This window comes from Streptomyces sp. NPDC016851 (assembly GCF_055562795.1).
Genome location: NZ_JBVHEP010000001.1, coordinates 362,112 through 417,449 on the forward strand (window position 1 = coordinate 362,112; position 55,338 = coordinate 417,449).

Consider the following 55,338-nt stretch of genomic DNA (forward strand, 5'->3'; position numbering starts at 1 on the left):
AGGCCGTTCCGTTGCTGGAGGCCACCCTTGCCCAGTGTGAGCGGGTTCTGGGGGGCTCTCACCCGCACACCCTCATCAGCCGTAACAATCTTGGCGTCGCCTATCGGGACGCCGGGGATCTGCGTAAGGCCGTTCCGTTGCTGGAGGCCACCCTTGCCCAGTGCGAGCGGGTTCTGGGGGGCTCTCACCCGCACACCCTCATCAGCCGTAACAATCTTGGCGCCGCCTATCGGGACGCCGGGGATCTGCGTAAGGCCATCCCGTTGCTGGAGGCCACCCTTGCCCAGCGCGAGGAGGTCTTGGGGGACACCCACCCCGACACCCTCGCCAGCCGCAACAACCTCGCCACCGCCCGTCGAGAGGCCGAAGTTGTGCAGCATGGAAGTACGGCAACCGCAGTGCCCAGGGCCGTACCAGCCGTCCACGACCACTTGGACAGCCCGCCGGGGTGACCGCGATGGCGTCGGCAGGTGGCAGCGGGCGGGCCTTTCCCGGCGTGCGCCAGGCGGTGCCGTTTTGTGCCCTGGTGGTCAGCTTGCCGGCGTCGTCGGCGGCTCAGCCGCACACGGCGAGAACTCGTACTGCAACTCGTACAGATACCCCGCCTTCACCATGGACGTCGCCTCGATCGGGCGTCCGTCGGCCGCGTGGACGACACGGAGCGTGCACAGGACGGGCAGGCTACCGGGGAGGCGTAGGGCCGCGAACTGTTCCTGAGTGGGGACTCGGGCGGAGATTCGGTCCACGCAGTGGTGGGGCGTATGGCCCAGTTGCCTGAGCAGGGTGGCGGTTCCGCCCTTGATGCGCTGGTGGTCCATCAGCGGCGTGTCCCGGCGATCTCCAACGGGTAGTAGGACTGCACGAGTTCGGCCGGTTCGTCGTCGATCAGGAGCAGCTGGCTGCGCAGCACCGCCGTGTCCTCGTCTCGAAGGCCGAGAGCGGTGCGGATGTCCGCGGGCGGATACGTCTCCGTCACGGCGATGAGGGTGATGCGGGCGTCCGTACCGTGCTTGGCCGCCTCGGTGAGATCGGGGTAGGGCTCGCCGGCTGCCGCCGGTGTGAGGGACGTGGCAGGTCGTATCGTCCGCTGCCTGTGCTCGCGGACCGTTACCGCCGCGCCTGCGCGTCCGACCACCAGGCGCTCGTCCTTGCGGAGTTGGAGGGCCTTCTGGATCGTCGCGTTGGAGGCGTCGAAGCGGGTTCGGAGTTGGGCGGTGGAGGGCAGGTTCGCGCCCGGCGGCAGTTCGCCGGTCATGATGTCGTCGCGCAGGTCGGCCGCGATCCGTTCGTGCAGCGAGCGGCGGTCGTGGGCTTCCGGTTCGGCCTTGGGCACGGTCATCCGATTCTGATCTCGTAGCGCAACTGCTGGCGTTGGGCGGGCATCACCATACGGTCCACCTGAATCGGTCGGTCGTCGCGGTCCAGGGTGAGCCTGGTGAGTCGCAGGACCGGGTCCGTCGCGGCGAGCCGCAGGGCCTCTTGCTCCTCTTCATCCGGCAGGCCGGCCGTGACGTCCTCCCTGACCAGCGCTCCGACATGACCCAGCTCGGCGAGGAGGGTGACAGCTCCGCCGCGGATCTTGGCCGTACCCGCGAGTGGCGTGCCGCGGGCGATGGCGGTGGGGTAGTAGGTGTCGGTCAGTTCGTTCGGCTCGTCGTCGAGGAGGATCAGGCGGCGGCGTACGACGACCAGTTCGCCGTCCTGGACCCCGAGCAGCCGCGCGACCCGAGCCGGTGCGGGAACCTCTCCGGCATGGACGATGCGCTGGGAGCCGCGTCGGCCACTGAGCGGCCGCGTCCGCGCTCCAGGCGTCGCCCTGCCCCTGCTCACGCGGTGTCAGATACGGCATCGACGTGCTGACCCACCTGCTCGCGCTCACGAAGTCCTCCCGAGACCCGCAACGTATCCGGTGGCGCTGACAAATCCGCGGTCCTGCTCATCGCGGGGCAGGGAGAAACTCCCGGGCATGGTCGTGTGCCCACTGGGCGAAGGTGCGAGCCGGGGCTCCGGTGACCTCCTGGGCCGTGGGGGACGTGCCGACCGCGGGCGGATCGACTTCCTCGAGCGCCTGCAGGTCTGTCTCGCCGCCCGAATAGTCCTCGAAGCCGAGCAGGAAGTCCGCGCTCTCCGCTGCGAATCCTCCTTGCTCGCGGTAATGCTCCCGTGCCTCCTCCCGGCTCACCGCGTCGAAGCGGACCGGGCGACCGATGGCCTCGGCGATGAGTTCGACCTGGCGCCGATGCGTCAGCAGGTCGGGGCCGTTGAGGGTGTAGGCCCGTCCGCAGTGTCCGTCCTCCAGCAGGGCAAGGGCCGCGACATCGGCGACGTCCTGCTCATGTACCGGGCACCCGGCCGCATCGGGGTAGGGGTCGCGCACCACGCCCTCGGCACGAATCGACGGGCCCCACAGGGCCAGCTTGTTCATCGCGAACTCGCCCGGGCGCACATGAGTCCATTCCAGGCCCGACTCCTCCACGGCCCGCTCCACCGGCAAGTGGAAGTCGGTGTCGAAACCGGCCGTGACAGCCCCGGAGGACAGCACCACGATACGGCGCACGCCGGCCTGCCGAGCCAGGGCGACCACTTCCCGTGCGGTCTCGGCGACCGGGAAGAGATACATACGGTCGATGTCCTCCAACGCGTCGGTGAGGGACTCCGGTTGCGTGAGATCTCCCGCTACCGCGCGCACGCCCTCCGGTAACCCCGCCGGGCGTGGGCTGCGGCTCAGAGCCCGTACCTCCGCGCCGGCGTCGACGAGTTGCCGGACCACGTTCCGGCCGACACTGCCGGTGGCTCCGGTCACCAGAATTGCCATGATGCCCCTTCCGATCGTCACTGGTCGCGGGCACGCCTCACCGAGAGACGAAGTCCGTTCCCATGTCGAGTCGGCCGACGAACGCAGCTGTCCCACGACAGGCTTGTCGGCCACGGCGGTGAGAATGGCAGGCGGCGGGGAAGCGGCTCTAGTCCCTCGCCGAACCCATTTCATAAACCGTGGGCTTCCTCGGAGACACCCGGACACGGCCCCAACCACGGCGCTGATCAATGTGATCCCCTGCATAGTAGGGATCATGACAACGCCGTTACCGCGCCCCACCGGCCTTGCCTACCACCGCATAGGCCACTCCACCGGCCATCACCGCTGGTGGCGGCCCCTGCTCGGCACCCTGCTGTTTCTCGGTGTCTACGCCGTAATCAACCTCGTGCTGTTCGCCCTCTCCTACGGCATCGGGGCAGCGGCCGGGCTCCGTGAACTCCCGGACGGAGGCCACGACTTCGGACCGCTCCTCGACACCGCCCTGGCCCTGACGTCCATCGCGGTCGCCCTGCCCCTGATCCTGGCGGCCGTGTGGTGGCCGGGGCGGCGACGGCCCGGCACTCTGTCGTCCGTCGAGGGACGGTTGCGGTGGCGCTGGCTGGCCTGGTGTCTGCTTGCCGCGGTGCCCCCGGTGGCCGTGCTGGCGCTGACCGCCGCCCTCCTGCCCGACGACGGAACCGACTCGGGGGAGCTCGGCGCGTGGGTGGGCTGGCGATCGTTCCTCGGCTCGCTCGCCGTGCTGGCCGTCCTCGTCCCGGTGCAGGCCGCGGCCGAGGAGTACGTCTTCCGGGGCTGGCTGGCACAGGCGGTCGGCGCTTTCCTCCGTTCTCCGTGGTTCGCGGTGCTCCCGCAGGCCGCGCTGTTCGCCGCCGCCCACGGCTGGGGCACGGGGTGGGGTTTCCTCAGCCTGCTGGTCTTCGGCCTGGTCGCCGGGTGGCTGACCATCCGTACGGGCGGCCTGGAAGCTGCCGTCGCCCTGCACGTCCTGAACAACCTGCTGGCCTTCGGCGTCGCCGCCGCGGTCGTCGACGGGCTGTCGACCGACGAGACCGCCGCCGACTCCCCCTGGCAACTCGCCCTCGCCGACATGGCAACGACCCTGCTCTACGCCGCCCTCGTGCTGTGGCTCGCCCGACGCCGCCGGCCTCAGCGTCTCGCACCGCCGGCGGCCGCGCCCACCCCATGGCCCGCACCGCACCTGCCACCGCAGGTCGCTACGACGCCCAGGACCGTGTCCGGCCCTGGAGACGCGTCGTCTTCACCATGGCAGTAGAGCGAGAGCGAGGATCCCCACCATGCGATACGTACGCCATGTCAAAGGCGCCGTCACCGTCACCGTCGCCACCGCGGTCTGCCACACCCTCATGTCCGCCGGTTTCGAGTGGGCCCGCGACAGCGCAGCCGAGAGCGGAGACACCATGTTCTCCGGCGCCTTCGAGTTCCTGCTCACCACAGCCGCTTCCTGGGTTCTCATGCCCCTTCTGCTGTGGGCCGGCATGCGGATGATGGGGGAGACCCACAACGCCGTGCTGGTGGCCGTCGGTGGGCTGTTCTGGGCAGGGGTCTCCGGGTATTTCACCGACGACATCGACAGGGCGGGCGGGCACATACCGTTCCTGGCTCTCGCCGCATTCATCCTTCTCGGGACGGGGCTGGCCGGGGCCGGCCCCAGCCACCGCGACTGAGACTCCCTCGTGCCGACCGGCGGCACCACCCGCCGGGGGAACACCGACGCCCCCTGCCCGACAACTCGGACAGGGGGCGTCGAGAACTACCCGCGGCAGTCGGCTACTTCACCGGCTCCGGCTCCGGTGCGTTCTCCGAGTCCGTCGTGCCCGCCGGCGGCTCGTCGTCATCGTCCTCGCCCTCCGCCGGGACCGGCGTCTTCACCGAGTCCAGCAGGAGCTGGGCGACGTCCACGACCGTGATGGACTCCTTGGCCTTGCCGTCGTTCTTCTTGCCGTTGACGGAGTCCGTGAGCATCACGAGGCAGAAGGGGCAGGCCGTCGACACGATGTCGGGGTTCACCGACAGCGCCTCGTCGACGCGCTCGTTGTTGATGCGCTTGCCGATGCGCTCTTCCATCCACATACGGGCACCACCGGCGCCGCAGCAGAAGCCGCGCTCCTTGTGGCGGTGCATCTCCTCGTTGCGGATGCCGGGGACGCTGGCGATGATCTCGCGCGGGGGCGTGTAGATCTTGTTGTGGCGGCCCAGGTAGCAGGGGTCGTGGTACGTGATGATGCCCTCGACCGGGGTCACCGGGATGAGCTTGCCCTCGTCCACCAGGTGCTGGAGCAGCTGCGTGTGGTGGATGACCTCGTAGTCGCCGCCGAGCTGCGGGTACTCGTTGCCGAGGGTGTTGAGGCAGTGCGGGCAGGTCGCGACGATCTTCTTCGAGGACTTCGGCTTGGCCGACTCGGGCGTCACCTTGCCCTCGTCGTCCATCTCCTCGCCGAACGCCATGTTCAGCGCCATGACGTTCTCCATGCCGAGCTCCTGGAACAGGGGCTCGTTGCCGAGACGCCGGGCGGAGTCACCGGTGCACTTCTCGTCGCCGCCCATGATCGCGAACTTGACGCCCGCGATGTGGAGGAGCTCGGCGAAGGCCTTCGTGGTCTTCTTCGCGCGGTCCTCCAGGGCGCCGGCGCAGCCGACCCAGTAGAGGTACTCGACCTCGGACAGGTCCTCGATGTCCTTGCCGACGACCGGGACCTCGAAGTCGACCTCCTTGAGCCACTCCAGGCGCTGCTTCTTCGCCAGGCCCCAGGGGTTGCCCTTCTTCTCCAGGTTCTTGAGCATCGTGCCCGCCTCGGACGGGAACGCGGACTCGATCATCACCTGGTAGCGGCGCATGTCGACGATGTGGTCGACGTGCTCGATGTCCACCGGGCACTGCTCGACGCAGGCACCGCAGGTGGTGCAGGACCACAGGACGTCCGGGTCGATGACGCCGTTGTCCTCCAGCGTGCCGATCAGGGGGCGCTCGGCCTCCGCCAGGGCAGCGGCGGGCACGTCCTTCAGCTGCTCCTCGGACGCCTTCTCCTCGCCCTCCATCGTCTTGCCGCCGCCGGCCAGCAGGTACGGCGCCTTGGCGTGGGCGTGGTCGCGCAGCGACATGATCAGCAGCTTGGGGGAGAGGGGCTTGCCCGTGTTCCACGCCGGGCACTGCGACTGGCAGCGGCCGCACTCGGTGCACGTGGAGAAGTCCAGCAGGCCCTTCCAGGAGAACTGCTCGACCTGGGAGACACCGAAGACGTCGTCGTCGCCCGGGTCGGTGAAGTCGATCGGCTCGCCGCCGGAGGTCATGGGCTGGAGGGCGCCCAGCGCCGTCCCGCCCGTCGCCTCGCGCTTGAACCAGATGTTCGGGAACGCCAGGAAGCGGTGCCAGGCGACACCCATGTTGGTGTTCAGGCTGACCGTGATCATCCAGATCATGGTCGTGCCCAGCTTGATCATCGCGAAGAAGTAGACGAGGTTCTGCAGCGCCGCCACGCTCAGGCCCTTGAAGGCCAGGACCAGCGGGTACGAGGCGAAGTACGCGGCCTCGTAGTGGTCCACGTGGTGGAGCGCGCCCTCCAGGCCCCGCAGGACGTAGATGGCCAGGCCGATGGTGAGGATGACGTACTCGACGAAGTACGCCTGGCCCATCTTCGAGCCGGCGAAGCGGGACTTGCGGCCCGGCCGCGACGGCAGGTTCAGCAGGCGGATGACCATCAGGGTCGCGATGCCCAGGGTCGTCATCGCGGCGATGAACTCGATGTAGAGCTCGTAGGGGAGGAAGCCGCCGAGCACCGGCAGCGTCCAGTCGGCCTGGAACAGCTGGCCGTACGCGGTGATGATCGTGGGCGGCAGCGTCAGGAAGCCGATCGCCACGAACCAGTGGGCGATGCCGACGATGCCCCACCGGTTCATCCGGGTGTGGCCGAGGAACTCCTTCACCAGCGTCACGCTGCGCTGGTAGGGGTTGTCGGTCCGGGTACCGGCGGGCACGGGCTGGCCCAGCTTGAAGTACCGGACGAACTGGCCGATCGCGCGTGCGAGCAGCGCGACGCCGACCACGGTCAAGACCAGCGACACGATGATCGCGGCGAGTTGCATGGGGGCTCCTCGGGCCTGCGAGGGTTAGTCGGGGGAACCGGTCGTTCTTCAGGGTTCCCCGAGATTACTAAGCGGTAACTTATGCAGTCCGTCTGAGACTACCCCTATCTTCCGCCGCACTGTAGCCGGGTGGGCAGTGATCTGAATCGCTGAGGGTTGCCTCAGAAGCAGTGCGGAATCCGGCCGCGATCCTGTCGTGTTATTCGTACCGAATTGTCATAGTGACGCCTAACTTATATCCGTGCTCTACGGGATCGCTGCCGCCGCCACCGCCCTCCTCCTCACCGCCCTGCTCGCGGCCGCCCTCCGGATCCCCGCCCTGCGGCTGCGGCTGGTCGAGCGGCGGCGGCAGCGGGAGGTGCCGTTGTCCGGCGGTGTGGCCGTCGTGGCCGTCACCGGATCGGTGGTGGCTGTCCAGGAGTGGGGTTCGGCCGGGGGCGGGATCGAAGGGCTGCTCGTCGCCGGCGGTGTCGTCGCCCTGCTCGGGCTCGTCGACGACGTGTGGCGGCTGCGGCGGCGGGTGCTGGCCGCCGGTACGGCTGTGGCGGCCGCGTGCGTCGTGCCGTACGCGGAAGCCGGGGTGGGGGCCGGGCTGCTCGGGGTCCTGTGGGTCGTGGGGGTGACCTTCGCCTTCCGGGGGATCGATCACGCCGACGGGCTCGCGGGGACGGTCGGGGTCGTCACCGCCTTCGGGGTGGCGGCCTGTGCCGCCGTGGACGTGATGGACGGGATCGCGGTGCTGATGAGCGTGCTGGCCGCCGCGCTGACCGGGTTCCTGCTGCACAACTGGCACCCCGCGCGCGTGGCGCTGGGCAGTTGCGGGTCCATGTCCGCGGGGTTCGTGATCGCCGTGGCCGCCGTGCACGTCCGCGCCGGGTTCGGCCTCGGGGAGAGCGCCGGGGTGCTGTTCGCGCTGACCGCCGTGGTGGGTGCCGACGCCGTACTGGTGTTGTTGTCGCGGCGGTTGGGCGGGCGGGCCCTGCTGCGGAGCGGGCCGGACCATCTCGCGCACCGGCTGCGGCGGCTCGGGCTCACCGTGCCCGGGGTCACTCTGCTGCTGGCGGCCGGGGCGGTCTCCGGTGTGCTCGTCGGGGTACTCGCGCATGCCGGCCGGGTCGGCGGCGACGCCCTGTGGTGGGTGGCCGGAGTGGCTCTCGTGGCCGTGCTCGCCCTCTCCCGTGTCCCTGTGTACGCCGATCGACGCTCAGTATCTCCGCAGGTCAGGGCCTCATTGCGTGTAAGGAACGGATAAGAGTTGAGCCCGTCCGACTCAGGTCTGTTGACCGGTGGGGAGCCGTCGTGCACACTTGAGTCCGTTCCACTCAAGTCAGCTGGAGGAATCAACCATGGCACGTGCGGTCGGCATCGACCTGGGCACGACTAACTCCGTCGTCAGCGTTCTGGAGGGCGGCGAGCCCACCGTCATCACCAACGCCGAGGGCGCCAGGACCACGCCGTCCGTCGTCGCCTTCGCCAAGAACGGTGAGGTGCTCGTCGGAGAGGTGGCCAAGCGTCAGGCGGTCACCAACGTGGACCGGACCATTCGCTCGGTCAAGCGGCACATGGGCACCGACTGGAAGATCGAGCTGGACGGGAAGCCCTTCAACCCGCAGCAGATCAGCGCCTTCGTGCTCCAGAAGCTGAAGCGGGACGCGGAGTCCTACCTGGGCGAGAAGGTGACCGACGCGGTCATCACCGTCCCGGCGTACTTCAACGACTCCGAGCGCCAGGCCACCAAGGAGGCCGGCGAGATCGCCGGTCTGAACGTGCTGCGCATCGTCAACGAGCCCACCGCGGCCGCGCTGGCGTACGGCCTCGACAAGGACGACCAGACCATCCTGGTCTTCGACCTCGGTGGCGGTACGTTCGACGTCTCGCTGCTGGAGATCGGCGACGGTGTCGTCGAGGTGAAGGCCACCAACGGTGACAACCACCTCGGTGGTGACGACTGGGACCAGCGCATCGTCGACTACCTGGTCCAGCAGTTCCAGTCCGGCCACGGCGTGGACCTGGGCAAGGACAAGATGGCCCTGCAGCGTCTGCGCGAGGCCGCCGAGAAGGCCAAGATCGAGCTGTCCTCGTCCACCGAGACCTCGATCAACCTGCCCTACATCACCGCCTCCGCCGAGGGCCCCCTGCACCTCGACGAGAAGCTCACCCGCGCCCAGTTCCAGCAGCTGACCGCGGACCTCCTGGAGCGCTGCAAGACGCCGTTCCACAACGTCATCAAGGACGCCGGCATCTCCATCAGCGAGATCGACCACGTCGTCCTGGTCGGTGGCTCGACCCGTATGCCCGCCGTCGCCGAGCTCGTCAAGGAGCTGACCGGCGGTAAGGACGCCAACAAGGGCGTCAACCCGGACGAGGTCGTCGCCATCGGCGCCGCCCTGCAGGCCGGTGTCCTCAAGGGCGAGGTCAAGGACGTCCTGCTCCTCGACGTCACCCCGCTGTCCCTCGGCATCGAGACCAAGGGCGGCATCATGACCAAGCTCATCGAGCGCAACACCACGATCCCGACCAAGCGGTCCGAGATCTTCACGACGGCCGAGGACAACCAGCCGTCCGTGCAGATCCAGGTCTACCAGGGCGAGCGCGAGATCGCGGCGTACAACAAGAAGCTCGGGATGTTCGAGCTGACCGGTCTGCCCCCGGCGCCCCGCGGCGTCCCGCAGATCGAGGTCTCCTTCGACATCGACGCCAACGGCATCATGCACGTGACCGCGAAGGACCTGGGCACGGGCAAGGAGCAGAAGATGACCGTCACCGGCGGCTCCTCGCTGCCGAAGGACGAGGTCGACCGCATGCGCCAGGAGGCCGAGCAGTACGCGGAGGAGGACCACAAGCGCCGCGAGGCCGCCGAGTCCCGCAACCAGGGCGAGCAGCTCGTCTACCAGACGGAGAAGTTCCTCAAGGACAACGAGGACAAGGTCCCCGGCGACATCAAGACCGAGGTCGAGGAAGCCGTCGCCGAGCTGAAGGAGAAGCTCAAGGGCGAGGACACGGCCGAGATCCGCACCGCCACGGAGAAGGTCGCGGCCGTCTCGCAGAAGCTCGGCTCGGCCATGTACGCCGACGCGAACGCCGCGCAGGCCGGCGGCGACTCCGCCGGAGCCGGCGCGGGTGCCGGTGCCGGTGACGCGAAGGCCGACGACGACGTCGTCGACGCCGAGATCGTGGACGAGGACCGGAAGGATGGTGCCGCGTGACGGAGGAGACCCCGGGCTTCGACGAGCAGCAGCCCGACGTCCCTTCCGGCGCCACCTCCGACGACGCCGAGCCGAAGGCCGCCGACTCCCCCACGACGGAGGAGCAGGCGGCCCCGGCCGGGGACACGGGCCAGGACGTGGCTCTGGTGGCCCAGCTGGACCAGGCCCGCACGGCGCTCAGCGAGCGCACGGCGGACCTCCAGCGCCTCCAGGCCGAGTTCCAGAACTACCGCCGCCGGGTCGAGCGCGACCGGATCGCGGTCAAGGAGATCGCCATCGCGAACCTCCTGACCGAGCTCCTGCCCGTGCTCGACGACATCGGCCGCGCGCGTGAACACGGCGAACTCGTCGGCGGCTTCAAGTCCGTCGCCGAGTCGCTGGAGAGCACGGCGGCCAAGATGGGCCTCCAGCAGTTCGGCAAGGAGGGCGAGCCCTTCGACCCGACGATCCACGAAGCCCTGATGCACAGCTACGCACCGGACGTCACCGAGACGACGTGCGTCGCGATCCTGCAGCCCGGGTACCGGATCGGCGAGCGCACCATCCGCCCCGCGCGGGTGGCGGTGGCCGAGCCCCAGCCGGGGGCGCAGACGGTCAAGGCGGACGAGTCCGCCGAAGCCGACGACAAGGAGAGCGGTGGCCCGGAAGAGGGCTGACGTCATAGCGGACGAAGGGAAGGAGGGGCGTCGAGGATGAGCACCAAGGACTTCATCGAGAAGGACTACTACAAGGTCCTCGGCGTCCCCAAGGACGCCACCGAGGCCGAGATCAAGAAGGCGTACCGGAAGCTCGCCCGCGAGTACCACCCGGACGCCAACAAGGGCAACGTCAAGGCGGAGGAGCGCTTCAAGGAGATCTCCGAGGCCAACGACATCCTCGGCGATCCCAAGAAGCGCAAGGAGTACGACGAGGCACGCGCCCTCTTCGGCAACGGCGGCTTCCGCCCGGGGCCCGGCGCGGGCGGCGGCTCCTTCAACTTCGACCTGGGCGACCTCTTCGGAGGCGCCCCGGGCGGCGGCCAGGGAGCCGGCGGCTTCGGCGGTGGACTCGGTGACGTCTTCGGGGGCCTGTTCAACCGTGGCGGCGCGGGCGCGGGGACGCGCACGCATCCGCGGCGCGGCCAGGACATCGAGTCCGAGGTCACGCTGAGCTTCACCGAGGCGATCGAGGGCGCGACCGTCCCGCTGCGGATGTCCTCGCAGTCGCCCTGCAAGGCCTGCTCGGGCACCGGCGACAAGAACGGCACCCCGCGGGTGTGCCCGACCTGCGTCGGCACCGGGCAGGTCGCCCGGGGCAGCGGCGGTGGCTTCTCCCTCACCGACCCCTGCCCGGACTGCAAGGGCCGCGGCCTGATCGCGGAGAACGCCTGCGAGGTCTGCAAGGGCAGCGGCCGGGCCAAGTCCTCGCGGACCATGCAGGTGCGCATCCCCGCGGGCGTCAGCGACGGCCAGCGGATCCGGCTGCGCGGCAAGGGAGCGCCGGGCGAGCGCGGTGGCCCGGCGGGCGATCTGTACGTGGTCGTGCATGTCGACTCCCATCCGGTGTTCGGCCGCAAGGACGACAACCTCACCGTCACCGTCCCGGTGACCTTCGCCGAGGCGGCCCTCGGCGGCGAGGTCCGGGTGCCGACGCTGGGCGGCCCGCCCGTCACGCTGAAGCTCCCGCCGGGGACGCCGAACGGCCGTACGATGCGGGCCCGGGGCAAGGGCGCGGTCCGCAAGGACGGCACCCGCGGCGACCTTCTGGTCACCGTCGAGGTGAGTGTTCCGAAGGACCTGACGGGGAAGGCTCGTGACGCGCTCGAGGCGTATCGCGAGGCGACCGCGGGTGAGGATCCGCGGGCGGAGCTGTTCCAGGCCGCGAAGGGAGCATGAGTCAGATGGACGGTCGTCGACGCAACCCGTATGAACTGACCGAGGAGACCCCGGTCTACGTCATCTCGGTGGCGGCCCAGCTGTCCGGCCTGCACCCGCAGACCCTGCGCCAGTACGACCGCCTGGGCCTGGTGTCCCCGGACCGCACTCCGGGCCGGGGCCGTCGCTACTCGGCCCGCGACATCGAACTGCTGCGCACCGTCCAGCAGTTGTCGCAGGACGAGGGCATCAACCTGGCGGGCATCAAGCGCATCATCGAACTGGAGAACCAGGTCGCCGCGCTCCAGGCCCGGGTGGCCGAGCTGGAGGACGCGCTCGACGGCGCGGCGGCGGCCATGCGGCAGCGCGAGGCGGCGGTGCACGCGTCGTACCGCCGTGATCTCGTGCCGTACCAGGAGGTCCAGCAGACCAGCGCGCTGGTCGTGTGGCGGCCGAAACGGCAGCAGCAGTCGGACTGACGTGACTGACGCGCGTACGCCTGTGAAAGGGGCCGGGAGGAGACTCCCGGCCCCTTTCGTATGCCTTGGGCCGTCTTAGGGTGTTTTCGCCGGGCCTCCTGTGGATGACCGGATGGTGCAAGTCACTTGGAGGTGATTCCGCAGAGTCTTCACAACTGCTGCGGAGCGTGGTGTTGTCATCTCGTTAAGTGGTTCCGCTTGACGCTAGGGGGCGCACCCGCGTTGGCTTTTCAGTCACATGGGCCACAAAGTGCGCCCACGTCCGAATCACACGCGAAGTGAGCTCCCGCATGCGCCGTCGTATCTCCATATCCGTGGCCGCGGCCACGATGTCCGTCACGCTCGCCGGCTGCGGCGTGCTCAACGCGACCGGGAGCAGCGACGAGGCGAGCCCGACCAAGGGCAACGACATCACCGTGGGCCTGCTGCTCCCGGAGAAGGCGAACACCCGGTACGAGAACTTCGACTACCCCATCATCAAGAGGAAGGTCGAGTCCCTCACCAACGACCGGGGCCGCGTCGAGTACGCCAACGCCGAGGCGAGCGCGGACACGCAGGCGGCCCAGCTGCAGCAGATGATCGACGACCGGGTCGACGTGGTCCTGCTGGACGCCGTCGACTCGCACGCCATCGCCGACGAGGTGCAGAAGGCCAAGGACGCCGGCATCCCGGTCATCGCCTACGACCGGCTGGCCGAGGGCCCGATCGACGCGTACATCTCCTTCGACAACGAACTGGTCGGCGAGGTCCAGGGGCGCACCCTGCTGGAGGCGATCGGCGAGAAGGCGAGCCTCTCCGACAAGATCGTCATGATGAACGGCTCGCCGACCGACCCGAACGCCAAGCAGTTCAAGGCCGGTGCGATGTCCGAGCTGAACGGCAAGGTGACGATCGCCCAGTCCTTCGACACCACGGACTGGAAGCCGGAGAACGCCGAGGCCAACATGGCCGAGGCGATCCAGAAGATCGGCAAGGACGACATCGCCGCGGTGTACTCCGCCAACGACGGCATGGCGGGCGGCATCGTCAAGGCGCTGGAGGCCGCGGGCATCACCGATCTGCCGCCGATCACCGGCCAGGACGCGGAGCTCCCGGCGGTGCAGCGGATCATCGCCGGTGACCAGTACATGAGCGTGTACAAGTCGTACCCGCAGGAGGCCGAGAACGCGGCGGAGATGGCCGTGGCCAGGGTCCAGGGCCGCGACATCCAGTTCGCCGCCCTCACCCGCGACAAGGTCGACAGCCCCACCCACAAGGGCATCCCCGCCCAGCTCGTGCCCGTCGTCGCCCTGACCAAGGAGAACATCAAGGACACGGTGGTCGCGGACGACGTCTACAAGCTGTCGGACATCTGCACGGCGAAGTACGAGGCGGCTTGCGAGGCGATCGGGCTCAAGTAGGCGGGCCCTCCGGGCCCGCGAGGCGGAGACGAGCCACGTGAACGACCGGCGGGAGACGGTCACCTGGCGGCTCCGGGCGGTCGTCGGCGTCGAGGAGGCCGGGGACACCGATCCCGGTCGGGACGCCGACCTGTACACGCGTCACCTCCGTGACCGGGCGGCCTGCGAACGGGTGGAGTCACTGCTCGCGCGCGACGGCGACGGCGCCTGGCCCCGCCGGCCGCTGGCCGGGACTGTGGCCGCCTCGGTGGAGCCGTGTTGCGGAGCAGGGGCAGGCCGCGCATAGTTGCCGCTGCGGCAAGGCGGCGAAACCGGGGGTGGGATGGGCGATGGCCGGGCACGGGGCGGAGGAGCATCCACATGGTGCCGACCGACTGTGCGAGGCCGGGGATCGCGTGTATTCCCGGGCCGTACGGCGGGGCCGCGTGCCGCGCCGGGACGCCGAGCCGGTGCCGTGCCTGCTGGAACTCGCCCTGCTGCACCCGGACCCCGACGACATGGACTGGCTGGTGCCGACCTCCCCGCAGGAGGTCATGACCCGGCTGCTGCGCGGGATGTACGACGAGGTCAGCGCGAGCCAGCGACGGGTGGGTTCGGCCGTGGCGGCGTTCGAGTGGTACGCCGGGCTGGGGCGGCACGTACAGCCGGCCCAGTCGGCGGCCGAGGGCTCGGCGATCCGGGTGCTGGACGGCCTGGCCCGGATCCAGGCCGCGATGGACGAGGCGACCCAGGCGTGCACGACCGAGGTGCTCACGGTGCAGCCGGGCGGCATCCGGCGCGAAGCGGAACTCTCCGAGGGGCTGCACCGGGCGCTGGCGCTGCGCGGCCGGGGCGTACGGATGCGGGACCTGTACACGCATGTCGCCCGGCACGGGCAGGGGCTGCTGAACTATCTGGAGCTGATGGGCGACGCGGTGGAGGCGCGCACGCTGGACGAGGTGATCGACCGGCTGATCCTCTTCGACCGGACGGTGGCCTTCATCCCCGCCAACACCGACCGCACGATGGCCCTGGAGCTACGGCACCCGGCGATCGTCGAGTACCTGGTCACGGTGTTCGAGCGCCTCTGGCGCCTCGCCATCCCGCTGACCGCGCCGCTGCCCGACACCGGCATCGAGGGCATCTCCCACCGGGAGCAGTCGATCGCGGCGCTGCTGGCGGAAGGGCACCAGGACGCGGTCATCGCGGAACGCCTGGGCATCAGCGTGCGGACGTGCCGGGCGCATATCGCCCGGCTGTCGGAGACGCTGGGCGCGGCGAGCCGTACGCAGTTGGGAGTGCGGATCGCCCAGGCGGGCCTGGACGGCAGGCCGCACTCGCCGGCGCCCCTCAGCATCCCTGGTCAAGAATCCCCGAGCGTGCGATGAGAAACCCGAGCTGTGCCCGGCTCTGACTGCCCAGCGTCGCGGCGAGCTTGGCGATGTGGACGCGGGCGGTGCGGATGTTCATGCCCAGGCGGTCGGCGACGACGGCGTCGGTGTGGCCTTCGACCAGGAGGGTGGCTATGGCGCGCTGGCGGGGGGTGATGCCGTCGGGGCAGGGCTGGGGGGCGGCTTCGGGGAACACGGGGACCGCGAGGTGCCAGAAGCGGTCGAAGGTGGTGGACAGGTATCCCACGATGGCCGGGTGGCGTATCTCCAGCGCGAGGTCGCCGTTGCCGTCGGCGGGGACGAAGGCGACGACTCGGTCGACGATGATGAGCCGGTCGGTGACCTCGTCCAGCGCACGCGCCTCGATGTCGCCCCTCAGCCGTTCCTGGTGCGCGACGGTCAAAGGAGAGTGGCGGAGGGTGTGCTGGTAGAGGGTGCGGATGCGGCCGCCGCGGTCCAGCAGAGCCTGGTCGCGGTCCGTGGCGACGGCGTAGGCCGCTTCGACCCGTTCCCTGGTGATCTTGGCACGGGGCTGGATGGTGAGCAGTTCCCGTGAGGCGTCCGCCATGGCCTCGGTGATGGCCTTGTTGATCCGCTCCCTTCCGCTGAGGAGCGTCAGCATCGGGGTGGCGGCCGCAGCCGTACGATGCCCTTCGACGGCCATGAGCGGTTCGAATGTCTCGGCCAGCCGTTCCTCGCGCCGTCTTTCGCGCGCGATGTGTTCCGCGGAGGTCCGCAGCAGTCGGTGGAGGGCGACGGCCGGCGCCACGGGCTCGAGCCGGTGAAGGTCGTCGACGGCGGGGTGCAGCAGGCCGAAGTCCATCAGACAGGGCGCGGCATCGGCCGCTTCCGCGGGCACGTGCCCTTCGCGCAGAGCTCGTTCGTACAGCTCCGTCCCGGCAGGGCACAGTTCTTCCGCGTCGTGCGGTAAGTGGTGCGCCGACGTCACTCGGAACGTCCTCCTCTTCAGTGGTCCTGCTTCAGGATCCCCGACTGCGCTATGAGGTACCCGAGTTGGGCGCGGCTGCCGCTCCCCAGGGCCGACGCCAGCTTGGCTATGTGAGCGCGGCAGGTACGGACGTTCATGCCGAGGCGGCGGGCGATGGCCTCGTCGACGTGGCCCTCGACCAGAAGCTTGGCTATGGAGTGCTGGACGTCCGTGATACCGCCGGTGGCTTCGTACGGGGTGCCGGTGCTCAGTGGGACCGCGCGGTCCCACAGGTATTCAAAAAGCTTGATCAGATAGCGGACGAGGCCGGGGTGGCGCAGTTCCAGGGCGACCTGTTGGTCGTCCCGGGCGGGGATGAAGGCGACGGTTTGGTCGCAGATGATCAAACGTTCCACCAACTCGTCTATGGTGCGGTACTCCGCCTTGCCGTCGGAGAGCCTGGCCGCGTAGGCCAGTTGCTCCGGGTTGTAACGGGCGGTGTGCTGGTACACCGTACGGATTCGCACGCCACGTTCGATGAGTGGCTTGTCGCGTTCCAGCCCTCTCAGGAGGCTGCGTTCGGACATGCGGTCGCTTGGCTGGAGGGTGAGGACCTCGGTCCGGCACTGGACTGTGGCCATGTTGAGTGCGGCGTTGATACGGTCACCGCCTTCCAGCACGGTGATGGAGTCACTTACCGTTGCGATCTGGGTGCCCAGGGCCATGAACGGCTGAAAGGTCTCCGCAAGGTCGACGGCCAGGCGCCTGCGCTCGGCGATCTCGTGTTCCAGGGGGTTGAGTTGTCGGGAAAGGGCGACGACCGGGGCCACGGGGCGCAGCCAGTCGGGATCGTCCGGATCGGGGTGGAGCAGGGCGAACTCCATCAGACAGGGGGCCGATTCCACGTCTGCGCGTGCGATGCGTCCGGTGCGCAGAGCGGTGGCATACAAGCGTCCGCCCTCCTCGCACCACTCGGTCATCGCATGGGGATGTGCCCCTTTTGCTCGATCTGTGGTCAAATCTCCACCCCCCAGGGTCCTGAACATGCAGGAACATGATGCATCGATTGTGTGGCCATGACGTGCCCGAATGAGCCATCGTCGTACTCGACGGGGGAAAAGGGGACCTTCAAGTGAGGACGAAGCCGACTATGCGGAACAGAATGCTTCGCTCGGTGCTTGTCGCCGCCTTCTCCGTCGTTGTAACCCTCGGCGCGCTGAGTGGCTTCTCCGATGAGAAGGGCGATGTTCGGGCGAACACCAGTTGGCCGGCGGTGGCTCAGACCAGCTACGGCGTGAACAACACCAGCTGGCCGAGTTCCGCGACAGCGGGATCCGGGAGCTGACCGTGACCACTCCACCCGACGACCGCTCCTTCCGCCGCGAAATGGCCACCGCCTACCGCTCCGGCTGGCACTTCATCGACCTGGTCACCGCCATCCCCCACAGCGGTGACTCGTTGATGGTGACCGTGTTCGGTGAGCCGGTGGTCGTCACGCGGGACGAGGACGAGGACGTACGGGCTTACCGGTGTCTGCGGCGGCCTCGGGGGGCGCCGCAGCCCGTGCGGTGTGCCGTACGGTACGGAATGATCTTTGTGAACCTGGACCAAAGGGACCACGAGCAGGTGGAAGCCGACTCTCCCGTCCCGAGGACCATCTCTGCCACCCCCCGCAGTGCCTGACGCGATTCCCCCGTCGTAAAAGATCGCTCAGGTGCTTCCCCCCGCAGCGGCGTCACCGTGACCTGAACACGGTGACGCCGCTGCAGTTTCTGGGGACATTTCCGGGTATCACCCGAGTCACGCCGTGGCCGGATCCAATCGATCACCGGTGTGGATTTTCACTCTGCTCAACCTCGCTCACCCTCGCCCCATCGCGCGCGTCAGCTCGATCTCGATCACCACGCGCGCGGGGTTCGGCGAAGGGGTCCGTCCGTAGCGCTCCGCGTAACGGCGCTCCGCCTCGGCCACCCGCTCCGGTTCCGTACGGACGAAGGCCCGGCCCTCCAGTGTGGCCCAGCGCCGGCCCTCCATCTGGCAGACCGCGACCGCCGCTCCCTGCTCCCCGGCGGCCAGGACGTGCCGCACCTTGGCGCTCGCCTTGTTGGTGATCACCCGAGCGAGCCGGGCCTCGGGATCGTATGTGACCCCGACGGGTACCACGTGCGGAGTGCCGTCCGGGCGCGGAGTCGTCAGCGTGCACACGTGCCGCTCCCGCCAGAAGGCGAGATACGGCGGGTCCGGGGCACTCGGATCGACGGAGTACTTGGTCGCCATGCCCCGGAACTTAGCCCCTGTCTCCTCCCCGAACCGGCCTTGAGTGGACTAGACTCAACTTTGTGCAAGCCGTTCGGGTCAGTGCAAGGAGGAGAACGCGAACGTGGACGCCGAGCTGACCAACAGGAGCCGGGACGCCATCAACGCGGCCAGCAACCGGGCCGTGACCGAGGGCCACCCCGACCTCACCCCAGCCCACCTGCTGCTGGCGCTGCTCCAGGGGCAGGACAACGAGAACATCACCGATCTGCTCGCCGCGGTCGACGCCGACCAGGCGGCCGTACGCGCCGGAGCCGAGCGCGTGCTCGCCGGGCTGCCCAGCGTGACCGGGTCCACCGTGGCGCCGCCCCAGCCCAACCGCGAGATGCTCGCCGTCGTCGCGGACGCGCAGGCCCGTGCCAAGGACCTCGGGGACGAGTACCTCTCCACGGAGCACCTCCTCATCGCCATCGCCGCGAAGGGCGGCGCGGCCGGCGAGGTGCTGTCCCAGCAGGGCGCCGACGCCAGGAAGCTGCAGGACGCCTTCCAGAAGACGCGAGGGGCGCGACGCGTGACCACGGCCGACCCCGAGGGGCAGTACAAGGCCCTGGAGAAGTTCGGCACCGACTTCACGGCCGCCGCGCGGGAAGGCAAGCTCGATCCCGTCATCGGGCGGGACCAGGAGATCCGGCGCGTCGTGCAGGTGCTGTCCCGGCGGACCAAGAACAACCCCGTCCTCATCGGCGAGCCCGGCGTCGGCAAGACCGCCGTCGTCGAAGGGCTCGCCCAGCGGATCGTCAAGGGGGACGTGCCCGAGTCGCTGAAGGACAAGCGGCTCGTCGCCCTCGACCTCGGGGCCATGGTCGCCGGGGCCAAGTACCGCGGCGAGTTCGAGGAGCGGCTGAAGACCGTCCTCGCCGAGATCAAGGACTCCGACGGGCAGATCATCACCTTCATCGACGAGCTGCACACCGTCGTGGGGGCCGGTGCCGGCGGCGACTCCGCCATGGACGCGGGCAACATGCTCAAGCCCATGCTCGCGCGCGGTGAACTGCGCATGGTGGGTGCCACCACGCTGGACGAGTACCGGGAGCGGATCGAGAAGGACGCCGCCCTGGAGCGGCGCTTCCAGCAGGTGCTGGTCGCCGAGCCGAGCGTCGAGGACTCCATCGCGATCCTGCGGGGACTCAAGGGACGGTACGAGGCCCACCACAAGGTGCAGATCGCCGACAGCGCGCTGGTCGCCGCCGCCGCCCTCTCCGACCGGTACATCACCTCCCGCTTCCTGCCCGACAAGGCCATCGACCTCGTCGACGAGGCGGCCTCCCGGCTGCGCATGGAGATCGACTCCTCGCCCGTCGAGATCGACGAACTCCAGCGCGCCGTCGACCGGCTGAAGATGGAGGAGCTGGCGATCGGCAAGGAGACCGACGCGGCCTCCCGCGAGCGCCTGGAGAAGCTGCGCCGTGACCTCGCCGACAAGGAGGAGGAGCTGCGCGGCCTCACCGCCCGCTGGGAGAAGGAGAAGCAGTCCCTCAACCGCGTCGGTGAGCTGAAGGAACGCCTCGACGAACTGCGCGGCCAGGCCGAGCGCGCCCAGCGCGACGGCGACTTCGACACCGCCTCCAAGCTGCTCTACGGCGAGATCCCCGCCCTGGAGAAGGAGCTGGAGGCCGCCTCCGAAGCGGAAGAGGAGGTCGCCAGGGACACCATGGTCAAGGAGGAGGTCGGCGCCGACGACATCGCCGACGTCGTCGCCTCCTGGACCGGCATCCCCGCCGGGCGCCTGCTGGAGGGCGAGACGCAGAAGCTGCTGCGCATGGAGGACGAGCTGGGCAAGCGGCTCATCGGCCAGACCGAGGCCGTGCGGGCGGTCAGCGACGCCGTACGGCGGTCCCGCGCCGGGATCTCCGACCCCGACCGCCCCACCGGCTCCTTCCTCTTCCTCGGCCCGACCGGTGTCGGCAAGACCGAGCTGGCCAAGGCCCTCGCCGACTTCCTCTTCGACGACGAGCGGGCGATGGTCCGTATCGACATGTCGGAGTACAGCGAGAAGCACAGTGTGTCCCGGCTGGTCGGCGCCCCGCCCGGATACGTCGGCTACGAGGAGGGCGGCCAGCTCACGGAGGCGGTGCGCCGCCGCCCGTACTCCGTCGTCCTGCTGGACGAGGTGGAGAAGGCCCACCCCGAGGTCTTCGACATCCTGCTCCAGGTGCTGGACGACGGGCGCCTCACGGACGGCCAGGGCCGCACGGTCGACTTCCGCAACACCATCCTGGTGCTGACGTCGAACCTGGGCAGTCAGTTCCTCGTCGACCCGCTCACCAGCGAGGCGGAGAAGAAGGAACAGGTGCTGGAGGTGGTGCGGACCTCCTTCAAGCCGGAGTTCCTCAACCGCCTGGACGACCTGGTCGTCTTCGCCGCCCTGACCAAGCCCGAGCTGGAGCGCATCGCCAAGCTCCAGATCGAGCGCCTGGCCAAGCGGCTCGCCGAGCGGCGCCTCGCCCTGGACGTCACGCCCGAGGCCCTGGCCTGGCTCGCGGAGGAGGGCATGGACCCGGCGTACGGCGCCCGCCCGCTGCGCCGCCTCGTCCAGACCGCCATCGGCGACCGGCTCGCCAAGGAGATCCTGTCCGGCGAGATCAAGGACGGCGACACGGTCCGCGTCGACCGTGTCGGCGACGAACTGCTGGTGGGCCCGGCGACGGGCAAGACGCTGTAAGGGCCCCTGAGACCGTCGATCACATCGTGAACGCCGAGAAGCGCACCCGCGCCGTCTCGGCGTTCTCGTACTCCACGCGCACCTGCACCACGTGGGCCCCGGCCGTGGCGGGCAGGCCGTCCTCGTGGGTCACGTCGAGACAGAGCGCCCCGCAGGAGGCGTCCGAGCGGGTCTCGGGCGCCTTCGGGTACGTCTCGCGCAGCCAGCCGCGCACGTCCTCGCGCGGCATCCGCAGCACCGCCGTGTAGGCGGTGTCGATGCCCTGCTGCAGGGTGCAGTTCCCGACGTGGGCGTGCGCCGGGGCCGAGGCACCGCCGAAGGCCAGCGCCTCGGCGCAGGTCACCTTCTTCATGGCCCCGGCACGCGGGTCATCCTCGTCCGACAGGGCCCAGGCGAAGAGGCCGACGATCAGGAACCCGAGGACGAGCACCGGCACGGCCAGGACGGGCAGGATCAGCCGCCACCGTGTGTGACCCCTGCCCGGTTCCGCCACCGTGACCCCCTCCGTCCGTCATTCAGGAGGACGGCGTGCGGCACCTGGAGGTTGCGGTTGACCGGATCGTGTCAGCCATGGGCTTAGCGGGGTAGTCGGGGCTTGCCACCCCCCTCCCCGCATGGGGGAGGATGGCGGGATCCGTACGAAGGGAAAATCACGGTGACCATCGACCCGTCCTCGATTCCGAACTTCGGGGGCCAGCCCGAGCCGCAGCCGCAAGGACCGGCGGGCCCCGTCGTCCCGGATCAGGACCTCGTGAAGCAGCTCCTCGACCAGATGGAGCTCAAGTACGTCGTCGACGACGAGGGAGACCTCGCGGCGCCGTGGGAGCAGTTCCGCACCTACTTCATGTTCCGGGGTGAGGGAGACCAGCAGGTCTTCTCCGTGCGGACGTTCTACGACCGGCCTCACGAGATCGAGGCCAAGCCGCAGATCCTGGAGTCCATCGACGACTGGAACCGCCGCACCCTGTGGCCCAAGGTCTACAGCCACACCCACGACGACGGCACGGTCCGCCTCATCGGCGAGGCCCAGATGCTGATCGGCATGGGCGTGAGCCTGGAGCACTTCGTCTCCTCGACGGTCAGCTGGGTGCGGGCCGCGATCGAGTTCGACAAGTGGCTCATCGAGCAGCTGGGTCTCGAGGAGGAGATCAACGAGGCGGAGAAGCCCGAGGACGAGGAGTAGGCCGGCAGGCCTCCGCCCCAGCGGCGCGTCGGCGCGTACGAGCAGGTACGTGCTGTACGCGCCGTTTTGCCTTTCGGGCACGAGCAGATCCCATGGACGGACCCAGCCTTGCGCTGCTGTTTCGATGAGTAGGGTGAGCGGCTGTCTGAAGATCGCAAGAGCAGGGAGCATGGGGTGCGCCGGTTACTGGGCGTAGTGGTTGTGGTTGCGGCGATGGCTCTCGCGTTCTGGTTGGTCTTGGGGCCTTCAGCTGATTGGGAGGGCGGCGCGAGGTTCGCGCGCTTCGCCCTGTTGCTGAGCTGCTTCCTGATGATCGGCGGTGGCGTGCGGTTGATCTACCCCGACAAGTCCAAGGACGAGCCGACCGAGGTCGCCGGGTAATCCCGTAGTGTCCCGCTACCGTTTTGGCCACGGCCGCCACCTTCACCCTCGACCTCGACGAGCTCCCGCGCCCGGAGCCCGAGGCGGACGCTCGCTGAATCACATCTCAAGACGCAGCTCCGCCCATACCGTCTTGCCCACCGGGCTGCGAGGCGCCGACCCCCAGCGCACGGCCAGGACGTCCACCAGGAGCAGCCCCCGGCCGGACTCGCCATCGGGAGACGACGAGGGCGCGGCCGTAGGGAGTCGCCTCGCGGAGGCGGCGTCCGCGACCTCGACACGCAGCACCCCTGCAGCCCGGTCGAGGGCGAGCCGGAGACCGAACTCCCGGCCGGGGACCCGACCGTGCTGTACGGCGTTCGCCGCCAGCTCACCGACGACGAGAGCGCTGTGCTTCGAAGCCGCCTCCTGGGACGCCTTCATAGGCGAGTTGAAGGCGCGGCGCGGCCGTCCCTGAGGGGGCCGGTTCCCGGTCGCCGTCCGCGCTGCGGGCCCACCGGGCCCTTGTCCGCGAGGGTCCGGTGGGCCGCTGACCTCCTCAAAGAACCGGGGAAAGAACTACCCGCCCACCCACCCTCCCCGCGTCGGCGGGCGGGAGTCACCCGTGCGAGTGACCGGCTTGCAGGCGCGGGACACGGACCGTTACGTTCGCCGCGACAACCGCAAACAGATACGGCCCCCGGCCGGGACGGCAATCCCGATCGAGGGCCTGACCGATCAGGAAGTAGACGCCTTCCCGATGGCTGACTCGCAGTCTAACGCGCGCCTGCGCGCCGACGCCGGAGCTCCGACCTCCGGCGTGATCCACGTACGCACCCGGCTGACGGCCGACTTCACGGTGATCTCCAACGCCCTCGCCCAGCGGCGCGGCAGCGCGGTCACGATCGGTGTCGCGGCGTACATCTCCTCCCTGCCCGACGGCTCCCCCGTGACCATCACCGCCCTGTGCGAGCACTTCAGCGAGGGCGAGATTCTGATCTCGCGGGCGCTCAGGGAGCTCGAAGCGGCCGGATACCTGGAGCGCCGTCGCGAACGGATGCCCACCGGGCAGGTGCGTACCAGGACGTACTTCTACGACGTACCCCGCGGCGAAGGCCCTGACGACCCGCCCGAGCCGCCCCGCCCCCGCCCCCGGCCCGCTGTCCGGGAGGCCGCGCCCCGACGGGAGGCGGCGCCCGCTGACCGTCCTGCGGTGACCGAGAGCCCGGCACCCACACTCGGTGACGCCGACCCGAAGGCGGTCGCCGTACTGGCCGCCCTGCGTCGGGTCGACCCTCGTCTCGTCCTGTCAGCCCAGGAGGCCGCCCGACTGGCGCCGGCCGTCGCGGAGTGGCTGGCGGCCGGTGTCGGACCACGGGAGATCACGGAGTTGCTGACCGTACGGCTCCCCGACCGTTTCCGGGCCAGACCGGCCAGCGTCCTCGCCTTCCGTCTCCAGGAGACACCGCTGCCGGTACCGCCGCCATCCCCGCAGCCCTCCATCTCCGAGCGCCCTGCCGTCCCGCCCTTCCAGACCTGCGACGGCTGCGAGCGCGCCTTCCGCGCCCCGGAGCCCGGGCGCTGCCGGGACTGCCGACGACCCGGGACGGATCTGTCGGCCGCCGCCTGAACCGACCACGCAGAATGGCTTGACCAGCTGAAACGCGAGGGCGACACTGGGTGTACTACATTTGTCATACGCGATGGGAGGCTGGGATGACGTCGAAGACGGGTCAGAATCGCCGGACGCCAGGGGCCACTGCGAAGAAGCGAACCTCGGCCACGTCACGGGCCTCGCAGACGCGCCGGAAGCAGGGCGACAGCAGCGCCACGAGCGTGGCCCAGGTACGGCTGCGCCCGGATGAGATGGCGGAACTGCAGCAGGTGATGCAGACCCTCCAGCTGCACTCGCTCTCCGACGCCCTGCGCGAAGGGCTTCGGCTGCTCTCCCGCGAGGCAACCGAGGTCGCCGCCGCACAGGAGATCCGTGACTTCTACCGTGGCGGCCAGGCTCCAACTCCCGAGGGAGTTCCGCCCGCGACGGCCGAGGAACTCGCGGCAGCGGACGAGACCGAATGGTGAATCCCGGCTCCGCCCTTCGGGGCGAGGTGTGGGGTTGCGCCCTCCCCAGCCCCATCGGCCCGCACCCCGTGGTCGTGCTCACGGTGAACCGGATCGCCGAACCGTTGTCGGCGCTGACGGTTGCGCTGATCACCGGAACGCCTGGTCCAGCTTCCACCCACGTACTGATCGGCCACGACTGCGGGGTGACCAAGTACGACGAGTCCTACGTGAACTGCACCGACCTGCACACCGTGGACAAACAAAGACTCCGGCGGCGCCTCGGCCTGCTGGCGCCGAGTGAGATGAGGCATGTGGAGGAGCGCGTGCGGGTGATTCTGGGGCTTGTGTAGTCACCGCCCGCCCTTCGACGGAACGCGGCTGGGGACAGCCCGCCCGGTCCGTCTAGAACGCCGCCCCGAGCCGCTTCACGGCCTCCTCCAGCACCCCCGTCCGCTTGCAGAACGCGAACCGTACGAACGGGGCGCCCTCCTCGCGGTGGTCGTAGAAGACCGCGTTGGGGATGGCGACCACACCGGCGCGTTCCGGCAGGCCGCGGCAGAAGGCGAAGCCGTCCGTCTCGCCGAGGGGGCGGATATCGGTGGTGACGAAGTAGGTGCCGGACGGGCGGAAGACCCGGAAACCGGCCTCCTCCAGGCCCGCCGCCAGCAGGTCCCGCTTGGCCAGCATGTCGTCCCGGAAGGTCGTGAAGTACGACTCGGGCAGCGCCAGGGCCTCCGCGACCGCGTACTGGAACGGCCCCGACGCCACGTACGTCAGGTACTGCTTTGCCGAGCGCACCGCCGTGACCAGCTCCGGGGCCGCCGTCACCCAGCCGACCTTCCAGCCGGTGAACGAGAACGTCTTGCCGCTGCTGGAAATGGTGACCGTACGCTCGCGCATTCCCGGGAACGTCGCCAGGGGGACGTGCTCGGCGTCGTCGTAGACCAGGTGCTCGTAGACCTCGTCCGTCACCACGAGCAGGTCCCGCTCCACCGCCAGCTCGGCGATCGCGGCCAGCTCCGCGCGGGTGAGGACCGTGCCGGTCGGGTTGTGCGGGGTGTTGATCAGCAGCAGCCGGGTGCGGTCGGTGACGGCGTCGCGCAGTTCGTCGAGGTCCAGGCGGAAGCGGCCGTCGTCCGGGCGGAGCGTGACCGGCACGCGGCGCCCGCCCGCCATCGCGATGCACGCCGCGTACGAGTCGTAGTACGGCTCGAGGGCGACCACCTCGTCACCCGGCTCCAGCAGGGCGAGCAGCGAGGCGGCGATGGCCTCCGTGGCGCCCGCGGTGACGAGGACCTCCCGGTCCGGGTCGTACGACAGTCCATAGCGCCGCTGCTGGTGGGCGGCGATCGCGGTGCGCAGCTCGGGGACGCCGGGGCCCGGCGGGTACTGGTTGCCGAGCCCGTCCCGCAGTGCCCGTACGGCGGCCTCCCTGACCTCCTCGGGGCCGTCGGTGTCGGGGAAGCCCTGCCCGAGGTTGATGGCGCCGGTGCTCAGGGCCAGGGCGGACATCTCGGCGAAGATCGTCGTCCCGAACTCGGCGAGCCGGCGGTTGAGGAGGGGGCGCGCACTGGAGGTCATGCGGGTCATCCTCCGCCGAAGCTCTGGAGTTCCTCAACTCTGCTTTGGCTCGTGCGGGGAGCGGGCATCCCCTGTTCACGCAAGAGCGAGGCGCCCACGGGGGGCCGCTTCGGGGGAAACGGAAGGAGGGTGACGCCATGGTTGTCGGCATCATCCTGGCGGTGATCGGAGTCGTCCTGGTCGGGGCGCTGGTGTCCAAGGCGCGCGGGGGCGGTTCCGGACAGCGGGCGCGTGGCGGGGCCGCGTCCTCCGGCGGCAGCGGCAGCGGCAGCTGGTGGGCCGGCGGGGGAGACTCCGGCTCGTCCGGCGGACACTCCTGCGGCGGCGGGTCGTCCTGCGGCGGGGGCGGTGGCGGCGGAGGTGGCTGCGGCGGTGGAGGCAGCTGACGCACGCCTTCGCGCTTCCGACGGGGAAGCCACAGCCACCGAACGCGGGGCCCGCACCTGGGGCGGGCCCCGCGTTCGTGCGTGTGGCCGGAGTCCGGAGTCCGGGGTTCCCGTCCGGCGTACGAGTCGGACATCTGTTCGGTGGCTCCGAGTGTGTTCTGGCAACTTCGCATGCCTGTAGGACAACCGGCGCCACGGCGTGGCAGGTCGAGGGTGACTCCGGCAACTGCGCGCGTCACATGGGCATTTCGGGATCCCGGCCTCAGCCAGGGTGTCCGTCCCGTCCGGATCCCGGCGTGCGCCACGGCGCACCGGCGCACGCCTCCCCGGTGCCGGCGCACGCCGTAGTTGAACAGTTGAGCTGTGGAGCCCTCTGAGGGATGGAAACCCTACGAACTTGGGTAAAAACGCTGTGGCGGCGCCACAGTTCATGATTCCCTCTAAATCACCAACGCAGCCCCTCGGACGTCCTGCGGACACCTTCCTGAAACCGGCCGACTGGGCTGACCCGGGCCGAATCCCCCCGGTGCGACCGGGGCGCAGCGGACCCACCTCCCTCTCCTTGTGTGCTTGCGGAGCCGATCCATGCTCACGACCCTGAACACCTCCTACACCGACACGCGCGCGGCCGATCTCGCCTGGGCCCTGGGGCGCGAGCCGCTTCCCGCACTGGCCACGCTCGACCTCGAACTGACAGGCATCAGACTTCAGTTGCGACTTCTCGGCGCGTCCCACCAGGTCCTGCTGGAGGAGGAGCGGGGCACCTGCTCGGAGACGGTGGCGTGCATCCCGGGCAGCAGCACACCGCTGCCGCTCGGCGTCGCCAAGCGCGTGGGCGACTGGGAGTACGAGTTCGCGGCCCGGGTCGAGGTCCTCTCGCCCGGCTCCTTCGCGGGCCGTGCCCAGGAGTTGCTGGCCCTCGTCTCCGACCACCCGCACGGCCTGGCCGGCGTCTTCCCCGGCAGCCCGCACGCCTTCACGGCACTGCTGGCCCAGCACCACGAGGGCCAGGTGCACTGGCGGACCTGGCACGCGTACCCGCAGGACGGCCAGTTGGTCGCGACCCGCACGAAGGTGGGCGTACGGATGCCGGCGACCGCCCCCACCCCCTGAATCTCCCCCGCACGGCACGCACGCGGCGAACCGGATCTCGTACCGTGATCCGCCCTCTGTAAACCAGCACCACACGTGTGGGTGACGAACCGCAGTGGAGCCGTGACGTAACGTCGCAGAGTGATCGAGCCGCACGTGCCCGCCCCGCCCGGTTCCCCGCCGCCCTGGAGCGCCCCGGGCGGCCCCGGCGGCCCGGCGCGGCTGCCCGTCCGGCCCGGCACCGGACGGTTCCTGGTCCTCGCGGGCGTGTTCGTCTGTGCGGCCTGCGGGCTGGTGTACGAACTGGAACTCGTCGCCCTCGCCTCCTACTTGATGGGCGACTCCGTCACCCAGGCGTCCGTCGTGCTGTCCGTCATGGTCTTCGCGATGGGCATCGGTTCCCTCGCCGCGAAGCGGCTGCGCGGGCTGGCCGCCGCCGGCTTCGGCGCGGTCGAGGCGGCCCTCGCCCTCGTCGGCGGGTGCAGCGCGATGGCCCTGTACGCGGTCTTCGCCTGGACCGGTGACTGGGGCGGGATGTGGGCCAGCGGGCCGCGCTGCCTCCTGGTCGCCTTCTCCCTGGCGACCGGCCTGCTCATCGGCGCCGAGGTACCGCTGCTGATGGAGCTGATCCAGCGCATCCGCCGCCAGGACGCGGGCGGCGCGGTGGCCGACCTGTTCGCCGCGGACTACGTCGGCGCGCTCGTCGGCGGACTCGCCTTCCCCTTCCTGCTGCTGCCGTTCCTCGGCCAGCTGACCGGCGCGCTGCTCACCGGCGCCGTCAACGCGGTCGTCGGGGGCGCGCTGGTGCTCGGCCTGTTCCGCCGGGACCTGACCCGGCGCGCCCGCTGGCTGCTGCTGGCCGCCAACGCGTTCGTGCTGGCGGTCCTCGCCTCGGCCGCCGTCCTCGTCGACGACTTCGAACGGGCCGCGCGGCAGGCGGTCTACGGCGACGACGTACGCGTGGCGCTCCAGACCGGCGTGCAGGAGGTGGTCCTCGCGGGCGGTACGGACGGCCGGCCCCTGGGCCTGTTCCTCGACGGCCGGCTCCGGGTCAGCGAGCGCGACGAACTGCGCTACCACGAGGCCCTCGTCCACCCGGCCATGACCGGGCCGCACGCACGCGTGCTCGTCCTCGGCGGCGGTGACGGGCTGGCGGCGCGCGAGGTGCTGCGGCATCCCGGGGTGGAACGCGTCGACGTCGTCGAACTCGACAGGGAGGTGCTGCGCCTGGCCCGCACCGACCCGGCCCTGTCGGCGCTGAACAAGCACGCGTTCGGCGACCCTCGCGTGCGCGTGACCACGCAGGACGCCTTCGCGTGGCTGCGCGGCGCGCCCCCGGGGACGTACGACGTGGTCCTGTCGGATCTGCCGGACCCGGGCATCACGGCCAGCACGAAGCTGTACTCGCAGGAGTTCTACGGCCTCGCGCGGCGGGTGCTCGCCCCCGGCGGCCGGCTCGTGGTGCACGCCGGGCCCGTCGCGGCCGGCCCCCGGGTGTTCTGGACGGTGGAGGCGACCGTGCGCGCGGCCGGTTTCCGCACCGCCCCGTACGGCACGGGCGGCCGCCACGCCGGTTTCGCCGCCGGCCCCGACCGCACCCCCGCCGACCGCTCCCGGGCGCCCCGGGACTGGGGTTTCGTCCTGGCCGCCCGTACGGAGCCACGACCGCGCCTCGACCCGGAGGGCCCGCGCCCGTACGTCCTCGACGACGCGTCCCTCGCGGCGGGGGAACGGGCGGCGCGGGCCACACGGATCGCGGGGCTGCCCGCGTCGACGCTGGTGCATCCGCGCTACTGAGCGGGCCCCGGGTGGCCTGGTGAGGCCGGGTGAAGCCGGGTGAGCATACGCCTGGCGGGGGGCGGATCAGGGGGGAATCCCGAAGGCGGGGGTGCGTTTCGGCGCGTGCTGGGTAGAGTCCGTCCACATGGAGCACGAGGTGTTCGTTCCGGTTCCGGCCGAGCGGCTCAGGGAGGTGCTGGACGACCCCGCGCTGGTCGCCCGGGCGGTTCCGGGGCTCCAGCAGGACGCCGGCGCCGAGCCCGTCGCGGGGCGGCTGAAGATCAGGGTCGGCAGCCATTCGGTCACGTACCGGGGCGCCGTACGGGTGTCCCGGGGGGACGACGGGGCGTACGCCGTCGAGGGCGACGCCACGGAGGCCCGTGGCACCGGCTCGGTGAAACTCGCGCTGCGGATCGCCCTGCGGGACGCCAAGGACGGCACGACGGTCGTCTTCGACGGTACGGCCGCCGCGGACGGACGGATCAAGGACCTCCCGTCCGACGCGGTCGAAGGCGCCGTCACCCGCCTGCTGAACCGTTTCGCGGAACAGCTGGCCGCGGCAGCCCCGGACACGACGGCGCCCCTGGCCACCCAGGACTTCGAACCCCGGGCCACGACCGACTACGAGACGACCCCCGACGCGGACGACGCGCCCCCACCGCCTCCGCCTCCGGCGGGGGCCGAGAGGAGTGCGATGGCCGAGGCCGACGAGGAGGCCGGAGTCGAGGAGGCCGGAGTATCGGGGCCTGCGGACGAGCCCCCGGCCCCCGCAGCCGACGACGCTCCCGCCACCGCCTCCGCCCCCGCCGAGGAACCCCCCGCCCCGGCCCCCGAGCCCCCCTCCGCCTTCGGCGCCGACATGCCTCCGTCTTCTCTCAGGCCCTCGAACGGGGCCGACGAGGCCGACGGGGAGGACGCGGACGACGACGACATCGCCGAGGCGGCGCATGCGCGGCGGACGATGATCGGACGGAGTGCCGAGGAGGTCGACCACGCGCCGCCGCGCGGGCGGTACGCGCCGGTGCCCGCGCCGCAGACCGTGATGCCCTCCGCCCCGCTGCGCTGGGCGGCCCCCGCGGCCGCACTCGCGCTGGCGTCGGCCGTCGTGGCGGTCCGGGCCCTGCGCCGACGCCGCTGAAAACGCCCCGCACCGCACGAGGACCCTTGATCACCCCAGTAGGGTCGTCCCGTGAGTGACGAAGACATCACGCTGACCGCGGGCGACGCGGAGGTGACCGTGCAGCCGGGCAACGGCGGCCGGGTCGGAGGGCTGCGGATCGGCGGCGTGGAGCTGCTCCGGCAGGGGCAGCGGTTCGGCTGCTTCCCGATGGTGCCCTGGTGCGGACGGATCCGGGACGGGCGCTTCCTGGACGGGGCCGTCGTACGGCAGATGCCCCTCAACGCCCCGCCGCACGCCATTCACGGCACCGCCCGCGACGGCGCCTGGCGCACCGCCCGCACGAGCACGGCCGAGGCCGTCCTCACGTACGAGCTCGTCGACCCCTGGCCCCACCCGGGCCGCGTGACCCAGGTCGTCGCCCTGGCCGAGGACGCGCTGACGCTGACCATGTCCGTCGAGACGTACGAGTCGTCGTTCCCGGCGCAGATCGGCTGGCACCCGTGGTTCAACCGGAACCTCGGCGGCGAGGACGTGACGCTCGACTTCGACCCGGCCTGGCAGGAGGAGCGCGGTGACGACCACCTGCCCACCGGCAACCGGATCGACCCGAAGCCCGGCCCCTGGGACGACTGCTTCGGGATGCCCGGCGGCGTCGACGCGACCCTCACCTGGCCCGGTCAGCTGGAACTGAAGGTGACCAGCCGCGAGGAATGGGTCGTCGTCTACGACGAGCAGGAGGCCGCCGTGTGCGTGGAGCCGCAGACCGGCCCGCCCAACGGGCTCAACACCGCACCGCGCCTGGTCACGCCCCTGGAGCCGCTGGAGGCCACCACGACCTGGAGCTGGCGCCGCCTCTAAGCTGGGCGGCATGAAGGATGTCAACGAAGTAATGCCGCCAGGCACACGCGGCGCGCTGCTGCAGCAGATCAAGGACAAGGCCGTGGTGCACGGCAAGGTGACCCTGTCGTCGGGTCTGGAGGCCGACTACTACGTCGACCTGCGGCGCATCACCCTCGACGGCGAGGCCGCGCCGCTGGTCGGGCAGGTGCTGCTCGACCTGACCGAGGAGTTCGGGTTCGACGCCGTCGGCGGCCTCACCATGGGCGCCGACCCCGTCGCCGCCGCCATGCTGCACGCGGCCGCCGCGCGCGGGCGGCGCCTGGACGCCTTCGTCGTACGGAAGGCCGCCAAGGCGCACGGCCTGCAGCGGCGCGTCGAGGGTCCGGACATCGCGGGCCGCCGGGTGCTGGTCGTCGAGGACACCTCCACCACCGGCGGCTCCCCGCTCACCGCCGTCGAGGCCGTGCGGGAGGCCGGGGCCGAGGTCGTCGCCGTCGCGACCATCGTCGACCGGGCGACCGGCGCCGCGGAGAAGATCCAGGAGGGCGCCGGAGTGCCGTACCTCTTCGCGTTCTCGAAGGACGAGCTGGGCCTGGACTGAGCCGGGACCGACCAGGGCGTGGACGGTGGCCTGGACCTTCCGGCCAAGTCTGGAAAGATGGGGCCGACGATGACGTCGCACCCCAAGGTCTAGGTCAGGGCCGACAACGCAGTACGCCAACCCGCAGATACAAGGAGCGGACGCATGCCCATCGCAACTCCCGAGGTCTACAACGAGATGCTGGACCGGGCGAAGGCAGGAAAGTTCGCCTACCCGGCCATCAACGTGACCTCCACCCAGACCCTGCACGCGGCACTGCGCGGTTTCGCCGAGGCGGAGAGCGACGGCATCGTCCAGATCTCCACGGGCGGGGCCGAGTTCCTGGGCGGCCAGTACAGCAAGGACATGGTGACCGGCGCGGTCGCCCTGGCCGAGTTCGCGCACATCGTCGCCGAGAAGTACCCGGTGAACATCGCGCTGCACACGGACCACTGCCCGAAGGACAAGCTCGACGGGTACGTACGTCCGCTGCTGGCGCTGTCCAAGAAGCGCGTCGAGGCCGGCCTGAACCCGCTGTTCCAGTCGCACATGTGGGACGGCTCCGCCGAGACCCTCGCCGACAACCTCTCCATCGCGCAGGAGCTGCTGGAGCAGGCCCGCGCCGCGAAGATCATCCTCGAGGTGGAGATCACCCCGACCGGTGGCGAGGAGGACGGTGTCTCCCACGAGATCAACGACTCCCTCTACACCACGGTCGACGACGCGATCCGCACCGCCGAGGCCCTGGGCCTGGGCGAGAAGGGCCGCTACCTGCTCGCCGCGTCCTTCGGCAACGTGCACGGCGTGTACAAGCCGGGCAACGTCGTCCTCCGTCCCGACCTGCTGAAGGAGCTGAACGAGGGCGTCGCCGCGAAGTTCGGCAAGGCTGCCTCTCCCGGCCCCTTCGACTTCGTCTTCCACGGCGGCTCGGGCTCCTCGGAGGAGGAGATCCGCACCGCGCTGGAGAACGGCGTGGTCAAGATGAACATCGACACGGACACGCAGTACGCCTTCACGCGTCCGGTCGCGGACCACATGTTCCGCAACTACGACGGTGTCCTGAAGGTCGACGGCGAGGTCGGCTCCAAGAAGACCTACGACCCGCGCACCTGGGGCAAGCTGGCCGAGGCGTCCATGTCCCAGCGTGTCGTCGAGGCCTGCGGCCACCTCCGCTCGACGGGCACCAAGATCAAGTAGGTCCGTTCCGGACCACGCGTTCGAGCCCGGCACCTCTCCTGGTGCCGGGCTCTTCCGTATGCTCCCTGCATGCCCGATGTGCGGATCGCCTCGCCCCAGGGCCGGTGGATCCTGCTCACCACCGTCCTCGGCTCCAGCATGGCCCTGCTGGACTCGACCGTGGTCAACATCGCGCTGCCCCGCATCGGCCGTGACCTCGACGCGGACCTGGCGGCCCTGCAGTGGACCGTCAACGCGTACATGGTCACGCTGGCCGGGCTGATCCTGCTGGGCGGGGCGCTGGGCGACCGGTTCGGGCGCCGGAAGGTGTTCGTCGTCGGTGTGGTGTGGTTCGCGGTGGCGTCCCTGCTGTGCGGGATCGCGCCGAACGCCGGGGTGCTGATCGCCGCGCGCGCCCTGCAAGGGGTGGGCGGTGCCCTGCTCACCCCGGGGTCGCTGGCACTGATCCAGGCGTCCTTCCACCCCGACGACCGCGGCCGCGCGGTGGGTCTGTGGTCCGGCTTCGGCGGGGTCGGCGCGGCGGTCGGACCCTTCGTCGGCGGCTGGCTGGTGGACGGGCCGGGCTGGCGGTGGGTGTTCCTGCTGAACGTTCCGCTGGCGCTGCTGTGCGTGCCGGTCGCCTTGCGGCACGTGCCCGAGTCGGGGGACCAGCGGGTGCACGGGCGGTTCGACGTGCTCGGGGCCGTACTGGGGGCGCTGGCCCTCGCCCTGGTGACCTACGCGCTGATCGAGGCCGGCGGGGACGGTGCGGTGGTGGCGGTCTCGGCGGTGGCCGGGCTGGCCGCGGCCGTCGCGTTCGTGGTCGTCGAGCGGCGCCGGCCCGATCCGATGATGCCGACCGACATCTTCGCGTCCCGGCAGTTCACGGCCGTCAACCTCGTCACGCTGTGCGTGTACGCGGCCCTCGGCGGGTTCTTCTTCCTCGCCGCGCTCCAGCTCCAGGTGGTGGTGGGGTACTCGGCCCTCGCGGCCGGTACGGCGCTGCTGCCCACGACCGTGCTGATGCTGCTGCTGTCCGCGCGGTCCGGAGAACTGGCCGACCGGATCGGACCGCGGATCCCGCTGACGGTGGGGCCGCTGCTGTGCGCCGCGGGGATGCTGCTGATGCTGCGGGTCGGGCCGGGGGCGTCGTACCTGGCCGATGTGCTGCCGGCGCTGCTGGTGCTCGGACTGGGCATGGTCACGCTGGTGGCGCCGCTGACGGCGACCGTGCTCGGGTCGGTGGACGTGACCCGGGCGGGGCTGGCCAGCGGGATCAACAACGCGGCGGCCCGGGCGGCGGGGCTGGTGGCGGTGGCGGCGTTGCCGCTGCTGGCGGGGATGGGGGAGGAGGCGTACCGGGAGCCGGCTGCGTTCGACGTCGCCTTCGGGAAGTCGATGGCGTGGTGTGCGGGGGCGCTGGTGGTGGGGGCGGTGGTCGCGGCGGCGGTGGTACGGAGGCCGCCGCCGGGGTGCAAGCGGCCGGAGTGTCTGCGGCACGGGGGTGTGACGGCACCGCCGCTGGAGGGGGAGCCGGTGCGGAAGCGGTTGGCGTAGGACTGGCCGAGCCGCGGGCAGTCGTGCCGCTGGGGCGGCACGGGTGGGCGCGGCGGCACCCGGCTACGCCGGGCTGCGGACCCACCCCGCCCCAGCGACAACGCCGGGCACCTCGAAGCGCCGGGTTACCCACCCCGGCACTGCGCCGCAGCCGTCCTCATGACGCAGACTTGGGGCATGTCCATTCACGAGAACCTCCTCGGGGGCCCGCCCCCGACCCACCTCCCCGACGACCCCGGGCCACGGGAAATGCTCGCGTCGGGTACCGCGCCGGTCGACGTCGCCGCCGCGCACCCCACCTCCTCGCTCGCCTGGGCGCAGCTCGCCGACGAGGCGTACGAGCGGGGCGCGACCGTCGAGTCGTACGCGTACGCCCGCACGGGCTACCACCGCGGCCTGGACGCGCTGCGCCGCAGCGGCTGGAAGGGCCACGGCCCGGTTCCCTGGGAGCACGAGCCGAACCGCGGCTTCCTGCGTGCCCTGCACGCCCTCGCCCGTGCCGCACAGGCGATCGGCGAGCAGGAGGAGTACGAGCGCTGCTCCCAGTTCCTGAAGGACTCCTCGCCGACGGCGGCGCAGGTCCTGGGCTGACGTCGGACACCCTCCGGGCCCGTCCGCCGAGCGGGCGGGCCTTGCGGTTTCGGGGGACGATTGCGGAGTATGCCCGTGGGGACCGGGGCCCCCGTGCCGGCATCGGCAGGGGCGGACCGCTACCCGGAGTTACAAAGCAGGAGACAGCGATGTCCCACGAGGCTCACGAGCCCGAGACCCCGCATCTCGATTTCCACGGCACGACGCCGTACGAGGACTACGTCAAGGCGGACGTCCTCACCCACCTCCAGCACACCCTCTCCGACGATCCCGGAGAGATGGTCTTCCTGGTCACGACCCAGGTGATGGAGCTGTGGTTCACCGTCATCGTCCACGAGTGGGAGACGGCGGCACACGCGCTGCGCGGCGACGACGTCCCCGCCGCGACCGCCGCGCTGAAGAGGTCCGTGCGCGAGCTGGAGGCGCTCAACGCCTCATGGAAGCCGCTCGGCCAGCTCACGCCGGCGCAGTTCAACTCGTACCGGTCCGCCCTCGGCGAGGGGTCCGGGTTCCAGTCGGCGATGTACCGGCGGATGGAGTTCCTGCTCGGCGACAAGTCCGCGTCCATGCTGGTCCCGCACCGGGGCGCGCCGCGTGTGCACGCCGAGCTGGAGAAGGCACTGCACGAGCCGAGCCTGTACGACGAGGTCGTGCGGCTGCTGGCGCGGCGCGGGTACGACATCCCGCAGGCCGTGCTGGGGCGTGACGTGTCGCAGCGCTACGAGTCGTCCCCGGAGGTGGAGGCCGCCTGGACGGCCCTCTACTCGGGTGACGAGAGCGGCGACCTCGCCCGGCTCGGCGAGGCGTTGACCGATGTCGCCGAGCTGGTGTGGCGCTGGCGCAACGACCACCTCGTCGCCACCCGTCGCGCGATGGGCGCCAAGACCGGCACGGGCGGCTCCGCCGGAGTGGCCTGGCTGGAGAAGCGGGCGCAGAAGCAGGTGTTCCCCGAGCTGTGGACGGCGCGATCCCATGTCTGAACTGGAGATGCGCGCGGAGAAACTGGACGCCGCCGACGACCTGCGCGGCAAGCGGGACGCATTCGTTCTCGACGATGTTGTCTACCTCGACGGCAACTCGCTCGGCGCGCTGCCGGCCGTCGTCCCCGGGCGGGTCGAGGACGTCGTACGCCGCCAGTGGGGCGAGCTGCGCATCCGGTCCTGGGAGGAGAGCGGCTGGTGGACCGCGCCCGAGCGGATCGGTGACCGGATCGCCCCGCTGGTAGGGGCGGCGCCCGGGCAGATCGTGGTGGGCGACTCGACCAGTGTCAATGTCTTCAAGGCACTGGTGGGGGCCGTGCGGATGGCGGGGGAGGGCCGCGACGAGATCCTCGTCGACGCCACGACCTTCCCCACCGACGGGTACATCGCCGAGTCCGCCGCCCGGATGACCGGCCGCACGCTGCGGCCGGTGGCACCGGCGGACGTGCCGGGCGCGCTGGGCGACCGTACCGCCGCCGTCCTCCTCAACCACGTCGACTACCGCACCGGCCGGCTGCACGACCTGCCGGCGCTGACGGCCGCCGTGCATGGGGCGGGCGCGTACGCCGTCTGGGACCTGTGCCACAGCGCGGGCGCGCTGCCGGTGGGGCTGGACGAGCACGGCGTGGACCTCGCGGTCGGCTGCACCTACAAGTACCTGAACGGCGGGCCGGGTTCACCGGCGTACCTGTACGTGCGCCGGGAGCTTCAGGACCGCTTCGACTCCCCGCTGCCCGGCTGGAACTCCCACGCCGAGCCGTTCGGGATGAGCAGCGGGTACGAGCCGGCCCCCGGCGCCCTGCGCGGCCGGGTCGGCACGCCGGACATCCTCTCCATGCTCGCCCTGGAGGCGGCCCTGGAGGTGTGGGACGGGGTGCCGGTCGAGGCGGTGCGGGCCAAGTCGCTCGCGCTGACGGACTTCTTCCTGGAGTGCGTGGCCGCGTACGTGCCCGAGGGCAGGGTCGAGTGCCTGACGCCGGTGGCGCACGCGGAGCGGGGCAGCCAGATCGCCCTGCGCTGCGACGACGCCGGTGACGTGATGAAACGGCTCGTCGAGCGTGGGGTGGTCGGCGACTTCCGGGCGCCGGACGTGCTGCGCTTCGGCTTCACACCGCTGTACGTGGGCTTCGCCGACGTGGAGCGGGCGGCGCGGGTGCTGGCTCGGACGCTGGGGTGAGTTTCCCGGGACGAACGGCCCCCGCCGCCGCGGGGGCCGTTCGGCCTTCACCCAGCGTGACATCCGCGTGTCCGCCCACGTCACCTGCCTGATACCGTCCCGGCCAACGGCCGGATCCCCGCCTGATCCGCCAAATACGTTTGATCGCTGAGAGGTTGGAGCATGACGGACGACGTCGCAGCAGCACGGGCCGCCGCCGAGGAGCAGTCGGCGTTCTCCCACGCGCCCGTCGCCCCCGACGCCACCGCCGCCTACGGCGACCACCCCGACCAGGTCATCGACTTCTACGTCCCGCGCGCGCAGGCCGGCCCGGGCGGGCCTGCCCCGGTCGTCCTGGTGCTGCACGGCGGTGCCTGGCGTGCACCGTACGACCGGCGTCACATCAGCCCGTTCGCGGCCTTCCTCGCCCGGCGCGGGTTCGCCGTGGCCAGCGCCGAGTACCGGCGCGGCGGCGGTGACGACTCCGTCGCGGGGCGCTGGCCCGACACCTTCGACGACGTCGCGGCCGCGCTGGACGCCCTTCCGGCGCTCGTCCGGGAGCTGCTGCCGCAGGCCGACCCGCGCCGTACGGTCCTCACCGGTCACTCGGCAGGCGGGCACCTCGCCCTGTGGGCCGCTGCCCGGCACGTCCTGCCGGCCGGCTCGCCCTGGCGCGCCGACAGCCCGGCGGCCCTGCGCGGTGTGGTCGCGCTCGCCCCGATCGCGGACCTCGCGGTCGCCGACAAGCTCGACGTGTGCGGCGGTGCCGTACGGCAACTGCTGGGCGGGGACGAGCACTTCGCCGAGCGGCAGCCGTACGCGGACCCGGCGCTGCTGCTGCCCACCGGCATCGCCACGACCCTGGTCCAAGGGCGCACGGACCTCGTCGTGCCGCAGGCGGTCGCCGAGTCGTACGCGGACGCGGCGGCGAAGGCCGGGGAGATGGTGGGAGTGACGCTGCTGGAGGACGTGGGGCACTTTCCGCTCATCGACCCGGCGGCGGACGCGTGCGCGGTGGTCGTGGAGGAGATCGCCCAACTGGCGTGGTGAACGGCTCAGGTCGATCCCGTAGGTCGTACCCGTAATACCTGAGAGCCAGGCCGCAGGTGAGCTCCCCGGTGTGACGCGAACGACGAGTCCTGATCCGTAACTTCCCTTCCGAGCGGACCCGATGGCCGGGTGCGCCGGAGGGGACGACCATGGGGTTCGCAGCGAAGTACCGCCGTGGGGACGGCGGTCGGCACCGCGGCGGCCGATGGCGTCGAGCCGCGCTCGCCGTTCTCATCACCGGCGCGGTGGTGTTCCCCCTCTCCGCGGCGGGACGCCCGGAGATCCCCGCGCCCGCCCCCGCGTCGCTCCCACCGCTCAGCGCGTCCACGCTCGACGAGGCGTACGCGGCCAACCGTGCCAACGCCGCCGAAGCGGCCCGGACGGCCGCCGCCCACCACGACCGGGAGCGGGCCGCGAGGGACCGTCAACTGGCCGCTCCGGCCCGGCATCTCCTCCGTTTCGACGGCCGCGGCTCCGGCCGGGTGACGGAGGTCCTGGGCGACCTCGCCCGCGCCGACCGCATCGCCGTCCTGGTGCCCGGCTCCGACACGAGCCTCGACACCTACGGCCGGTTCCACGCGGCGGCCGCCGCCCTGTACGGGCAGCTCGCACGGGAGGCCCCCGAGGGCACGCGCACGGCGGTCGTGGCCTGGCTGGGCTACGAGACGCCGGGCACGGTCAGCGCGACGGTCACGACGACCGGCAGGGCGGAGCAGGCGGCCCCGCACCTGCGCGCCCTCGTCGCCGGACTGCGGGCCATGGCGGGCGGCGGACCGCGCATCTCGCTGCTGTGCCACTCGTACGGTTCGGTCGTCTGCGGCCGGGCCGCCGCCGGGCTCGCCGTCGACGACATCGCGCTCGTCGGCAGTCCCGGCACCGGCGCGGACTCCGTGGCCGCCCTGCACACCAGCGCCCGCGTCTGGGCGGCCCGCGGCGGCGACGACTGGGTGGAGAACGTCCCGCACGTCAGCGCGGACCTGTTCGGCACCACCGTCGGCTTCGGCACCGACCCCGTCTCCCCGGCCTTCGGCGCCCGGGTCTTCGCGGCCGGCGACGGCGGCCACAGCGACTACTTCAGCCCCGGCTCGACCTCCCTGACCAACCTGGCCCGGATCGCCCTGGGCGACACCAAGGCGGTGACCCATGACTGACGTCGGAGCACGCGAAGTACGCGAAGTGAGCGAAGAACGCGAAGCGCGAGGTGTCCGGCATGCGGTGCGCCGCGGTGCCGAACGCGTCGGTGCGGCCACCCCGGCCGACCGCGACCGGGCCGTGGACGCCCTGCGCGCCGCCGCGGTCCTCGGTGTCGTCCTCGGGCACTGGCTGGTCACGGCCCTGGTCGCCGACAGCGGCACCCTGCGCACGGCGAGCCCCCTCCAGCACATGCCCTGGCTGACGCCCGTCTCCTGGCTGTTCCAGACACTCGCCGTGTTCTTCCTGGTCGGCGGGCATGTCGCGACCCGCAGCCTGGCCTCGGCCCGGGCCCGCGGCATCCCGTACCACCGCTGGCTGACGGCCCGGCTGACCCGGCTGTTCGCACCGGTCGCCGCCGTCCTCAGCCTGTGGACGGTCGCCGCGCTCGCCCTGCTGCTGTCGGGCGCGGAGTTCGGGACGGTCCGGACGCTGGTGAAGCTGGCGCTGTCCCCGATGTGGTTCCTGGTGGTGTTCGCGGGCCTGACGGCGGCGACCCCGCTGCTGACCCGGCTCAACCCTCTGTGGCCGCTGGCCGTCGTACTCCATGTGGATCTGCTGCGCTTCGGCCTCGGCGGCCCCTCCTGGCTGGGCTGGGTGAACGTGGCCGCGGGCTGGCTGGTGCCCTACACGCTGGGCGCGGCCTGGACCCGGGGCGAGCTGGAGCGCCGCCACGCGGGCTGGATCCTGCTCGCCGGCGGTGCGGTGGCGACCGCGGGGCTCGTCGCGTGGGCGGGCTATCCGGCCTCGATGGTCGGCGTCCCGGGCGAGGGCATGTCCAACCTGGACCCGCCGACGCTGGCCGTCGTCACCTTCGGGCTGGCCCAGTGCGGTCTCGCCCTGCTGCTGCGCGAGCGGCTGCGGCGGGCGATGCGCCGGCCCGTGGCGTGGGCGGCGGTGGCCCTCGTCAACCTCTCCGCGATGACCGTCTTCCTGTGGCACCAGACGGCCCTGATGGCCACGACGGCCACCGGCCTCCTCGCCGGGCACCTCCCCGGCCTGCACACGGTGCCCGACAGCCTCGGCTGGGTCGGGGCCCGGTTGCTCTGGCTGCCCGTGTTCGCCCTGGTCCTCGCGGTCTGCTGGGCCGCCTTCCGGTCCTTCGAGCGGGGCGCGGGCGGCCGGGGCCGCAGGTCGCGGGTGGTGCGGGCGCACCGTCCGTCGTCCGACCGGGGGACGGCGGTGAAGGCCCGCCATGTCTAGGCTGGGGCGCGTGACGGACACGGGGGTGGGCCGCGCGCTGCGGGCGCGCGTCGAGGGCTGGCTGCGGGTGTTGCGCCAGGATCTGTGGACCGCCCGGGTGGACCCGTTGCCGCCGACCACCTGGCTGCGCTGGCTGCCGCACGGTCTGCTGTGCCTCGCGGCGTTCGGGATCACGCTCGGCGGCACGGCCCAGCTCAACGACAACGGACATCTGGACGCCGGGTACGCCTTCGTGCTGGCGTTCGGGCAGGGCGGCGCGGTACTCCTCGCGATGTGGCGGCCGGTTCCGGCCTGGTGGCTGTCGACGGTGGCGACCGTGGTGGGCGCGGTCGCGGTGTACGTCCGGATAGAACCCGACTACTCATTCACCTGGCCCTGGACCGTGGCCGGACTCATCGCCCACCTGCTCGTCCTGCTGCTGCTCGCGCTGCGGGTGCCCACCCGCGTCGCCGTGGAGGCGCTGGCCCTGACCGCGCTGGCCACCTGGGTCCTGGAGGGACTGACGGTCCCCGGGGTCCACTACCAGCCCACCGGGGTGCTGGCGCTCATCCTGTTCGCCGTCGTCGTGGTCCTCGGCACCGCCCTGCGCGGCCGCCGCGAGGCCCGGGCGCAACTCGTCGAGCAGACGACCCTCACCGCCGAGGAGCGCACCCGCCGCACGCTGCTGGAGGAGCGCAGCCGCATCGCCCGGGAGCTGCACGACGTGGTGGCCCACCACATGTCGGTCATCTCCATCCAGGCGCAGGTCGCCCCGCATCTCGTCGAGAACCCGCCCGACGAGCTCAAGGAGAACCTCGCCGGTATCCGGGAGAACGCCCTGGAGGCGCTGACCGAGCTGCGCCGCGTGCTGGGCGTGCTGCGCTCGGAGCACCCCGGGCCGGGGGAGCCCGCCGGCCCGGACGGCGACATCGCCGGCCATGCCCCGCAGCCCACCCTCGACCGGCTGGACGCGCTGGTGGAGAACACCCGGGCCGCCGGCCGCGAGGTCATCACCGAGATCAACGGCGAGCGGCGGCCACTGCCGCCCGGCGTGGAGCTGTCCGCGTACCGGATCGTGCAGGAGGCGCTGAGCAACGTCCTGCGGCACGCGCCCGGCGCGAGAGCCACGGTCCGTCTCACGTATCAGCCGGACGGGCTGGAGGTGGAGGTCGTCAACGGCCGGCCGACCGGGCCCGCGCCGCCCTCGACGGGAGCGGGACACGGGCTGCTCGGCATGCGGGAGCGGGTCGCGATGCTCGGCGGCACCATGACGGCGCACCCGTGGCACTGGGACGGCTTCAAGGTCACCGCGTTCCTCCCGGACGTCCCGCCCGCCGACGCCCCGGGCACCCATCACCCCACGGCCCCTTAGGAGGGACCTCATGACGAGCGGTACCGGCAAACCCATCCGGGTTCTCATCGTCGACGACCAGGCGATGGTCCGGCAGGGCTTCACCGTGCTGCTCGGCACCCAGCCCGACATAGAGGTCGTCGGCGACGCGAAGGACGGAGAGGGCGGTGTCGCGAAGGCCGCCGAGACCGCCCCGGACGTCGTCCTCATGGACATCCGCATGCCCGGGATCGGCGGCATCGAGGCCACCGAGCGCATCACGACCGCGAACCCGGACATCAGGGTGCTGGTGCTCACCACCTTCGACCTCGACGAGTACGTGTACGACGCGCTGCGCGCCGGAGCCTCCGGGTTCCTGCTGAAGGACGCGTCGTCGGAGCAGCTCGCCGAGGCGGTCCGGGTGATCGCGGCCGGTGACGCGCTGCTCGCCCCGGTCATCACCCGCAAGCTGATCGCCGAGTTCTCCCGGCTGGACGACCGGCCCCGCGCCCCGCTCAAGGAACGGATCGGTGACCTGACCGAGCGGGAGACGGAGGTGCTCGCCCTGATCGCGCAGGGCCTGTCGAACGCGGAGATCTCCAAGCACCTGTTCGTCGCCGAGCAGACGGTGAAGACCCATGTGGGCCGGATCCTGGTGAAGCTGGGCCTGAGGGACCGGACGCAGGCGGCGGTGTTCGCGTACGAGTCGGGGCTGGTCCGTCCGTCGGGCTACTGAAGCCGGGCCCCGGGGCCCCGTAGTACCTGAGAGGGAGGCTGTGGAACCCCTCTCACTGGGGACGACCGCGTCCCGGGGGGCGCATACCGTTCTGTACGTGACCGAGACGACTCACTCGCAGACCACGCCGCCGGCGGGCGAGGCCAAGCCCCGCAGCCCGGAGTACCGGCTGGCCGTGGACGCCCTGCGCGGGCTGCGGCAGGACCTCATCCACGACGCCTTCGCCTATCGCCAGCTGCCGCGCATGCGCGTCGACGGCCCCCTGACCAGGAGGCTGCCCGGCCGTCTGCGGGACTTCGCGGCCTTGACACCGCACGCCGTGATCTGCGCGGCCGCCCTGATCGCCCTGTCCATCGCCACGGTCGACCAGGGCATGGCCCTGGTGCTGGGCCTGCTCGCCGCGGTCCCGATCCTGCTGACCTTGGTCCGGCCGGTCGGCGCGTTCTGGGTGTCCATGGCGGCCACCCCCCTGGCTCTCCCGTTCGGCGACGACTGGGGCGACTGGCCCTGGCTGCCGGGCAGCTTCGCCTGTCACCTGACGGTGCTGACGATCGTGGCCATACGCACCAGGCCGCGCACGGCCGCCTGGATGTGGGCGCTCACCGCGGCCTACGGCATCCTCGCGGAGACGATCTTCGGCACGGCGGGCCGCTACAGCACCAACACCGGCCCCATGCTGGTCGTCTCCGCGTTCATCCTCCTCGCCGTCACCGTCTGGCACATCCGCCGCCACGCGGAGCAGGAGGTCACCGCGCAGCAGACGGTCACCGCGCACGAGCGCTCCCGCCGCACGCTGCTGGAGGAGCGCACGACGATCGCCCGCGAGCTGCACGACGTGGTCGCCCATCACATGTCGGTGGTCGCGATCCAGGCGGAGGCCGCGCCCTACCGGGTGGAGAACCCGCCGCCGGAACTGGAGAAGGCCTTCGCCACCATCCGGGAGAACGCGGTGGCGGCCCTGACGGAGCTGCGCCGGGTCCTGGGCGTCGTCCGTGCCGAGGACTACGAGGCCCCGGACGCCCCGCAGCCCACGCTCGCCGACCTGGAAGGGCTGCTGGCCAATGTGCGGGAGGCCGGTCTGGGCGTCGAGAAGGTCGTGACCGGCGCGGTGCGCGAGTTGCCGCAGGGCGTGGAACTGTCGGCGTACCGGATCGTGCAGGAGGCCCTGAGCAACACCCTGCGGCACGCGCCCGGTGCGAGTGCCCGCGTCGAGATCGGGTACGTGCTCGGCGGCCTGGGCCTGCGCATAGTCAACGGCCCGCCGCCCAACCCCAGCCTGATCAAGCCTTCGCCGGGCGCCGGGCACGGCATCACGGGCATGCGGGAGCGCGTGACGATGCTGAACGGCGAGATGACGGCGGGCCAGACGGACGACGGAGGATACGAGGTGGCGGTGTTCCTGCCGGTCGCACTGCCGGACGAGGACGACGCATGACCATTCGCGTGCTGATCGCGGACGACCAGATGATGGTGCGCGAGGGCTTCTCCGTCCTGCTGAACGCGATGCCCGACATCGAGGTCGTCGGCGAGGCGGTGAACGGCCGGGAGGCCGTCGCGAAGGTCCGCGAGCTCGCCCCGGACGTCGTGCTGATGGACATCCGCATGCCCGAGCTGAACGGCATCGAGGCGACCCGCGAGATCGTCGCCGCCGACGGAGCGGCGAAGGTGCTGGTGCTCACCACCTTCGACCTCGACGAGTACGTCTACCAGGCGCTGCGCGCGGGGGCCTCCGGGTTCCTCCTCAAGGACGCCTCGGCCCGACAGCTCGCCGACGGGGTGCGGGTCGTGGCCGCCGGTGAGGCCCTCCTGGCCCCCTCGGTGACCAGGCGACTGATCACCGAGTTCTCCAAGCTCTCCGAGACCCCGCGCCTCATGCCCTCCGCGCAGGCGGCGTACGGCGACCTCACCGACCGGGAGACGGAGGTGCTGGTCCTGATCGCGCAGGGTCTGTCGAACGCGGAGATCGCCGAGCGGCTGGTGGTCGCCGAGTCGACGATCAAGACGCATGTCAGCCGGATCCTGGTGAAGCTGGGGCTCAGGGACCGGACACAGGCGGCGGTGTTCGCCTACGAGGCGCGGCTGGTGACGCCCGGCTAGCCGGGCGCCCGGTGGCCCGCCGGAACCCCCTGGTCAGACAGGGGGGTGTGGGGCTAGCGTCCGTCCATGGCAGCTGCTTTTGACCTCGCGTTCGACCCCTGGGACCCGGCGTTCCTCGCCGACCCGTACCCCGCCTACGCCGAGCTGCGTGCGCGGGGCCGGGTGCACTACTTCGCGCCCACGAACCAGTGGCTCGTCCCGCATCACGCGGACGTCTCCGCGCTGCTGCGCGACCGGCGCCTGGGACGGACGTACCAGCACCGGTTCACGCACGAGGAGTTCGGCCGCACGGCACCCCCGCCGGAGCAGGAGCCGTTCCACACGCTCAACGACCACGGAATGCTCGACCTGGAGCCGCCGGACCACACCCGGATCCGGCGCCTGGTGTCGAAGGCGTTCACACCGCGCACGGTGGAGCGGCTGAAGCCGTACGTGCGGGGCCTCGCGGACGAACTCGCCTCGGCCCTGGCCGATGCGGGCGGCGGCGACCTGCTGAAGGACGTCGCCGAGCCCCTCCCGGTGGCGGTGATCGCGGAGATGCTCGGCATCCCGGAGTCCGACCGGGCCCCGCTGCGCCCCTGGTCGGCGGACATCTGCGGGATGTACGAGCTGAACCCGTCCGAGGAGACGGCGGCGAAGGCGGTCAGGGCGTCGGTGGAGTTCTCCGACTACCTGCGCGAACTGATCGCGGCCCGCCGCAAGGAGCCCGGCGAGGACCTGATCTCGGGCCTGATCGCGGCCCACGACGAGGGCGACCGTCTCACCGAGCAGGAGATGATCTCGACGGCGGTCCTCCTCCTCAACGCCGGCCACGAGGCCACGGTGAACGCCACGGTCAACGGCTGGTACGCCCTGTTCCGCAACCCGGCCCAGCTGGAGCTGCTGCGCGCGGACCCCTCGCTCATCCCCTCGGCCGTCGAGGAACTGATGCGCTACGACACCCCGCTCCAGCTCTTCGAGCGCTGGGTCCTGGACGAGATCGAACTCGACGGCACGACGATCCCCCGCGGCGCGGAGATCGCCCTGCTCTTCGGCTCCGCCAACCACGACCCGACGGTGTTCGAGAACCCGTCCGCGCTGGACCTGACCCGCCCGGACAACCCGCATATCTCCTTCAGCGCCGGCATCCACTACTGCATCGGCGCGCCCTTGGCCCGCATCGAACTGGCGGCGTCGATGGGGGCGCTGCTGGACCGGACCCCGACCCTGCGCCTGGCCGCCGAGCCCACCCGCAAGCCGAACTTCGTGATCCGGGGGCTGGAGGGGCTGGCCGTCGAGGTGGGGTGATCGGCGCGGGTGGCTGGTCCGGCGGTACGTCGGCTGCTCACGTGATCACGTCCCGCCGCCGCAACCCCGCCAGCCCTGCCGCCATCAGCACCACCGCCAGCCCGGTCAGCACCACCACCGGCCCCCACTCCATGGATCCTCCCGGCAGTTTCGGCAGATGCCCGAACGGTGAGATGTCCAGCACCGCCTGCGGGACGTCCAGCGCGGGGCCGACCCAGCCGATCAGCAGGGCCGCCCCTGCCACGCCCCATGCCGCCGCGGCTGCGCGGGGCAGCACCCCGTGCAGCAGCACCGCCACCCCGCCGATCACCCAGATCGCCGGCAGCTGCACCAGGCACGCGCCCAGGATCGGTCCGGTCTCCTTGCCGTAGCCGGCGGCCAGGCCGAGGCCCGCCAGGAGCATGAGGAGCGCCGAGCCGCCGAAGGCGATCACCAGATGGCCCGCGGCCCACCGCAGGCGGCCCACCGCGTTCGCCAGCACCGGTTCCGCCCGGCCGGAGGTCTCCTCGCCGTGCAGGCGGAGCACCGACGCCACGATGTACAGCGCCGCGACCAGGCCGAGCATGCCGGTCATCGACGCCAGGAACGCGTCCGTCAGGCCGGACCGGCCGCCCATCCGCTCGAAGATGCGCCGGGCGTTGTCGTTGTCGCCGACCAGGTCGGCCGCGCCCTCGGTCATGCCGCCGTAGACGACCCCGGCCAGGAGGAAACCGGTGCTCCAGCCCAGCACACCGCCCCGCTGCAACCGCCAGGCCAGCGCGCCGGCGCTGCCCAGGCGGCCGGTCGCCGGGCCCGGCCGGGTGGGCAGGAAGCTCATGCCGAGGTCCCGGCGGCCGGCCAGCCCGTACGCCACCGCGCCCTGGAGGAGGACCGCTCCGGCGAGCAGCGCCAGCACCCACCAGCGTTCGTCCGCGTACGGGCGCAGGTTCTCCAGCCAGCCCAGCGGCGACACCCACGTCAGGACGGACGAACCGTCGTCCGTGGCCGAGTCGCCCGCCGCGCGCAGGACGAACGCGGCGCCCAGCACCGCCGCCGTCAGACCCCGGGCCAGCCGCGCGCTCTCCGTGAGCTGGGCGACGATCGCCGCCATCGTGGCGAAGACCATCCCCACTCCGGCGATGCCGAGGCCCAGGGCCAGTGCCCCGGTCGTGCCCTGGCCGGCCAGGCCGGCGGTGAGCAGCACCGCCAGCACCCCGTTCGCGACCGCCGCCGCCAGCAGCGCCGCCGTGAGGGAGGCCCGGCGGCCCACCATCCCGGACGCCACCAGCTCCTGACGGCCGCTCTCCTCCTCGTCCCGGGTGTGCCGGACGACGACCAGCAGGCTCATCACGGCCGCCAGGGCGCCCGCGTAGACGCCGGCCCGCCAGGCCGTCAGCGCGCCCAGCGAGTCACCGAAGACCGGGCCGACCATCGCGCGCAGCGAGGAGTTGGTCTCCATCTGCCGGATCAGGTCGGCGCGTTCGGCCGGAGTGCCGTAGAGGCCCTCCAGCGTGCCGGGCATGGAGAGGACCATCAGGGCGTTCACCGCGATCCACACCGGGATCATCAGCCGGTCGCGGCGCAGGGCGAAGCGCAGCAGCGTGCCCGTGCCGGCCAGCTGGCGTGAGCTGCCGGGCCGTACGGCGAAGGCCGTCATCGGGCGACCGCCTCGTCCTGGTAGTGCCGCAGGAACAGTTCCTCCAGCGTGGGCGGCGTCGACGTCAGCGACCGCACGCCCGACTCGCTCAGGGACCGCAGGACGGCGTCCAGCCCGTCTGTGTCGACCTGGAGCCTGACCCGGCGCCCCTGCACGTCGACGTCGTGGACGCCGGGCAGGTTCGCCAGCCCGTCGGGCGGGCCCGCGAGTTCGGCGACGACGCTGGTGCGGGTCAGGTGGCGCAGGTCGGCGAGCGAACCGCTCTCGACCGTGCGGCCCTTGCGGATGATGCTCACCCGGTCGCACAGCTCCTCGACCTCGCTCAGGATGTGGGAGGAGAGCAGGATCGTGCGCCCCCGGTCGCGCTCCTCGGCCACGCAGCGCTGGAAGACCTCCTCCATCAGCGGGTCCAGGCCCGAGGTCGGCTCGTCCAGGATCAGCAGGTCGACGTCGGAGGCGAACGCGGCGACCAGGGCGACCTTCTGCCGGTTGCCCTTGGAGTAGGTGCGGCCCTTCTTGGTGGGGTCGAGTTCGAACCGCTCGATCAGCTCCGCGCGGCGCCGGGGGTCCAGGCCTCCGCGCAGCCTGCCGTACAGGTCGATGACCTCGCCGCCGGAGAGGTTGCGCCACAGCGTCACGTCCCCGGGGACGTAGGCGATCCGGCGGTGCACCTCCACCGCGTCCGTCCAGGGGTCGCGGCCCAGCACCTGCGCGGCGCCCGAGTCCGCGCGCAGCATGCCGAGCAGGACCCGGATGGTGGTGGACTTGCCCGAGCCGTTGGGGCCGAGGAAGCCGTGGACCTCGCCGGAGGCGACGTCCAGGTCCAGCCCGTCGAGTGCGTGCGTCCGTCCGAAGGACTTGTGCAGCCCGGAGACGGTGATGGCCTTCGTCATGCTTCAGAACGTACGCTTCTTTCAGAAACTTGTGAAGTTAAGGAAGGCCATGAAGCACGGATAGGATGAACCGCATGACGGAATCAGCCAGGGACGCGCGGGACGCGGCGGCGGTGTCGAGGTTCGTCGAGTCCTTCGCGGCGCATCTCGTCGAGGCCGGGATGCCGCGGATGCCCGCCCGGGTCTTCGCCGCGCTCCTCTCCTCGGACGAGGGCTCGATGACCTCGGCCGAGCTGGGCGAACAGCTCCGGGTCAGTCCCGCGGCGGTGTCCGGGGCGGTGCGCTACCTGGCCCAGACGCACATGGTCTCGCGTGAACGGGAGCCCGGTTCGCGCCGGGAGCGCTACCGGGTGCGCGGTGACCAGTGGTACGAGGCCCTGACCAACCGCGACGCCGTCCTCAAACGCTGGGGAGAGGCCCTGCGCGAAGGCGTCACCAGCCTCGGCGCCGACACCCCGGCCGGCCGCCGCATGTCCGAGACGCTGGCCTTCTTCGAGTTCCTGGAAAGCGAACTCGCGGCGCTGATGGAGCGCTGGCGCGTGCACCGGGAGAAGACGTTCGGCCCGGAATGACATTCGGCCCGTAATGACGTTCGGCCCGGGGCGTTCGGCCCGGAATGACGCGCGGGTGCGGCTCACGGCGCCGCCGGCACCGTCAGTCCCCAGGCCCCCTCCCGGACCACCCACGTCCGGGTCCGCACCGGTCCCGACACCACCGTGTCCGCCCGGTAGCGGAAGTGGGCCCCCGACACCGTCACCGTGCGGCCCTGAGCGAGCAGGGGCGAGGCCTCCGCGCCCACCGACACCGGGCGGACCTCCACCGCCGCCACACCGGAGGCCGAGGGCGACACCGACACCGCCTCGACCGGCTGGTCCAGGTCGACGAGGGTCTCCCCGTCGACCTCGACCCGCAGCCGGGAGGGGCCGGGCTCCGGTGCGGAGGCGAGCCGGGACGGGCGGGCGGCCGGGACCAGGGTGCGCACCAGGGACTGACAGGTCCGCAGCCAGGGGCGGCCCGGCGCGTCCTCGGCATCCGGCGCCCGGGCGCCGGCCGTCACCGGCGGTATCCGCAGCGCGCCCAGCACCACCCCGTCGCTGTCGTCCACCATCAGGTCCATCCGCCGCTCGAACCCGTCGAGCACCGCCCGTGCCGCCGCCACCGTCCCCGTCGGCACCCCCAGCGACCGGGCGAGGGACAGCGCGCCCCCGACCGGCACCACCGACAGCGCACATCCGGACAGCTCCCGATGCCGGTGCAGCAGAGACACCGCGCGGATCAGGGCCCGGTCGTCACCCACCACCACCGGGCGCCGCGAACCCCGCCGGCGCAACGCCCGGGCGAACTCCTCCGGCCCGTCCGGCAGGCACAGCTTCACGGTCGCACCCGCTCCGAGCACGTCTTTCGCGATCCGTACGGACTCGCCGTCGGACCGGCGGGCGACCGGATCGATGACCACCAGCAGCTGCTCGGACGTCGCGGAAGTCGCCACCTCGGCCATGCCTCGCTTCCTCGGGTAGCATCTTTGTGCAAGAGCCCCTTGCGCTATTGCGCCAGGGGCTTCGTCTATTCCGGGGCATCCGGTCCGACGGTTGGCGGCCAACGGCGGTCGCGGTGCACGCGGCTCGCTACCTCCGCGTGCGCCCTCGACCATGGACATGCCCCGCCCGGAAGGGGTGTACGCGCGTGCCCGCACTTGTGCTGCTCGGTGCTCAGTGGGGTGACGAAGGCAAGGGAAAGGCCACCGACCTGCTCGGTGGATCCGTGGACTATGTAGTGCGCTACCAGGGCGGCAACAACGCCGGCCACACGGTGGTCGTCGGAGACCAGAAGTACGCACTGCACCTCCTCCCTTCCGGAATCCTGTCCCCCGGCTGCACGCCGGTCATCGGTAACGGTGTCGTCGTCGACCCGTCGGTCCTGCTCTCCGAGCTGAGCGGTCTGAACGAGCGTGGTGTCGACACCTCCAAGCTCCTCCTCAGCGGTAACGCGCACATCATCACGCCGTACAACGTCACGGTCGACAAGGTGACGGAGCGCTTCCTCGGCAAGCGGAAGATCGGCACGACCGGGCGCGGTATCGGCCCGACCTACGCCGACAAGATCAACCGCGTCGGTATCCGTGTGCAGGACCTGTACGACGAGTCGATCCTCACGCAGAAGGTCGAGGCGGCCCTCGACGTCAAGAACCAGATCCTCACCAAGCTCTACAACCGGCGCGCGATCGCCGTCGACCAGGTCGTCGAGGAGCTGCTGGCCTACGCCGACAAGCTCGCGCCGTACGTCGCCGACACCGTCCTGGTTCTCAACCAGGCGCTGGAGGAGGACAAGGTCGTCCTGTTCGAGGGCGGCCAGGGCACGCTCCTGGACATCGACCACGGCACGTATCCCTTCGTCACCTCCTCGAACCCGACCGCGGGTGGCGCCTGCACGGGCGCGGGCGTGGGCCCGACGAAGATCAGCCGGGTCATCGGCATCCTGAAGGCGTACACGACCCGCGTCGGCGCGGGCCCGTTCCCGACGGAGCTGTTCGACGAGGACGGCGAGGCGCTGCGCCGGATCGGCGGCGAGCGCGGTGTCACCACCGGCCGTGACCGGCGCTGCGGCTGGTTCGACGCGGTCATCGCCCGCTACGCGACCCGCGTGAACGGCCTGACGGACTTCTTCCTCACCAAGCTCGACGTCCTCACCGGCTGGGAGCAGATCCCGGTCTGCGTGGCGTACGAGATCGACGGCAAGCGGGTCGAGGAGCTCCCGTACTCCCAGACCGACTTCCACCACGCGAAGCCGGTCTACGAGATGCTGCCGGGCTGGAGCGAGGACATCAGCAAGGCCAAGTCCTTCTCCGACCTGCCGAAGAACGCCCAGAGCTACGTCAAGGCGCTGGAGGAGATGTCCGGCGCCCCGATCTCCGCGATCGGCGTGGGCCCGGGCCGGGACGAGACGATCGAGATCAACTCGTTCCTGTAGCCGGACCGAGCGGCAGACAGCAGGACGTCCCGGTGGCCCTCGTGGTCACCGGGACGTTCTGCTGTCTGCTCCCGATGGAGCAGTCAAAGGAGGCTTATCGGGCAAGTCGGGTCATACGCTGTGCTTGCCGAACGCGGCAGCCACACCCCGACGGGACACAAGGAGTGAGAGCCATGCGTGTGATGGTCAAGGCGACGCTGGACACGGAAAAGGGCAACGAGGCGATCCGGGGCGGCAAGATGCCGCAGATCATGCAGGAGGCCATGGAGAAGCTGAAGCCGGAGGCGGCCTACTTCGCTCCCACGGGCGGTCGCAGGACCTGCTTCCTGGTCTTCGACATGCAGGAGAGCTCCCAGATGCCTCCCTCGCTGGAGCCGTTCTTCACCGACCTCAACGCCGAGATCGAAATCTTCCCGGTCATGAACAGCGACGACCTGCAGAAGGGGCTGTCCCAGCTGCGCTGACCCTCAGCTGAACACGATCATCGACCCCTGGGCCAGACTCCGCGTCACGGCCGCGTGCAGACCGAGCCAGACGTGGCGTTCCCGGGCGAAGGGACTCGGATCGTACGGGGCCGGGACGGCGGGTTCCTCCAGCTCCGTGGGCGCGAGCGGCGGTTGCGGCGCGGCCGGCGGGTTGGCCGGGTCGATGCCGATGGCCGGGGCGACCAGCTCCAGTTCCCGCAGCAGGGCGTGCGAGGAGCCCAGCGGACCGCCGCCCGCGAGAAGTTCGTCGTCGGCGAGCGGGCTGGGGAAGTCGACGGGGACGTACGCGCCCGCGTGGTCGTAGTGCCACACCAGGTGCGACTGCTGGGCCGTCGACTCGAACATCTCCAGCAACTGCTCGTAGTCGCCGCCGAGTTCGTCCACGGGCGTCACCGGCAGGCCGCACACCTGCAGCAGGTAGGCGCGGCGCAGGAAGTGCAGCGCGTCGTAGTCGAAGCCCGCCACCGGGGCGACGTCGCCCGACAGCCCCGGCATGTACTGGTACACCGGCACCGGCGGCAGCCCCGCCTCGGCGAGCACCTTGTTGTATTGCGCGAGTTCCTCGGCGAACGGGTTGTCCGGCGTGTGGCACAAGACGTCGACGAGCGGTACCAGCCACAGGTCACAGGCCAAAGAAGGCTCCTCGCTCAGCTCGGTGGGTCGGTGGCGCGGTGGTCAGGGAAGGGTATCGGTGCGGCACGGAAAGCGGCTCCTGCCGTGCATGTCCCATACCCATACGGACAGATGCGACGCAGGTCATCCTGAGGCGAGGCGCTCGATCAGGGCGATGGAGTGGGCGTTGTAGTCGGCGATGATCGACCGTGCGGTGTCGGTGTCGCGGGCGCCCAGGGCGTCGACCAGCTCGGTGTGGCCGGCCCACAGCTCGCCCCGCAGGTCCCTGAGCCGGCGCAGGTGCTGCACCGCGCAGACCCAGGTCTGCACGCGCAGCCGGTGCAGGAAGTCGGCGAGGTAGGGGTTGCCGAAGAGGGCGGCGAGCTCGCGCCAGAAGCGCAGGTCGTAGCCGATGAGGACGGTGAGGTCACCGGCCGCCGCGGCCCGCTGCGCCTCCTCGCCGCGCCGCCGGACCCCGGCGAGTACGGCCGCGACCCGGGGGTCGCCCGGCTGCCCGGAGGCGTGGTGGCCGGTGGTGAGGGCGTGGAACATCCCCTCGATGACCAGGTCGCGGGCCTCGATCATGCCGCGGAAGTCCTCGGCCGAGTACTCGTGGACGCGGAAGCCGCGGTGCTGGTCGGCGTCGAGGAGCCCCTGCGCCGAGAGGTCGACCAGCGCCTCCCGGACCGGCGTGGCGGACACCCCGTACTGGTCGGCGATCTCCTTGACCGTGAACTCCTGCCCCGGCTGGAGCCGTCCCGCCAGTACCTCGTCACGGAGCGCGTCGGCGATCTGCTGTCGCAGGGTGCTGCGCGTCACGGCGCCGTTGCCGGAGCTGCGGGGCATGGTCAGGGCGTCTCCCTCGTCGCGTTCGGGTGGCGTGCACGTGTATGTCTACGGCCACGCCACCTTACGCGTTCGAACGAGGTGTGAGGTTGGTCGGCTACTGACGGGTTGTGGTCGTTTTCTGGTCGGTTTACAGCTGGTTACTTCGTGTATTCGTCCGCCACCGAGAGCGCCGCGTCCAGCGCCGCGAGGCCCTCCTTCAGCTCCGCCTCGGTGACGGTGCAGGGCGGCACCACATGCGTCCGGTTCATGTTCACGAACGGCCACAGTCCGCCGTTCTTCGCGGCGGCGGCGAAGGCGGCCATCGGCGCGTTCGCCTCCCCGGCCGCGTTGTAGGGCACCAGCGGCTCGCGCGTCTCGCGGTCCCGGACCAGCTCCAGCGCCCAGAACATGCCGACGCCGCGCACCTCGCCGACGCTCGGGTGCCGCGCGGCCAGCTCGCGCAGCTGCGGACCGACGACGTTCGCGCCCAGCCGGGCCGCGTTCTCGACGACGCCCTCCTCCGCCATGACGTTGATCGTCGCGACGGCGGCGGCACACGCCAGCGGATGCCCGGAGTACGTCAGACCGCCGGGGTACGGCCGCTTGCCGAAGGTCTCGGCGATCGCGCCGGAGATCGCGACCCCGCCCAGCGGCACGTACCCGCTGTTCACGCCCTTGGCGAAGGTCAGCAGGTCGGGCGTCACGTCGAACAGGTCCGCCGCGAACCACTCACCGGTCCGCCCGAACCCGGCCATGACCTCGTCCAGGACGAAGACGATCCCGTACTTGTCGCACAGCTCCCGCACCCCGGCGAGATAGCCGGGCGGCGGGACCATGATCCCGGCCGTGCCCGGGATCGTCTCCAGGATGATCGCCGCGACGGTCGAGGGCCCCTCGAACGCGATCGTCGTCTCCAGGTGCTCCAGCGCCCGCGCGCACTCCTGCTCCTCGGTCTCCGCGTAGAAGCGGGAGCGGTAGAGGTAGGGCGCCCAGAAGTGCACGACCCCGGCGGTGCCGCTGTCGGAGGCCCAGCGGCGCGGGTCGCCGGTGATGTTCACGGCCTGCTGCGTACCGCCGTGGTACGAGCGGTACGCCGAGAGCACCTTCGGGCGGCCCGTGTGCAGCCGGGCCATCCGGATGGCGTGCTCGACGGCGTCGGCGCCGCCGTTGGTGAAGAAGATCTTGTCCAGGTCGCCCGGGGTCCGCTCGGCGATCAGCCGGGCCGCCTCCGACCGGGCCTCGATCGCGAACGCGGGCGCGAAGGTCGTCATCCTCGCCGCCTGCTCCTGGATCGCGGCGACGACCCTGGGGTGCTGGTAGCCGACGTTCGTGTAGACGAGCCCGCTGGAGAAGTCGAGGTAGCGCCGGCCGTCGTAGTCCCAGAAGTACGACCCCTCCGCCCCGGCGACGGCGAGCGGGTCGATGAGCTCCTGGGCGGACCAGGAGTGGAACACGTGGTCGCGGTC

The 55,338-nt window shown here is 71.1% G+C and carries 53 protein-coding genes and 3 pseudogenes (1 of these 56 cut by a window edge); 40 read left to right on the forward strand and 16 right to left on the reverse strand.

The features are described from left to right. The first annotated feature begins 11 nt into the window (after positions 1 to 11). Positions 12 to 452 (forward strand): tetratricopeptide repeat protein, encoded by a 441-nt coding sequence (locus ACZ3I3_RS01665; RefSeq protein WP_467361976.1) that lies wholly within the window; start codon positions 12 to 14, stop codon positions 450 to 452. A 78-nt stretch (positions 453 to 530) separates the two neighbouring features. On the opposite strand, the pseudogene ACZ3I3_RS01670 reads toward ACZ3I3_RS01665, so the two are convergent. From ACZ3I3_RS01670 to ACZ3I3_RS01680, 3 genes and pseudogenes are all read right to left on the reverse strand, one after another. Further along, positions 531 to 1,339: pseudogene (locus ACZ3I3_RS01670) on the reverse strand (GntR family transcriptional regulator). Beyond that, positions 1,336 to 1,879, reverse strand: a pseudogene (locus ACZ3I3_RS01675) (GntR family transcriptional regulator). The pseudogenes ACZ3I3_RS01670 and ACZ3I3_RS01675 overlap by 4 nt, the downstream one beginning before the upstream one ends. A gap of 57 nt (positions 1,880 to 1,936) precedes the next feature. Next, positions 1,937 to 2,815, reverse strand: coding sequence for an NAD(P)H-binding protein (locus tag ACZ3I3_RS01680; RefSeq protein WP_467361691.1), 879 nt, complete (start codon positions 2,813 to 2,815; stop codon positions 1,937 to 1,939). 256 nt (positions 2,816 to 3,071) lie between these two features. Between ACZ3I3_RS01680 and ACZ3I3_RS01685 the strand changes: the two genes are divergently transcribed. Both ACZ3I3_RS01685 and ACZ3I3_RS01690 read left to right on the forward strand, forming a co-directional pair. After that, positions 3,072 to 4,091: a lysostaphin resistance A-like protein gene (locus ACZ3I3_RS01685; RefSeq protein ID WP_467361693.1), complete on the forward strand. Its 1,020-nt coding sequence runs from the start codon at positions 3,072 to 3,074 to the stop codon at positions 4,089 to 4,091. 22 nt (positions 4,092 to 4,113) lie between these two features. Continuing rightward, positions 4,114 to 4,503: a hypothetical protein gene (locus ACZ3I3_RS01690; RefSeq protein ID WP_467361695.1), complete on the forward strand. Its 390-nt coding sequence runs from the start codon at positions 4,114 to 4,116 to the stop codon at positions 4,501 to 4,503. Positions 4,504 to 4,606: 103 nt separating this feature from the next. Here ACZ3I3_RS01690 and ACZ3I3_RS01695 read toward each other — a convergent pair whose 3' ends face one another. Further along, a complete protein-coding gene (locus ACZ3I3_RS01695) occupies positions 4,607 to 6,919 on the reverse strand; it encodes a (Fe-S)-binding protein (protein WP_467361696.1) in 2,313 nt (770 codons plus the stop codon). A gap of 241 nt (positions 6,920 to 7,160) precedes the next feature. Here ACZ3I3_RS01695 and ACZ3I3_RS01700 point away from each other — a divergent pair, with 241 nt between their 5' ends. The 8 genes from ACZ3I3_RS01700 (at position 7,161) to ACZ3I3_RS01735 (ending at position 15,224) form a co-directional block, all read left to right on the forward strand. Beyond that, positions 7,161 to 8,171, forward strand: coding sequence for an MraY family glycosyltransferase (locus ACZ3I3_RS01700; protein ID WP_467361697.1), 1,011 nt, complete (start codon positions 7,161 to 7,163; stop codon positions 8,169 to 8,171). 94 nt (positions 8,172 to 8,265) lie between these two features. After that, entirely contained in the window at positions 8,266 to 10,125 is a 1,860-nt protein-coding gene (gene dnaK, locus ACZ3I3_RS01705; RefSeq protein WP_467361699.1) for a molecular chaperone DnaK, read from the forward strand. After that, on the forward strand, positions 10,122 to 10,781 hold the full coding sequence (gene grpE, locus ACZ3I3_RS01710) for a nucleotide exchange factor GrpE (protein ID WP_467361700.1): 660 nt from the start codon (positions 10,122 to 10,124) through the stop codon (positions 10,779 to 10,781). Before dnaK ends, grpE begins: the two co-directional genes overlap by 4 nt. A 36-nt stretch (positions 10,782 to 10,817) precedes the next feature. Continuing rightward, positions 10,818 to 11,999, forward strand: coding sequence for a molecular chaperone DnaJ (dnaJ, locus tag ACZ3I3_RS01715; RefSeq protein ID WP_397618365.1), 1,182 nt, complete (start codon positions 10,818 to 10,820; stop codon positions 11,997 to 11,999). 5 nt (positions 12,000 to 12,004) lie between these two features. Further along, positions 12,005 to 12,457 carry a heat shock protein transcriptional repressor HspR gene (locus tag ACZ3I3_RS01720; protein WP_020269597.1) on the forward strand — a complete coding sequence of 151 codons (453 nt, stop codon included), beginning with the start codon at positions 12,005 to 12,007 and terminating at the stop codon, positions 12,455 to 12,457. 290 nt (positions 12,458 to 12,747) lie between these two features. Beyond that, the gene (locus ACZ3I3_RS01725) at positions 12,748 to 13,857 is read left to right on the forward strand and encodes a sugar ABC transporter substrate-binding protein (RefSeq protein WP_467361702.1); all 1,110 of its coding nucleotides are present in this window, start codon (positions 12,748 to 12,750) and stop codon (positions 13,855 to 13,857) included. A 37-nt stretch (positions 13,858 to 13,894) separates the two neighbouring features. Beyond that, a complete protein-coding gene (locus ACZ3I3_RS01730) occupies positions 13,895 to 14,143 on the forward strand; it encodes a hypothetical protein (protein ID WP_467361703.1) in 249 nt (82 codons plus the stop codon). Between the two features lie 43 nt (positions 14,144 to 14,186). Next, a complete protein-coding gene (locus ACZ3I3_RS01735; RefSeq protein WP_467361705.1) occupies positions 14,187 to 15,224 on the forward strand; it encodes a helix-turn-helix transcriptional regulator in 1,038 nt (345 codons plus the stop codon). Here the strand turns inward: ACZ3I3_RS01735 and ACZ3I3_RS01740 are convergent. Together ACZ3I3_RS01740 and ACZ3I3_RS01745 are read right to left on the reverse strand one after the other, a co-directional pair. Then, entirely contained in the window at positions 15,187 to 16,176 is a 990-nt protein-coding gene (locus tag ACZ3I3_RS01740) for a helix-turn-helix transcriptional regulator (RefSeq protein WP_467361707.1), read from the reverse strand. The two genes, ACZ3I3_RS01735 and ACZ3I3_RS01740, sit on opposite strands and share 38 nt — an antisense overlap. A gap of 17 nt (positions 16,177 to 16,193) precedes the next feature. Continuing rightward, positions 16,194 to 17,201, reverse strand: a complete 1,008-nt coding sequence (locus ACZ3I3_RS01745; protein WP_467361709.1) for a helix-turn-helix transcriptional regulator — start codon at positions 17,199 to 17,201, stop codon at positions 16,194 to 16,196. 301 nt (positions 17,202 to 17,502) lie between these two features. On the opposite strand from ACZ3I3_RS01745, the gene ACZ3I3_RS01750 reads away from it, so the two are divergent. Beyond that, entirely contained in the window at positions 17,503 to 17,838 is a 336-nt protein-coding gene (locus ACZ3I3_RS01750; RefSeq protein ID WP_020269590.1) for a Rieske (2Fe-2S) protein, read from the forward strand. 177 nt (positions 17,839 to 18,015) lie between these two features. Here ACZ3I3_RS01750 and ACZ3I3_RS01755 read toward each other — a convergent pair whose 3' ends face one another. Continuing rightward, the gene (locus ACZ3I3_RS01755) at positions 18,016 to 18,432 is read right to left on the reverse strand and encodes a pyridoxamine 5'-phosphate oxidase family protein (RefSeq protein WP_467361711.1); all 417 of its coding nucleotides are present in this window, start codon (positions 18,430 to 18,432) and stop codon (positions 18,016 to 18,018) included. Positions 18,433 to 18,535: 103 nt separating this feature from the next. Between ACZ3I3_RS01755 and clpB the strand changes: the two genes are divergently transcribed. After that, on the forward strand, positions 18,536 to 21,133 hold the full coding sequence (gene clpB / locus ACZ3I3_RS01760; protein ID WP_467361712.1) for an ATP-dependent chaperone ClpB: 2,598 nt from the start codon (positions 18,536 to 18,538) through the stop codon (positions 21,131 to 21,133). Positions 21,134 to 21,152: 19 nt separating this feature from the next. On the opposite strand, the gene ACZ3I3_RS01765 is transcribed toward clpB, so the two are convergent. Beyond that, positions 21,153 to 21,626: a hypothetical protein gene (locus ACZ3I3_RS01765; protein ID WP_467361714.1), complete on the reverse strand. Its 474-nt coding sequence runs from the start codon at positions 21,624 to 21,626 to the stop codon at positions 21,153 to 21,155. 162 nt (positions 21,627 to 21,788) lie between these two features. On the opposite strand from ACZ3I3_RS01765, the gene ACZ3I3_RS01770 reads away from it, so the two are divergent. Both ACZ3I3_RS01770 and ACZ3I3_RS01775 read left to right on the forward strand, forming a co-directional pair. Further along, on the forward strand, positions 21,789 to 22,316 hold the full coding sequence (locus ACZ3I3_RS01770) for a YbjN domain-containing protein (RefSeq protein ID WP_010032094.1): 528 nt from the start codon (positions 21,789 to 21,791) through the stop codon (positions 22,314 to 22,316). A gap of 174 nt (positions 22,317 to 22,490) precedes the next feature. After that, positions 22,491 to 22,697 carry a hypothetical protein gene (locus ACZ3I3_RS01775; protein WP_467361716.1) on the forward strand — a complete coding sequence of 69 codons (207 nt, stop codon included), beginning with the start codon at positions 22,491 to 22,493 and terminating at the stop codon, positions 22,695 to 22,697. Between the two features lie 99 nt (positions 22,698 to 22,796). Here the strand turns inward: ACZ3I3_RS01775 and ACZ3I3_RS01780 are convergent. Then, a pseudogene (locus tag ACZ3I3_RS01780) lies at positions 22,797 to 23,099 on the reverse strand (ATP-binding protein); the annotation flags it as partial. Positions 23,100 to 23,436: 337 nt separating this feature from the next. Between ACZ3I3_RS01780 and ACZ3I3_RS01785 the strand changes: the two are divergent. The 3 genes from ACZ3I3_RS01785 to ACZ3I3_RS01795 all read left to right on the forward strand — a co-directional run bounded on the left by ACZ3I3_RS01785 (position 23,437) and on the right by ACZ3I3_RS01795 (position 25,090). Further along, positions 23,437 to 24,306, forward strand: a complete 870-nt coding sequence (locus tag ACZ3I3_RS01785) for a hypothetical protein (protein ID WP_467361718.1) — start codon at positions 23,437 to 23,439, stop codon at positions 24,304 to 24,306. 86 nt (positions 24,307 to 24,392) lie between these two features. Beyond that, complete coding sequence (locus ACZ3I3_RS01790) at positions 24,393 to 24,758, forward strand: hypothetical protein (protein ID WP_467361719.1); 366 nt, start codon at positions 24,393 to 24,395, stop codon at positions 24,756 to 24,758. Then, complete coding sequence (locus ACZ3I3_RS01795) at positions 24,752 to 25,090, forward strand: type II toxin-antitoxin system PemK/MazF family toxin (protein ID WP_467361721.1); 339 nt, start codon at positions 24,752 to 24,754, stop codon at positions 25,088 to 25,090. The genes ACZ3I3_RS01790 and ACZ3I3_RS01795 overlap by 7 nt, the downstream gene beginning before the upstream one ends. A 52-nt stretch (positions 25,091 to 25,142) precedes the next feature. On the opposite strand, the gene ACZ3I3_RS01800 is transcribed toward ACZ3I3_RS01795, so the two are convergent. Further along, positions 25,143 to 26,330 (reverse strand): pyridoxal phosphate-dependent aminotransferase, encoded by a 1,188-nt coding sequence (locus ACZ3I3_RS01800; protein ID WP_467361722.1) that lies wholly within the window; start codon positions 26,328 to 26,330, stop codon positions 25,143 to 25,145. Positions 26,331 to 26,458: 128 nt separating this feature from the next. Here ACZ3I3_RS01800 and ACZ3I3_RS01805 point away from each other — a divergent pair, with 128 nt between their 5' ends. From ACZ3I3_RS01805 to ACZ3I3_RS01895, 19 genes are all read left to right on the forward strand, one after another. Then, on the forward strand, positions 26,459 to 26,707 hold the full coding sequence (locus ACZ3I3_RS01805) for a hypothetical protein (protein WP_467361723.1): 249 nt from the start codon (positions 26,459 to 26,461) through the stop codon (positions 26,705 to 26,707). A gap of 585 nt (positions 26,708 to 27,292) precedes the next feature. Further along, entirely contained in the window at positions 27,293 to 27,820 is a 528-nt protein-coding gene (locus ACZ3I3_RS01810) for a DUF2617 family protein (protein ID WP_467361725.1), read from the forward strand. A gap of 120 nt (positions 27,821 to 27,940) precedes the next feature. Then, positions 27,941 to 29,596: a polyamine aminopropyltransferase gene (locus ACZ3I3_RS01815; protein WP_467361727.1), complete on the forward strand. Its 1,656-nt coding sequence runs from the start codon at positions 27,941 to 27,943 to the stop codon at positions 29,594 to 29,596. 127 nt (positions 29,597 to 29,723) lie between these two features. Then, positions 29,724 to 30,716, forward strand: coding sequence for an SRPBCC domain-containing protein (locus ACZ3I3_RS01820; RefSeq protein ID WP_467361728.1), 993 nt, complete (start codon positions 29,724 to 29,726; stop codon positions 30,714 to 30,716). A 51-nt stretch (positions 30,717 to 30,767) separates the two neighbouring features. Further along, on the forward strand, positions 30,768 to 31,556 hold the full coding sequence (locus ACZ3I3_RS01825) for an aldose epimerase family protein (protein WP_467361730.1): 789 nt from the start codon (positions 30,768 to 30,770) through the stop codon (positions 31,554 to 31,556). Positions 31,557 to 31,566: 10 nt separating this feature from the next. Beyond that, entirely contained in the window at positions 31,567 to 32,139 is a 573-nt protein-coding gene (pyrE, locus tag ACZ3I3_RS01830; RefSeq protein WP_467361731.1) for an orotate phosphoribosyltransferase, read from the forward strand. Positions 32,140 to 32,283: 144 nt separating this feature from the next. After that, entirely contained in the window at positions 32,284 to 33,315 is a 1,032-nt protein-coding gene (gene fbaA / locus ACZ3I3_RS01835; protein WP_466095300.1) for a class II fructose-bisphosphate aldolase, read from the forward strand. Between the two features lie 69 nt (positions 33,316 to 33,384). Further along, positions 33,385 to 34,851, forward strand: coding sequence for an MFS transporter (locus ACZ3I3_RS01840; protein ID WP_467361733.1), 1,467 nt, complete (start codon positions 33,385 to 33,387; stop codon positions 34,849 to 34,851). A gap of 177 nt (positions 34,852 to 35,028) precedes the next feature. Next, on the forward strand, positions 35,029 to 35,442 hold the full coding sequence (locus ACZ3I3_RS01845) for a DUF3151 domain-containing protein (protein ID WP_086605478.1): 414 nt from the start codon (positions 35,029 to 35,031) through the stop codon (positions 35,440 to 35,442). A 149-nt stretch (positions 35,443 to 35,591) separates the two neighbouring features. Further along, complete coding sequence (locus tag ACZ3I3_RS01850; protein WP_467361734.1) at positions 35,592 to 36,422, forward strand: tryptophan 2,3-dioxygenase family protein; 831 nt, start codon at positions 35,592 to 35,594, stop codon at positions 36,420 to 36,422. Then, the gene (gene kynU, locus ACZ3I3_RS01855) at positions 36,415 to 37,599 is read left to right on the forward strand and encodes a kynureninase (RefSeq protein ID WP_467361735.1); all 1,185 of its coding nucleotides are present in this window, start codon (positions 36,415 to 36,417) and stop codon (positions 37,597 to 37,599) included. The genes ACZ3I3_RS01850 and kynU overlap by 8 nt, the downstream gene beginning before the upstream one ends. A gap of 162 nt (positions 37,600 to 37,761) precedes the next feature. After that, positions 37,762 to 38,628 carry an alpha/beta hydrolase gene (locus ACZ3I3_RS01860; protein ID WP_467361736.1) on the forward strand — a complete coding sequence of 289 codons (867 nt, stop codon included), beginning with the start codon at positions 37,762 to 37,764 and terminating at the stop codon, positions 38,626 to 38,628. 149 nt (positions 38,629 to 38,777) lie between these two features. After that, positions 38,778 to 39,779, forward strand: coding sequence for an alpha/beta hydrolase (locus ACZ3I3_RS01865; RefSeq protein WP_467361738.1), 1,002 nt, complete (start codon positions 38,778 to 38,780; stop codon positions 39,777 to 39,779). Continuing rightward, entirely contained in the window at positions 39,772 to 41,022 is a 1,251-nt protein-coding gene (locus tag ACZ3I3_RS01870; RefSeq protein WP_467361739.1) for an acyltransferase family protein, read from the forward strand. Before ACZ3I3_RS01865 ends, ACZ3I3_RS01870 begins: the two co-directional genes overlap by 8 nt. Further along, the gene (locus ACZ3I3_RS01875; RefSeq protein WP_467361741.1) at positions 41,015 to 42,373 is read left to right on the forward strand and encodes a sensor histidine kinase; all 1,359 of its coding nucleotides are present in this window, start codon (positions 41,015 to 41,017) and stop codon (positions 42,371 to 42,373) included. Before ACZ3I3_RS01870 ends, ACZ3I3_RS01875 begins: the two co-directional genes overlap by 8 nt. Positions 42,374 to 42,383: 10 nt before the next feature. Beyond that, positions 42,384 to 43,067 (forward strand): response regulator, encoded by a 684-nt coding sequence (locus ACZ3I3_RS01880; RefSeq protein ID WP_086850229.1) that lies wholly within the window; start codon positions 42,384 to 42,386, stop codon positions 43,065 to 43,067. 97 nt (positions 43,068 to 43,164) lie between these two features. After that, on the forward strand, positions 43,165 to 44,502 hold the full coding sequence (locus ACZ3I3_RS01885) for a sensor histidine kinase (protein ID WP_467361743.1): 1,338 nt from the start codon (positions 43,165 to 43,167) through the stop codon (positions 44,500 to 44,502). Next, positions 44,499 to 45,164, forward strand: coding sequence for a response regulator (locus ACZ3I3_RS01890; RefSeq protein ID WP_020270365.1), 666 nt, complete (start codon positions 44,499 to 44,501; stop codon positions 45,162 to 45,164). The genes ACZ3I3_RS01885 and ACZ3I3_RS01890 overlap by 4 nt, the downstream gene beginning before the upstream one ends. A 66-nt stretch (positions 45,165 to 45,230) precedes the next feature. Next, complete coding sequence (locus tag ACZ3I3_RS01895; protein WP_467361745.1) at positions 45,231 to 46,451, forward strand: cytochrome P450; 1,221 nt, start codon at positions 45,231 to 45,233, stop codon at positions 46,449 to 46,451. Positions 46,452 to 46,488: 37 nt separating this feature from the next. Here the strand turns inward: ACZ3I3_RS01895 and ACZ3I3_RS01900 are convergent, their stop codons facing one another. Both ACZ3I3_RS01900 and ACZ3I3_RS01905 read right to left on the reverse strand, forming a co-directional pair. Beyond that, the gene (locus ACZ3I3_RS01900; protein WP_467361747.1) at positions 46,489 to 48,087 is read right to left on the reverse strand and encodes an ABC transporter permease; all 1,599 of its coding nucleotides are present in this window, start codon (positions 48,085 to 48,087) and stop codon (positions 46,489 to 46,491) included. After that, positions 48,084 to 48,980 carry an ABC transporter ATP-binding protein gene (locus ACZ3I3_RS01905; RefSeq protein WP_467361749.1) on the reverse strand — a complete coding sequence of 299 codons (897 nt, stop codon included), beginning with the start codon at positions 48,978 to 48,980 and terminating at the stop codon, positions 48,084 to 48,086. Before ACZ3I3_RS01905 ends, ACZ3I3_RS01900 begins: the two co-directional genes overlap by 4 nt. 74 nt (positions 48,981 to 49,054) lie before the next feature. Between ACZ3I3_RS01905 and ACZ3I3_RS01910 the strand changes: the two genes are divergently transcribed. Next, positions 49,055 to 49,552: a GbsR/MarR family transcriptional regulator gene (locus tag ACZ3I3_RS01910; RefSeq protein ID WP_467361751.1), complete on the forward strand. Its 498-nt coding sequence runs from the start codon at positions 49,055 to 49,057 to the stop codon at positions 49,550 to 49,552. Positions 49,553 to 49,614: 62 nt separating this feature from the next. Here ACZ3I3_RS01910 and ACZ3I3_RS01915 read toward each other — a convergent pair whose 3' ends face one another. Further along, a complete protein-coding gene (locus tag ACZ3I3_RS01915; protein ID WP_467361752.1) occupies positions 49,615 to 50,478 on the reverse strand; it encodes a diacylglycerol kinase family protein in 864 nt (287 codons plus the stop codon). Positions 50,479 to 50,663: 185 nt separating this feature from the next. Between ACZ3I3_RS01915 and ACZ3I3_RS01920 the strand changes: the two genes are divergently transcribed. Further along, complete coding sequence (locus tag ACZ3I3_RS01920) at positions 50,664 to 51,947, forward strand: adenylosuccinate synthase (RefSeq protein ID WP_467361753.1); 1,284 nt, start codon at positions 50,664 to 50,666, stop codon at positions 51,945 to 51,947. A 173-nt stretch (positions 51,948 to 52,120) separates the two neighbouring features. Next, positions 52,121 to 52,411 (forward strand): DUF3303 domain-containing protein, encoded by a 291-nt coding sequence (locus tag ACZ3I3_RS01925; protein ID WP_467361755.1) that lies wholly within the window; start codon positions 52,121 to 52,123, stop codon positions 52,409 to 52,411. A gap of 3 nt (positions 52,412 to 52,414) precedes the next feature. On the opposite strand, the gene ACZ3I3_RS01930 is transcribed toward ACZ3I3_RS01925, so the two are convergent. The 3 genes from ACZ3I3_RS01930 to ACZ3I3_RS01940 form a co-directional block, all read right to left on the reverse strand. Next, on the reverse strand, positions 52,415 to 53,065 hold the full coding sequence (locus ACZ3I3_RS01930) for a hypothetical protein (protein WP_467361757.1): 651 nt from the start codon (positions 53,063 to 53,065) through the stop codon (positions 52,415 to 52,417). Positions 53,066 to 53,188: 123 nt separating this feature from the next. Further along, positions 53,189 to 53,890: a GntR family transcriptional regulator gene (locus tag ACZ3I3_RS01935; RefSeq protein ID WP_467361759.1), complete on the reverse strand. Its 702-nt coding sequence runs from the start codon at positions 53,888 to 53,890 to the stop codon at positions 53,189 to 53,191. A 140-nt stretch (positions 53,891 to 54,030) separates the two neighbouring features. Further along, positions 54,031 to 55,338: the 3' portion of an aminotransferase class III-fold pyridoxal phosphate-dependent enzyme gene (locus ACZ3I3_RS01940; protein ID WP_467361760.1), read on the reverse strand. The gene runs 48 nt beyond the window's last position; the window shows 1,308 of its 1,356 coding nt (coding positions 49–1,356); the start codon falls outside the window, past its right edge — the gene reads right to left on this strand; it ends in the stop codon at positions 54,031 to 54,033.

Bases quoted from the DNA above. Each gene is read 5' to 3' on its own strand.
- ACZ3I3_RS01875 (WP_467361741.1), top strand. From the start codon at position 41,015: ATGTCTAGGCTGGGGCGCGTGACGGACACGGGGGTGGGCCGCGCGCTG.
- dnaJ (WP_397618365.1), top strand. From the start codon at position 10,818: ATGAGCACCAAGGACTTCATCGAGAAGGACTACTACAAGGTCCTCGGC.
- ACZ3I3_RS01840 (WP_467361733.1), top strand. From the start codon at position 33,385: ATGCCCGATGTGCGGATCGCCTCGCCCCAGGGCCGGTGGATCCTGCTC.
- ACZ3I3_RS01720 (WP_020269597.1), top strand. From the start codon at position 12,005: ATGGACGGTCGTCGACGCAACCCGTATGAACTGACCGAGGAGACCCCG.
- ACZ3I3_RS01685 (WP_467361693.1), top strand. From the start codon at position 3,072: ATGACAACGCCGTTACCGCGCCCCACCGGCCTTGCCTACCACCGCATA.
- ACZ3I3_RS01890 (WP_020270365.1), top strand. From the start codon at position 44,499: ATGACCATTCGCGTGCTGATCGCGGACGACCAGATGATGGTGCGCGAG.
- ACZ3I3_RS01820 (WP_467361728.1), top strand. From the start codon at position 29,724: ATGGAGCACGAGGTGTTCGTTCCGGTTCCGGCCGAGCGGCTCAGGGAG.
- ACZ3I3_RS01735 (WP_467361705.1), top strand. From the start codon at position 14,187: ATGGCCGGGCACGGGGCGGAGGAGCATCCACATGGTGCCGACCGACTG.
- ACZ3I3_RS01935 (WP_467361759.1), bottom strand. From the start codon at position 53,890: ATGCCCCGCAGCTCCGGCAACGGCGCCGTGACGCGCAGCACCCTGCGA.
- ACZ3I3_RS01725 (WP_467361702.1), top strand. From the start codon at position 12,748: ATGCGCCGTCGTATCTCCATATCCGTGGCCGCGGCCACGATGTCCGTC.
- ACZ3I3_RS01850 (WP_467361734.1), top strand. From the start codon at position 35,592: ATGTCCCACGAGGCTCACGAGCCCGAGACCCCGCATCTCGATTTCCAC.
- ACZ3I3_RS01865 (WP_467361738.1), top strand. From the start codon at position 38,778: ATGGGGTTCGCAGCGAAGTACCGCCGTGGGGACGGCGGTCGGCACCGC.
- ACZ3I3_RS01870 (WP_467361739.1), top strand. From the start codon at position 39,772: ATGACTGACGTCGGAGCACGCGAAGTACGCGAAGTGAGCGAAGAACGC.
- ACZ3I3_RS01805 (WP_467361723.1), top strand. From the start codon at position 26,459: ATGGTTGTCGGCATCATCCTGGCGGTGATCGGAGTCGTCCTGGTCGGG.
- ACZ3I3_RS01900 (WP_467361747.1), bottom strand. From the start codon at position 48,087: ATGACGGCCTTCGCCGTACGGCCCGGCAGCTCACGCCAGCTGGCCGGC.
- ACZ3I3_RS01680 (WP_467361691.1), bottom strand. From the start codon at position 2,815: ATGGCAATTCTGGTGACCGGAGCCACCGGCAGTGTCGGCCGGAACGTG.
- kynU (WP_467361735.1), top strand. From the start codon at position 36,415: ATGTCTGAACTGGAGATGCGCGCGGAGAAACTGGACGCCGCCGACGAC.
- ACZ3I3_RS01785 (WP_467361718.1), top strand. From the start codon at position 23,437: ATGGCTGACTCGCAGTCTAACGCGCGCCTGCGCGCCGACGCCGGAGCT.
- ACZ3I3_RS01860 (WP_467361736.1), top strand. From the start codon at position 37,762: ATGACGGACGACGTCGCAGCAGCACGGGCCGCCGCCGAGGAGCAGTCG.
- ACZ3I3_RS01800 (WP_467361722.1), bottom strand. From the start codon at position 26,330: ATGACCCGCATGACCTCCAGTGCGCGCCCCCTCCTCAACCGCCGGCTC.
- dnaK (WP_467361699.1), top strand. From the start codon at position 8,266: ATGGCACGTGCGGTCGGCATCGACCTGGGCACGACTAACTCCGTCGTC.
- pyrE (WP_467361731.1), top strand. From the start codon at position 31,567: ATGAAGGATGTCAACGAAGTAATGCCGCCAGGCACACGCGGCGCGCTG.
- ACZ3I3_RS01755 (WP_467361711.1), bottom strand. From the start codon at position 18,432: ATGGCGACCAAGTACTCCGTCGATCCGAGTGCCCCGGACCCGCCGTAT.
- ACZ3I3_RS01895 (WP_467361745.1), top strand. From the start codon at position 45,231: ATGGCAGCTGCTTTTGACCTCGCGTTCGACCCCTGGGACCCGGCGTTC.
- ACZ3I3_RS01690 (WP_467361695.1), top strand. From the start codon at position 4,114: ATGCGATACGTACGCCATGTCAAAGGCGCCGTCACCGTCACCGTCGCC.
- fbaA (WP_466095300.1), top strand. From the start codon at position 32,284: ATGCCCATCGCAACTCCCGAGGTCTACAACGAGATGCTGGACCGGGCG.
- ACZ3I3_RS01745 (WP_467361709.1), bottom strand. From the start codon at position 17,201: ATGTTCAGGACCCTGGGGGGTGGAGATTTGACCACAGATCGAGCAAAA.
- ACZ3I3_RS01810 (WP_467361725.1), top strand. From the start codon at position 27,293: ATGCTCACGACCCTGAACACCTCCTACACCGACACGCGCGCGGCCGAT.
- ACZ3I3_RS01905 (WP_467361749.1), bottom strand. From the start codon at position 48,980: ATGACGAAGGCCATCACCGTCTCCGGGCTGCACAAGTCCTTCGGACGG.
- ACZ3I3_RS01925 (WP_467361755.1), top strand. From the start codon at position 52,121: ATGCGTGTGATGGTCAAGGCGACGCTGGACACGGAAAAGGGCAACGAG.
- ACZ3I3_RS01880 (WP_086850229.1), top strand. From the start codon at position 42,384: ATGACGAGCGGTACCGGCAAACCCATCCGGGTTCTCATCGTCGACGAC.
- ACZ3I3_RS01795 (WP_467361721.1), top strand. From the start codon at position 24,752: ATGGTGAATCCCGGCTCCGCCCTTCGGGGCGAGGTGTGGGGTTGCGCC.
- ACZ3I3_RS01845 (WP_086605478.1), top strand. From the start codon at position 35,029: ATGTCCATTCACGAGAACCTCCTCGGGGGCCCGCCCCCGACCCACCTC.
- ACZ3I3_RS01915 (WP_467361752.1), bottom strand. From the start codon at position 50,478: ATGGCCGAGGTGGCGACTTCCGCGACGTCCGAGCAGCTGCTGGTGGTC.
- ACZ3I3_RS01910 (WP_467361751.1), top strand. From the start codon at position 49,055: ATGACGGAATCAGCCAGGGACGCGCGGGACGCGGCGGCGGTGTCGAGG.
- ACZ3I3_RS01695 (WP_467361696.1), bottom strand. From the start codon at position 6,919: ATGCAACTCGCCGCGATCATCGTGTCGCTGGTCTTGACCGTGGTCGGC.
- ACZ3I3_RS01790 (WP_467361719.1), top strand. From the start codon at position 24,393: ATGACGTCGAAGACGGGTCAGAATCGCCGGACGCCAGGGGCCACTGCG.